The sequence below is a fragment of the Nostoc sp. DSM 114160 genome (genome assembly GCF_053470305.1).
Genome location: NZ_JBPFGO010000001.1, coordinates 461,372 through 519,042, shown reverse-complemented (window position 1 = coordinate 519,042; position 57,671 = coordinate 461,372). Strand labels below are relative to the sequence as shown.

Here is a 57,671-nt window from a genome sequence, read left to right as displayed (position 1 = left end):
AGTAATTTGTATTTTTCAAGACATTTTTTTTAAGTTTTGCTAAGTTAGCCTAGCTTTTAAGTTAATTACAACAAAAAAGCGCCCCCCATTTCTGGAGGGCGCTTTTTATTTAGCTAAATCTTCAGAATTAACCGTTGATCGCAGGAGCAGTCAGAGCAACAGGAGTAACTTCACCAGCAGCTAAATCTAGGGGGAAGTTGTGAGCGTTACGCTCGTGCATTACTTCCATACCCAAGTTAGCGCGGTTGATTACATCTGCCCAAGTGCTGATGACGCGACCTTGGGAATCAATTACTGATTGGTTGAAGTTGAAACCGTTCAGGTTGAATGCCATCGTGCTGATACCCAAAGCGGTGAACCAGATACCGACGACAGGCCAAGCTGCTAAGAAGAAGTGCAGTGAACGGCTGTTGTTGAAGGAAGCGTATTGGAAGATTAACCGACCGAAGTAGCCGTGGGCTGCAACGATGTTGTAGGTTTCTTCTTCTTGACCGAATTTGTAACCGTAGTTTTGAGACTCGGTTTCGGTGGTTTCGCGAACCAAGGAAGAAGTTACTAGAGAACCGTGCATTGCTGAGAACAATGAACCGCCGAATACACCAGCCACACCTAACATGTGGAAGGGGTGCATCAAGATGTTGTGTTCTGCTTGGAACACAATCATGAAGTTGAAGGTTCCAGAGATACCCAAAGGCATACCATCAGAGAAAGAACCTTGACCAATTGGGTAGATCAAGAATACTGCGGTAGCGGAAGCCAGAGGTGCGCTGTAAGCTACGCAGATCCAAGGACGCATACCTAAGCGGTAAGAAAGTTCCCACTGACGACCAAGGTAGGCAGCGCAACCGAGCAAGAAGTGTAAAATTACTAACTGGTAAGGACCGCCGTTATACAACCACTCATCTAAGGAAGCAGCTTCCCAGATTGGGTAGAAGTGCAAGCCGATTGCGTTTGAAGAAGGAACAACTGCACCAGAGATGATGTTGTTTCCGTAAATCAAAGAACCTGCAACTGGTTCGCGGATGCCGTCGATGTCCACGGGAGGAGCAGCGATGAAAGCAATTACGAAGCAGGTTGTAGCAGCTAGTAGGGTTGGGATCATGAGGACACCAAACCAACCGATGTAAATACGGTTGTCGGTGCTGGTGATCCACTCGCAAAAGCGATCCCATACGTTAGCGCCGGAGCGCCGTTGTAAGGTTGTGGTCATGGTTTTATAAGTGCTATGGGTTGTTAAATATGCAACAAGCGATTTTATTTTCGCCTGTTGAAATACAGTCTACATGAATTTACTTTGACGCGAACTGTGACTTAATATTCTGTAACATAATTCTTTAACAAGCTCATCGAACTGTAAAGTTTTCCTTCTATAAATAATCAAGATAAAAGTAATGGATTCAGGCTTTTTCAGCCATTTCAACAATAAACTAGCGATCGTTTTTAATGAAGCGATCGCCTCGTTATTTAACTTTACCTTTCTTTACAATTAGCTGGTGGGAAAGATTTTAATTCTTGCTAATTTGTAACGAAATATTAAGTTTTACATTGTCTGATGGTTCAGTTAAAAATCAAAGTAGATGTAGGGCAAACTGCCTTCAGGAGCTAATAACCAAACAGCGTAAAAACATAGGGGAACGAAGACAAGCTTAAGGGGCCAGTTAAACTCCAACTTCAGCATTCGATTGAATGCATAGACTACAGCCATAAGGGCAGCTAAAGCTAGAAGTACCCAAGCGAGTTGGGATTGGCTCATATTTAAGGCTTCGACATAAACCTTTTCAGCAAACTGGGCGTCAGCCGGATAACCCCAAAGATGCCGAATTACCAAAGAAGAGTCTTGGAGATTAGGTAGACGGAACCAAATCCAAGAGGTAAAAACCATGAATTGAGTTAAGAACCAAGCAACAAATATACCTAGAGGATTTTGCCAGAATTGTTCTAGATTTTCAGAGCGATCGCTTATAGAATCTGTAAGTCGATGAACCACTAAAGCTAATCCGTGGAATATACCCCAAACGACATAACCCAAAGCAGCACCGTGCCAGATACCAGCAATTAGCATCACAATAAATAAATTCCAGCAGGTACGGACTAAACCGCGACGGGAACCACCCAACGGAAAGTAGACATAGTTACGTAACCAATCTCCCAGAGTCATGTGCCAGCGCCGCCAAAATTCAGAAATATTGGTGCTGAAATAAGGAAAGTCGAAATTTTCAGGTAGAACTAAACCGAAAAGCATCGCACTACCACGGGCAATGTCTACGTAACCGTTGAAATCTAGATATAACTGCAAGCCATAAGCGAATGTAGCTAACCAAAGATCCGTACTACCGGCCCGTTGCAAATTACCGAAACATAAATCGACGAAAATTCCCAAGTGGTCTGCAAAAATACCTTTTTTGACTGCGCCTCTAGCAATCAACCACAGCGCTTGGGCTACTCTATTAGTATTGGGTAATTCTAGTGTATTAAATTGATTTGCTAAGTTGTGGTAGCGCGTAATCGGCCCTGAAATCAGTTTGGCGAAGAATAATTTGTACGTAGCAAATTTGAGAAAATTATCAGTAGCAGGGGCACCGCGATAGACATCTATTAAATAAGCAATACATTCAAAAGTGAAAAATGAAATTCCCAAGGGTGCAATTAATTTAAAAGAGCTATCTGGCGAGTTTGTTTGGACATGAAAAACAAACTTGAATAAAGGGGTAAAATACTTAAAAGCTAATAGCAGTAAAACATTTAGAATTATACCCACCCACAAAATCTTTAAACGGCGACGATTCCAATCAACTTGAGCAAATTGCCACTCTTCATTAGAAATTTGCCAGTCAAGAGAATGTTTCCCTGGTGATGTGTTGTTACCAATTCCCAGCCCTATACGGAAATTGATAAACGTCAATGCTAATAGTAATGGTATGTATTGGATGTGCAAAGATGAATAAAAAACCAGACTGGCAATTAGCAGCGTCCACAATCGCAATTTATGTTGTGCTAAAGACCAGTAAATTCCTAACACACTCAATAAGAACAGCCCATAGAAAATTGATATAAAGTTCATTTTTTAGTCATTTGTCATTTGTCATTTGTAAAAATAGTTCTTCTTCCCCTACTGTTCTACTCCTCTGCTCCTCGGTCACTGAGCGTTGGTCATTGAGCGTAGCCGAAATGAGTCGAAGTGCTGCTCCTCTGCTCCCCTGCCCCCTGCCCTCTGCTCTCTCATCCCCACTCCCACTCCCTACTTCACTGGCCAAGGAATCATCGGATCGTTAGCTAGCTTTTTCGATACTTCGTATGCACCAAACCGATTGAGGTGGCTAGGATCGGAAAAGAAATCATTTACTTTTGGCCACTGTTGACTCAAATCACGATAAATAAAGTTAGGATTAGTAGCCAAACGCAACATATATTGCTGAAATTGTTGCTCATATTGTTTACGCACTGGATCTAAATAATCTGCTGTCAGAGGCATATTGACAAATACTAAAGAGATTTTCTGAGACTGGGTAAACTGAAGCACTTCTTGAAAAGCAGTATCTTGCTGTCCTTCTACTTGGAAAGATTTATAGTCGTTGTCATAATTTCCGGGAACTCTAGAATGTTTTTGATAGTATCTCGCGGGATTAAAGCGAATCGACAAGGGTAGAAAGCCATCAAAGTCAACGGCTTGCTGGGAAATACTTTCATCTGAAGTACCGTCTGTCAACTGTTTTTGTGATACAACTGTTTGATTTTTACCAAATAAGAGCAGTTGTTTTTGCAGTAAACTTTTAATTTGGTCGCGGTTTTGATAGCTAGTAGAAACAGAGGCGAGAGCCTGATTTAATGACTGATTGACGGCTTCATAAGTACTAATTTCCTGTTTTTCTTCGTTTGTCTTTTGTTCTTCCGAATTGACTGTATTCTCTGGTAAATTATTGCTATTTGCAGTAGTTGCTGTTTTTTGGAATGCTTGCTTATAACCAACGGATGCCGCAAGCGATTTAAAGGTAATATCCTCGCGTCCACCGTTGAAAGCACGCGCCCCATCTGCCCAGATAATTATTTTGGGTAGTTCTGATGGTTCTAGTACGTGACGAATCACAAAGTCTACAACTTGTGCCGTAGCACCGTTGATCCCAAAGTTAAACACGTCAAGATTTGGATAGCCTTGAGTCGCTAAAGCTTTAGAAAGTGCTGCGGGATCTACTCCTCTGAGGGCGCGGGAGGAGCCAATAATCAATACATCTGGGGGACTACCAGTTCTAGCTAAACGCTGTTTATACAGTGCTAGTTGCTCGTCTAACTGCCTAACATTAAAACTTGGCATCTGCGATCGCGCTGCTAAAAGAATAGCTGTTGCGGTGGCTTTTCCCTTCAGTGGTGCGGCTGCCAAATTATTTTTTGGGGTATCATCGCTTTGAGTAAATTCCGAAGCATTAAATACAGAACTCTGATTTGGAGGAGATTTTGTCTTGGAAGTGCTGCTAAAAAATGTCGTTTTCTCACTCTGATTTTTTCCAGATGTCAAAGCTGCCTTTTGCTCAGAAGATGAAGATGGGAGGGTGGCACTAGCTACTTTTGACGAACTGGGCGTATTAAGTGCAATAATTCGACCCAATATCCAATCAGTTTGGAGGGTGAGCAATAATCCCAGTGTTCCCCAAACCAGAGCAATTTTAATTCCTTGAACATCATGGTTACGTTCCGCTGACTCGTTGCTTTCGGTAAATAGCTGGCTTTTCAACAAGAATTTTCTCGCAGTTGAACTCGCCGTTGCTATCCAATCTCGCGCTACTTCGGTTACAAAATTTTGAACTTCTTCTGTCGTTAAGTCTGGGCGCAAAATTGGTTCACTAGTCTCAGATGTTACTAAATCGTCAATGTATATAGAAGTAGCAGCAAATTCTGGGGTTGCTTCTGGTACTAAACGTTGGCGATGTTCAAGATCGACGCCATAATGCCAAAAAGGTTCTTTATTCCCAGCACGCCGACCGTAGATACGTACTCCCATGATACCGGAAATTTTTAACTGGCGGATAAACTGCGTAATTTTACTTGTTACTTGTTGTCGCTGTGGACAAACAGGTGCATCACACATAATGTGCAATAAACCATTTTTGTTCAGTAGAAGTACGCGAATTCCCCCTGTCAATAGTCGCCAATCCAAATCAGGATTGAGTAAGCGCTCTAGTAAAAATACGATCGCTGATTCATCGCCAGTATTTGCCAAATCAAGTGGTGATATGGCAAAAGCGGGATGGTTTGCTGCGGGTAAACTCAGCCAATCAACCCAAGTGGGTTCCTTGTCGCCTGCTTTTTGTCCGTATACGGTGGCGGCGAGAATGCCTTGAGGAGCGATCGCTTCTAGCTGCGGTAAAATCGCCTCTAAGCACGCTACCTTGTCTGGGATCGGGGCAGTTCCTAAAGGATCGAAAGCTGGGATACAAAAAATATGTAGCGTTGATTCTTTCAAAGAAACTTGGACGCCAACTTTTAATCCTGATAGAACTTCAGCTAATAATCGAGCGATCGCTTGGACATCTCCCCAACGCGCCCACTCCTTCAGCATCACCTCTGGTGGCGTCAAATCCACCCGCAGCAGCCAATCAGGGGCAGTTTCGCCGCTCACTTGAGAAACAATTACGGCATCTTGGTAGCCGGAAAGCTTGAGATAACGCAACTTTTGTGCTATGGGTTCAGCAAGCAACGATGCATCAGGGCTATAGCTTGACTGGCAAAATACCCACAGGCGATTTTCTTCTGGCTGAGAATTCTTGGGTTTATATAGCTTAATTTTTACCTGTACTGATACACCTAGCGTACTCAGAGTTTCACTCAGATATCGAGCGATCGCCTCTGGATTGCCTTGGCGTGCCAAACTTTCGTTAGAGACAATTAGCGCCCCACCCGATTGTTTTGATTTTTCCGAGTCTGCTAGCAGCGCTTGTTGCACCTGATCGAGATGCTTATCTATTTGATTGAGGTGAACCCGATGGCACCATGAGGGGCGGTGTTCCCCTTTTCTGCGGCCATAGACAAATACTTGATATATTGAGGTTTGTTCGCTGTTTGTGAGGATATCTAAGTTTGTTTGCTGTAGTGCTTGCAGCAAATCAGACAAAGTACGCCAACGCTGCGGACATTCTGTACCTTCACAAAGAATATGAAGGTCATTTCCCCGCAACCGGACTTTCACTCCGAAAGTGTTGATCCCTGTTGCTTGGCTTACCCATTGCACTAAGGATTGCTGGCGATCTGGTACTACTGTTTTCATGCTCAGTTAACTTTACAGGAAGCGATGGTTGGGGGATAGTGCCTGCACTTGTAAACTAGAACCATAGGTCTATCACACTCTGACGTTTTTTTTTAACAATTTTGTTACCTTCGTAGCTCACAAAATCGGACAAGATAGTCTTGTATAGGTTGCAAGTCTGACTAATGTTGAGTTTTGCGTTTATTTTACTAATAGGGAGTCAGAAATCAGAAGTTAGGAGTTAGTTAGGAGTTAAAAGTTAGGAGCCAGGAGTCAGAATAATTCTATATGACTGGCTGATGACTTGTCCTTTAAAGCGGGACTTGTGTTCCACTACGCTAATGCGCTTGATGGGCGAAACAAATAATAAGCTTATCTCATTAAACTCCCTCCCTTTATCGTTGGAGTCATCCTAACTCCTAACTCCTGTACAGACGCGATGAATCGCGTCTCTCCTAAAAGACGCGATAAATCGCGTCTCTACTCATAATTCCCATAACCAAAAATTAGCAATGCCTCCTACCAATCAACAGTCTTCACCTAAACCCACATCCAATCTGGATTTGTTTCCCATTCCTCAATCGCTCCTTTTACAAATAAGTACAGCGTCTATATTACTGCTACTGATTACTGGAAAAACCACAGTCAGAGCACTAAAAGCCATAGGAGAAGCTAGTGAAGAATTATTTCGAGGCGATCGCCTACCCAATCTAGATTTCCCCGATGAACGCGAAATCAATCAAGATGAGAAGATATACACCAAATAATTATTTGCTCAGGAACAACCCAGTGAGCATTAAGTGCAAAACCTAGAACCGTAAACAATAATTAGCTTTACAAGAATAGAGAATATGGGTTCCCTTTTATACTCTTCGTCTCAAACTGCTGATATATACCCGGTGTCGGAATTATTTTTGCGTCATCGTCTCCAGGTAGTGGAAGAATTGTGGGAGTCAGTTCTCCGGCAAGAATGCGGTCAAAATATGGTAGACTTGTTACGTGAGTTGCGCGATCTATGTTCGCCAGAGGGGCAAGCAACAAATGACCAAGCATCCTCAGCCGTCAAATTAATTGAACAATTAAATATCAATGAAGCAATTCGCGCGGCTCGTGCTTTCGCTCTGTATTTTCAGCTGATTAACATCATAGAGCAGGAATACGAACAACGGCAGCAATTGAGCCGTTATGAAGCAGAAACAGAGGCTATGGAGCCGGAAACACCGTCTAATGTTAACTATTCCTCCAATCAAAGAGAAGATGATGCGCCCGTTAGCAAGGGAATAGCAGCAGCCTTCCTCAAAAAGAATTATCTCGAAAAGGCGCAAGTCAAACCAAAAGGTACTTTTGCTGCCTTGTTTCCCTATTTATTCAAACTGAATGTACCACCCCAGCAAATTCAACGTCTAATTGCACATCTGGATGTGCGGTTAGTTTTTACAGCGCATCCGACGGAAATTGTTCGCCATACCATCCGAGATAAGCAGCGACAGGTGGTACAACTTTTGCAAAAACTGGATACCTTGGAAAATCACTCTGGGAGTACACCAGGAGCATATCCTTGGGAAGCAGTAGATGTCCGCGAACAATTGCTCGAAGAGATTCGCCTGTGGTGGCGTACAGATGAACTTCACCAGTTCAAACCCACAGTGCTAGATGAAGTAGATTATGCCCTGCACTACTTCCAAGAAGTTTTATTTGATGGCATTCCCCAACTGTATAAACGTTTCAAACACGCTCTATCCAATACCTTTCCTTGGCTTGAACCACCGAGTAAAAACTTTTGCTCTTTTGGCTCATGGGTAGGTTCAGACAGAGATGGAAACCCATCAGTCACACCTGAAATCACCTGGAAAACAGCTTGCTATCAGCGCAAAATGGTGATCGGGAGATATATTCAGTCAGTGAAAAATCTGATTGAATTGTTGAGTGTGTCGATGCACTGGAGTGATGTTTTACCAGACTTATTGGAATCTCTAGAATTGGATCAGTCGCAATTGAGTGAAGTCTACGATGCACTGGCACTGCGTTATCGACAAGAACCTTATCGGCTGAAACTGGCTTACGTACTGAAACGGCTGGAAAATACTCGCGATCGCAATCTCGCTTTGTACAATCGGGAAACGCCAACAAATCAAGACAGCCCCCTGTATCGTTCGGGTGCCGATTTTTTAGCAGAACTGCGAATGATTCAGCGCAACTTGACAGAAACAGGTTTAAGTTGTCGAGAATTAGAAAATCTGATTTGTCAGGTAGAAATTTTTGGCTTTAACTTGACACAGTTAGATATCCGCCAAGAATCATCTCGCCATGCCGATGCGCTCAATGAGATTCTGGAATACCTGCAAATATTACCTCAACCTTACAACGAACTATCCGAGGAGCAAAGAGTTACTTGGCTTACAGGCGAACTGCAAACCCGCAGACCATTAATTCCGGCAGAATTGCCATTTTCCGAAAAAACCAACGATGTAATTGAAACCTTTCGCGTCGTGCGATCGCTCCAACAAGAATTTGGTCTGAACATCTGCCAAACTTACATTATCAGTATGTGCCGCGACGTGAGCGACGTGCTGGAAGTATTGCTTTTAGCCAAAGAAGCCAGACTTTTTGACCCCGCCATTGCCGTCGGAACTATTCAAGTTATTCCCCTATTTGAGACAGTAGAAGATTTACAACGCTCCAGAAGCGTCATGCGAAAACTGTTTGAACTGCCGTTATATCGCGCTTTATTAGCCGGCGGCTACGAACAGACAAAAACAGAAGGTGCAGATGAAAATTCACCCTCCCCTGCCCCCCCTGCCTCCCCTGCTCCCACTTCGGCTACGCTCAGTGACCACCTGCTCCCTTGCTCCCCTGCCTCATCCATCACCCCCAACTTGCAAGAAGTAATGCTGGGGTATTCTGACAGCAACAAAGACTCTGGTTTTTTAAGCAGTAATTGGGAAATTCATAAAGCTCAAAAATCACTGCAACAAATAGCAGAAAACTACGATCTAAATTTGCGAATTTTCCACGGACGCGGCGGTTCTGTGGGACGGGGTGGGGGCCCTGCTTATGAAGCGATTTTGGCTCAACCAGGTCATAGTATCAATGGGCGAATCAAGATTACTGAACAAGGAGAAGTTTTAGCTTCCAAATATTCCTTGTTGGACTTGGCTTTGTACCATATGGAAACCATCACCACAGCTGTGATTCAAGCCAGCCTGTTACGGACAGGGTTTGATGATATTGAACCCTGGAATGAGATTATGGAAGAATTAGCAGTGCGATCGCGTCAACATTATCGAGCTTTAATCTACGAACAGCCTGATTTTGTTGATTTCTTCCACGAAGTAACCCCCATTGAAGAAATTAGTCAACTGCAAATTAGTTCCCGTCCCGCCCGTCGTCCATCTGGTAAAAAAGATTTAAGCAGTCTGCGAGCTATTCCTTGGGTATTTAGCTGGACGCAAACCCGCTTTTTACTTCCTTCCTGGTATGGCGTTGGCACAGCCTTACAAGAATTCCTGAACGCAGAACCAGAAGAACACTTGAAATTACTGCGCTACTTTTACGTTAAGTGGCCCTTTTTCAAGATGGTGATTTCTAAAGCCGAGATGACTTTGGCAAAAGTAGATATACAAATGGCACACCACTACGTCCAAGAACTCTCAAAACCAGAAGATCGACTTCGTTTTGCCAAGGTTTTTGACCAAATTGCTAGCGAGTTCTATCTGACAAGGGATTTGGTGTTAAAAATCACCGATCATAATCGACTGTTAGATGGCGATCCGATATTGCAACGATCTGTGCAGTTACGGAATGGGACAATTGTCCCCTTGGGATTTATCCAAGTTTCACTACTCAAGCGTCTACGGCAGTCCCAAAATACTACTGCTACTTCTGGAGTAATTCATTCTCGTTACAGCAAAGGCGAGTTACTGCGAGGAGCATTGTTAACTATTAATGGTATTGCTGCTGGAATGAGAAATACAGGTTGATTGGGAATAGGGCATTGGGCATGGGGAATAATGACCAATGACTAATAGACTTCTTGACATTGTGGGAAAAGGGTAAGGGGTAAAGGGTAAAGGTATAGAATTTTCCCAAACCCAGTAACCTTTAACCTTTGCCCAACATCTTGGCATTTGTTACTTTTGCAAGATGTCTAATGACTAATGACAAATGATAAAAAATAAAATTTTAATTTGCACTTTCTTGGCGCTGTCATCAGGTTTTTTTGGCGCTTACACTAGTGGGCAAATTACCATGATGCTCCATAGTCAAAAGTGTCAAAACCAACCTTGGGGTTTAAAGGAGATGTGCAACGCTTGGATAACACCAGGAGCAATATGGCAAGGTAGCACAACAGGGCTATGGACAGGCACTATCTTAGGAGCGTTTGTTGGTGGTGTGGTGACGCGACAAGCTCGTGATTAGTAGGGGCGCAAAGCTTTGCGCCCTTACAACAGATGTGGTTCAAATACATGAAAACTTCTGTAAACGTGAGTTCGGGCAACTTTGGTGTCAGTAAGGCTGGTAAAATCTACCCATAGCGAAGAAGAGTAAATCACTATGCCTACTGAAACTAACCCAGGGAATCAAACTACTACAGGAGCTGATGCGATTGATGAAGCGATCGCACAGGGAATTGATTTTGATGGTTCTCCCATTCCCCCTGCCAAGCTAGAACTTTATAGTAAAGTTATGGCGCTAGAAAGCAATAGACAGCGCAGTGGTGTATCTAATACCATGCGATCGCGCATTGTACGAATTGGCGCAAAACACATTCCCCAAGCAGAACTCGACCAATTACTTGTAGATGCTGGTTTTGCACCCCTAAAAGAAAAAGAAATTGCCTTTTTTTATAGTGGTAAGTAATTGTCGATATTGTACAACAGTTTTCATTTATTTGAACCAAATATGTTGTAGGGGTGCAGCAATGCTGTACCCTTAATTCTTTACCTCAAACATAGCAAATTGCCATCGATATTTTGGCTTCTTCAGTCATTTCCCGATCGGCTTGAAAAGTGTATCTTCAGCAAGATATTACCAACTTTCTCTTGTGTTTGAATTGGCAGATGGCTATATGTATTTAAGTAATAGCTGAAAGACTTGGAAAACTCATGTCAGAAACTACGTCAAATTCACAAATGCAATACCGAGTTATCGGTAGTACAGGAGAGAAAGTTTCCGCCATCGGATTGGGTGGTTGGCACATCGCCTTGAAGCATGTTGATGAGGAACTAGGTATCCGAATTGTTAGAACCGCGATCGATCGCGGCATAAACTTTATGGATAACAGTTGGGATTACAATGGTGGACTTAGCGAGATTCGTATGGGAAAAGCGCTAGGCGATGGCTATCGAGACAAAGTGTTCCTGATGACGAAAATCGATGGTCGCTCTAAAAAAGCAGCCGCAAAACAGCTAGACGAATCACTCCAACGCCTGCAAGTTGATTGCATCGATCTCGTTCAGCACCACGAAATCCTACGGCACGAAGACCCCGCATCGAGTTTTTCAGGAAGAAGGGGCGAATGCTGCCTTGATTGAGGCACGGAAAGCTGGCAAACTCCGATATATAGGTTTTACTGGGCATAAAGACCCCTATGTTCATCTGCATATGCTGGAAGTTGCAGCCACTAATGGGTTTAAATTTGATACAGTGCAGATGCCTCTCAATGTGATGGATGCCCACTACCGAAGCTTTGAAAAGCTGGTTGTGCCAGAGCTAGTTAAACAAAACATCGGCGTTCTGGGAATGAAAAGCTTGGCAAACGGTATTCTTTTACAGTCAAATACTGTAACGCCAATTGAATGTTTACACTATGCTTTGAATCTGCCCACATCGGTTGTAATTACCGGAATTGACAGCATGGAGATTCTAGAGCAAGCTTTTGAAGCAGTGCGGACGTTCCAGCCAATGAATAACGAGCAAGTGCGATCGCTCTTAGCAAAAACGGCAGAAGCGGCATCACGCGGCGAGTTTGAGCCTTTCAAAACCTCATCAATCTTCGATAGCACTGCCCAAAATCTAGATTGGCTGGGAGAAGAACCACAGTACCTCCAGCAATTGATGTCAGCAGCAAGAAAATAAACTCAATACCAATATATCTGAATTCTAGAAACTCGATTAATGAATTTCAAATTACAAAAACTATGGAGCGATCGCCACACAAACCATAACGAAAATTGCCAAAGGGCGTGAATATCTTGATCTGATTCTGGTTTTATGGTTTAAATAAATCCAGAATCATATCAAAATTAGCACGATTAATATTGCTAATGCGGTATTTAAGCGTATTCTAAGACCTCGCGCTCCGTGTGGAAACCATGAGGTTGAAGCTGACTCAGGAAGACTCAGGCTAACTTTATGTATTACTACAGTAGCAAAAATGTATTATAGTTTTATAAATGATACATTTTAACCATCTATAAAATACTACGCCACAGTAATCTCATTCTCTTAGGATTACTATTGTCATCAATGCTGCAACTTTCTCCCAAATAAGTCACACTAGTAATATTTAATACATATTTTATCAGTTATCAGCCATTCTATGCCTATCCATCAGCACAATTAATCACGGGATCGCTTGCTGTATTCTTCATGATTTGTTACAAAAGTACAAAGAACTTCTAGAGACCCAAAACCACATGTTCGGCGGACTTACTGGTTTACAAGATCCTAAAGGCACAGATTGGGGAGAGCGGATGCTCAACACAGTCGCCAGCCAAACGATTCGCCACCTGTTTAGCACGAGCGAGTCAGTAGAAGTCTTTGTGCGCTGCTATCCTTCCAGCAAGCTCTTACAAGGCAGCATTGATAGCTTCAAAATGAGCGGTCGTGGCTTGGTGATTCGGAGAGATTTCGCGGTTGAGGAGATGTCGTTTGAAACTGATGCGGTGGCCATTGACTTCGGTTCGGTTTTAAAGGGCAAACTTAGCCTTAAGCAACCTACTCAAGCGATCGCTCAAGTAATCTTATCAGAAGCAGGCATAAACCAAGCCTTTAATGCGGAACTGGTGAAAAAGCGCCTGCTTAACCTCACCGTACCATCACTGACAGAATTATCTGGCGGTGAACCAGTCTCCTTTACAGATGTCCAGATACAGCTATTGTCAGAAAATCGCTTACAGCTTCTAGCAAAAGCAGATTTAAATAATGGCGAACTTGTACCCCTGAGCATGATTTTAACTGTAGGTATTGAAAGACGGCGGCGAGTTTCTTTCAAAGATCCGAAAATTCAACTTGACCAAGTACCAGAAGCACAACGGGAAATCTCGCAAACCTTGAGCGTAGCGTTGGTAGAAATTTTAGATAATATGGTCGATTTGGATCGTTTTGACCTTGATGGAGTGAAAATGCGCCTCAACCGATTAGAAACTGAAGGTCAAAAAATTATTTTCAGTGGATATGCTGAAATTGAACGTATTCCAAATAGTCCTTAATCCCAAATTATAGGCAAAAAATTAAAGTAGAGTAATTTAAACAAATTAAATACCGCCTAGATGATTCTAGGCGGTAATTTAAATCTTTAGGTTTTGAAGAAAGTTAGGAGTTGTTAATTATAAATTGTAATTAATTTTTATTTATCACTCCTAACTCCTGTACAGACGCGATTAATCGCGTCTCTACTTTCTATCTTCCCACGCCTACATATTGGAATCCAGCGCGGATCATTGCTTCGGGGTCGAGGAAGTTACGACCATCAATGATAACGGGGTGGGCCATCAGTTTCGCCATCTTCACATAGTCCAGAGTGCTGAATTGCTGCCATTCGGTGACAAGTACTAAGGCATCACAGCCGTCAGCGAGTCTTTCGGCATCGGTTTCTACTAGCACACCAGAAAGTCCATGACGTAGACCTGTTTGGGAAACAATGGGGTCATAGGCTTTAACTTTAGCTCCCAGTCGGTTTAGCTGTTCAATTAGGTTGAGTGCTGGAGCGTCGCGCAAGTCGTCGGTATCGGGCTTAAAGGTCAGTCCGAGTAGTCCGACTGTTTTGCCTTTGAGAATTTTTAGAACTTGTTGGAGTTTTTCCAAAGCAATCAACCGCTGACGTTCGTTGACACTGACAGCAGATTTCAGTAGCTGGGCTTCATAACCATAGTCATCAGCAGTGTGAATCAGAGCGGAGACATCTTTGGGAAAACAAGAGCCACCCCAACCAATACCAGCTTGTAAAAACTTGTTACCAATACGGGAATCTAGACCGATACCTTTAGCTACTTGAGTAACATCAGCACCGACGCGATCGCAAATATTAGCAACTTCGTTAATAAAACTAATCTTAGTAGCTAAGAAGGCATTAGCGGCATATTTAATCATCTCTGCCGAACTCAGGGTCTGTTGCCAAAATTGGCACAGGGGGTAAAGATTGATCGTCAGCGTACTTGCGTTCCACAATTGGAGCATACAGCTGTTCCATTAAGGCTACTGCTCTTTGGCTATTGCCTCCTAATACAATGCGATCGGGGTTGAAGGTGTCGTGAACTGCCGAACCTTCGCGCAAAAACTCTGGATTGCTGACTACATCAAACTCGGCTACAAATTCAGGTAATTTCTCATCACTCGGCACTCCACCTGCGGGTATCAGTGTTTTCTGCCGCTCTGCAACACCATCTAGAACAAGCATCCGCACCCAGTCACCTGAACCAATGGGTACTGTAGATTTATTCACTATGACTTTATAACCACCGTTGAGATTTTCCCCAATCCCACGAGCTACAGCTTCGACGTAACGAGTATCACTTTCACCAGTGGGTAAAGGTGGCGTTCCTACAGCAATAAACAAAATTTCTCCGTGGGAAACTCCAGCAGCAAGATCGCTAGTAAAATGAATCTTCTCTGTTTGAATGGCAGACTGCATAATTTCTGAGAGTCCTGGCTCAAAAATTGGAGATTGCCCAGACTTCATTAACTTAACTTTTTCTTCGTTGTTGTCTACGCAAATTACATCATGCCCAATATGAGCCAAGCAAGCGCCTGTAACTAAACCAACGTAACCAGTACCAATAACGCAAACACGCATTTATTTAACTCCTCACTTTTTTGGGCTTAATTTTCAAAAAAAATTCTCAATTTTACACTTAGACACTTGGGAAAACTCAGCAACTAAATATACTAGCTACCGATGGGGTTAGCCTGGATGAAAATTTAGAGCGACGCTAGACGTAACTCAGGTGGTTGAATTATTGACATCGCTTTGAATGCGATCGCGAAAATCTTCTATTGTTAGTTTTAAACCTTCTTGTAGAGGAATGGTAGGTTCCCAATTTAACCAAGTTTTTGCCTTTGTGATATCAGGCTGGCGACGTCGGGGATCGTCCGAAGGTAGTGCCTCGAATTTAATCTGCGCGTCTGGATTAATCATATTTTGCACAGTTTGTGCCAATTGTAAAATCGTGTATTCACCAGGATTACCCAGGTTGACTGGGCCAATGTAGTCGCTATTCATTAGGCGGATGAATCCTTCTACCAAATCAGAAACGTAGCAGAAACTACGAGTTTGCGAACCATCACCGTACACGGTTAAAGGATTACCCTGCAAGGCTTGAACTATAAAGTTGCTCACCACCCGACCATCATTTTCTAACATTCTCGGCCCGTAGGTGTTGAAGATCCGCACAACTCGAATATCAACTTTATTTTGCCTGTAGTAATCAAATGCTAGAGTCTCAGCAATTCTTTTACCTTCGTCATAACATGAACGTATTCCAATGGGATTAACGCTACCTCTGTACTCTTCAGTTTGGGGATGAATTTCTGGATCTCCGTATACTTCACTAGTAGAAGCTAAGAAAAACCTTGCTTTCACACGTTTAGCTAGCCCCAACATATTTAGTGTTCCCATCACGTTAGTTTTAACAGTTTTAACTGGGTTGTACTGGTAATGTACTGGTGAAGCAGGACAAGCTAAATGATAAATTTGATCGACTTCTAACCGAATTGGTTCGGTAATATCGTGACGGATCAATTCAAAGTACGGATGGTCTAACCATTTCAAAATGTTGCGTTTATGACCAGTGTAAAAATTATCCAGGCATATTATTTCATGCCCAGCAGCCATTAGTCGGTCGATGAGATGGGAACCAATAAACCCAGCACCGCCCGTCACCAAAATTCTCATAGTTTCCCAGTTACTTACAAATATTTTCAGTAGCTATTGCGCTTACTTTTAGATTACCCACCTTGGGTACAAAAATACAAAACAAAAAAAAATAACAAGGCTCTATCAAAAATTGTTGTTGAACTTACCTATTTTTTCACAGTTGTAGTTTTGTTATATTTTTACCTGTTTTCTTAAGAATTCAATTAGCAAAATAACAAAAATTGTTTAAAAATTGTTTGTTATTCAACCGATCTTTATCAAATCTTCAAAAATATAAAGTATTTTTACGGTTCTTAAATTTTTATTTGGAGACCAAAAATTAGTCGAGATCGGGTTGACACTCGCGCTGCAAATATATGCAAATAATATAGATATAAATTCTTACAGCTGATTCATTTATTACTAATATTTTTAGAAATTTGATGCCTCCGGCGGTCACTGAAGCTCACTCGAAGTGCGGACTACGCTAACGCAGCCCAAGTCTACTTACCTGAACTGTATTCTGCCTTACATCATACAGCAGATGTAATGCTGCTAACCGTGGTAGGCAAAATTAAATTTGTGCTTTGAGTGCGTTGCGGTTCTCCAAGCATAATAATTGAGCATGTGAGTTGTCTGGCTAACTGGGTTGTGACATCGCTAATGGCTAACCCTCCAGGACTGGTACGATTACGTATAAAAGGTAAAACTACTAAATCATATAATCTTGCTGCCTGTAAAATCGCTTGGGCAACATTTTCGTGAGCGATGATTTGAATTTCTGGGGCATTGGCTAAAGCCAATTTAGATACCAATAAGGAGAGATGCGATCGCCTCCAAGCAATTTTACTAGAACTAGTGCGGCGATCGCACACATTCAGCACAGTAATGTGGCTCTGATTTGCCTCTGCTAGCATCTGGGCAAATTGTACAGGTTGTAATGTTGGTGCTGTTAAGTTTTCTATTGGTACTAAGATCCGCTGAATTTTTTTCGGTGATTCTACTAGACGTGTCACTGCTACTGGACAATGAGATGCCCAAAGCACACCATCAATCACATTCCCAAATAAACGCGCTCGTAACCCAGTCCGTTTACCCCAACCCATAACAATTAAATTAGCCTTTTGTTCGCGAGCTGCTCTGCTAATTCCTTGAGCAAAGGCATCATCAATTCGCAGCACTGGTTCTGCGGCTACGCCCAAAGCTCGACTTTGTGTCGTGGCTTTATTCAATAACCATTCACTCCGTTGTAGAGATGCTTCTAACTGGGGCGCATCCATGTGAGCAGCAGCAGTAGCGATCGCCAGGGGTATAATTTTGCCATGAGACTGACGTGCTAATAACGCTGCCATTTCAATCAAATACTGCTGGGTCTGAGGATTATATATAGGTACGACTATAGTAAAAGCATTGTCTGTTTCTAATGCCTTCTCCTCAGCTAGGGGTGGTGCTGGATCTTCATCTGGTGGGGAATTCAAACCAACAGCTATTCGACTGGTTATCAACGGCCCCAAGGTTGATGTGACGAGCATTAAAACAATCACACTATGTAATACTTCTACTGGCAACAACCCAGACTGATATCCTACTAAAGTTGCTGCTAACGTTGTACCAACCTGGGGTAGTGACAGCGACCACATCGTTAGCATTTCTTGCCATTTATAGCGGTAAACCAGTTTTGTCAACAAAGCTGCGATCAATTTACTGATAATCAAACCAACTACGATTAACAGCGTTAACTTGAGCGTGTTCAGATTGTTCGCAAAGGTAGGTAGATCGATCAGTAAGCCAAGGGTCTACAAAGAAAATGGGAATGAACAGCACACTGCCAATAAATACCACCTTTTCTTTGACTGGGCCTTCACCCACAGCTTCATTCACTGCCAAACCTGCTAAAAAAGCACCAACAATTTTTTCTACCCCAATCAATTGAGCGCCCACAGCTGCCAGAAACACAGAAAGCAACACAAATAAAAACTTGTTTCCTTCATCGTCTCCAGACCGTTTGAAAAATTCTTTGCCTGCCCAATCAAAGCCTGTGACAACGGCCACAGAGTAAATCATTAACCAACCAGACAAAGTGAGTAGTTTCGCAAAGCTAAATGCTTGAGTATGAGAGACAGCTACACAAATGGCTAATATTAGTACTACACCAATGTTTGTAAAAATCGTAGCTCCAATGGTGACAGTAACAGCTTCATTGCTTACCACTCCCAAACGGCTGATTATGGGGTATGCCAAAAGGGTATAGGAAGCGAATAAAGAGCCAACTAAGATTGAAGTATTCCAGCCATAGCCTAGAATCAGCCCTACTAAGGTTCCCATGAGTAGGGGTACACTGAAAGTAAAGCTAGCAAACCCAAAAGCACGACTTTTTTTCCGGCGAAACTGTTCTAAATCAATTTCTAGCCCAGCGACAAACAGCAAATAAATTAACCCAATGTCTGATAGTAGGTTAATCATGGGAGAGTCAGACTGAAAAAGATTCCAACCTGAAGGCCCAAGTACTAGCCCTGAAAAAACCAAACCCACTAATCCTGGTAATCTTAATCGCTCAAACATGATGGGTATAACTAAGATGACCACCAGCAAAATAGCAAAGGGAACAATTGGTTCTTTGCCAAGAACTTGGGAAGTTGGTTCCAGAACAAGAACTTGTGATACTAGTTCCATATATAGGAATTGAAGGGGCTATGGTAAAACAGCGATTACCTTGGGGGCGATCGCCCGATCAATAAGAATAAATAGGGAAGCCACCTGACAAAAAATCAAAAATCTTCTTAATTTACACTAACTAGGCAATTATTTAAGAATTAACTACCTACGGGTGGATTTGACTCAAAATGAACCGTAAGCGATCGTAGTCGTCTTTAAGTAGCACACTTAAGCTACGTCCAGCTTTAATTAGCCATTGTCGGTCAGCTTTGCGTAACTGGTATACATCTCGAATGGCAGCTGCGGTTAAAGACTCGATTGGCGCACCATTTATACACAGCAGTGTCCGTAAAAAATCTAATTCTTCAGTAAATTTAATGATAGCTTCTGGTTCACATCGATAAACAGCTTGATGAATTTGCGGGGGACGGGGTGGAAGATACTGATATACTCTTTGGTTATAACTTTGATTTTGCGAAGATAGTTCAAATCCCACGATCGCAGCCCGGAATTCTGTGCGGAGCATGGCAAATATTTGGGGTTGTTCTTCCCGTAAGTCTTGCAAGGACAACCCTAATGCTCTCGCTCTGTGTACGGAATCTATGGGCATGGTTGTGGCATAATACACTACAGCATAAATTTGATTGCCAGATTCTTCATCTATAGAACAGACCCAACTACCAAAGGGTGGCATCGAGGGAAAGCTTAAATCTTCTGGCTCTAAACACTGAGCTAAAAATTCAGTACTAGTAGTTTCAATCACCTCCGCAATGTGGTTCGGATGGCGATCGCCAGTGGCAAACTGTGGTAGGGGAAGGCGCATAGTAATTTAGTCATTAGTCATTCGTCATTAGTCATTAGTTTTTGCCAAATAACAAAGAACAAATGACTAATGACTAATCTTATTTGGCTTTTTTACGTCCGGCGGTGGTTTCTACGAGTTCCAATTCGCTCAGACGAAAGGTAACTAATTTATCCCAGTTACCACCTTCAAATAATATGGCTACTTTGCCATCACTCACCCGTTGCACGAGTCCTTCGTAGCGATAATAAGTATCTGCGGGATTCTTGACGCGAACAGTTGCTCCAGGCAGAATCATTTTTTTAGCCTCATTTGTTTCCTTTTAATAGCTTAATACTTGTTAATAGTCATTTGTCATTAGTCATTGGTCATTAGCAAAGGACATAGACGCGCCAGCGGTGAAGTAGCGCGGTCTTGGGGGTTTCCCCCATGAGCGACTGCTGAACCCGAAGGGCTTCCTGCAGGGTAGGACAAATGATCAATGACCAACAAGAAATGACGAATTAATAATACTTCTGTCTTTGTCGAAAATTTGCTACCGATTCTACTATTCCCAAGGAAATGAAGTTGGTGAGCATCGCAGAACGCCCATAACTCATCCAAGGTAGGGGAATTCCTGCCACAGGTGCTAAACCAACAGTCATGCCAATGTTGACAATCAGCTGAAACACAATCATGGACAAAACGCCAATAGCCAACAAAGAACCAAAGTTATCTTTGGCGGTTTGGGCAATATGCAGTAGACGGAAGCAAATTAAGCAGAAGACAAACAGTACTAACAAACAACCGACAAAACCAAATTCTTCCCCGACTGCGGAGAAAATAAAGTCTGTATGCTGTTCTGGTACAAAATTCAATTGCGTCATGGGCCCCTTGAACAGACCCCATCCCCAGATTTCACCAGCACCAATAGCAATGCGAGATTGGATTAAGTGATATCCAGCACCGAGTGGATCGTGATCGGGATTCATGAATACAGTTAATCGGTCTTTTTGATACTCTTTCAAAACATGGTTCCAGGCGAAGACTCCTAATTCGCCACCCAGTATATTGAGAGTCCACGCACCGATAGCACCTAAACCAAATTGACGCCAGGGAAGAGTTTGCCAGCCCACAATAGCCATTGCAACTGACCAAATTAATCCTAATGGGCCAAAAGATAGTTCTTTGAATAAAACTATTGGCTCTGTTAAAGGCCAAGAGATACTAAACAAAATGGCGGCAACCACCGGGGAAATCATCAGAATTAACCAGCCGGGGTTAGCATTTGCCCAGTAAAGCATTCCTAAGACGATCGCACCAAATACCAGTGATGTTGCTAAATCTGGCTGTAAAAATACTAGTCCCCAAGGTATAGCGGTGATTGCCAGAACGCGGAAAACACCTTCGAGGCTAGAAGCAGTCCGCCTGTGTAGCAAGGCTGCTAATGTGATAATCATGCCGACTTTGGCAAATTCTGAGGGTTGCACGTTAAAGCCGGCGACACTAATCCACCGTTGTGCCCCTTTGGCGCTAGTACCAGCAATCATCACGGCAATTAAACTGAAGTTCGTCAGTGTGTATGTTACCCAGTGCCACTGCATCAAGAGTTCGTAACGAATGCGAGATAAAAATAGGGCTATAAGCACGCCGATACCCGCCACCATCCAGTGCCACCACCAGTCAGTTACTGGCTGCTTCAGTTCCGTACTGAGAATCATCAGGCCACCAAAAATACTAACAGCAATCGGCAAACAAAAAAGTAGCCAATCTACATGCTGCCAGGGCTTAACCCAAGACTTCCAGCGAATTTTGGGGAGCGATCGTTTTAACAACATTGTGCCAGTTTAGACTTTAGCTTTAATTGTTGGGAATTGGTCAATAATCAATATTTATTCTTCCCCAATTTCTCTAATTCCTAACACCCAATTTCTAGTATTCCCAAGCTATAGCCCAGGAAGTAGATAGAAATATAAAATTTATAATTATGTCAAGGCAGCAACTGATACTTTACCAGCAATGGTAAGAGCGATCGCTGTTAATGCTTTTGCGGAAGCTGAATCTGGGTCGCCAACAACTATCGGTACACCGCTATCACCACCAACTCGCGTAGAAATCTCTAGCGGCACGCACCCCAACAGTGGTACTCCCAATTCAGCAGCTGTTTTGGAGCCACCACCGGAACCAAAGATGTCATATTGCTTATCTGGTCGATCGGGGGGGATAAAATAGCTCATATTTTCCACGATCCCCAATACTGGAACATTCATTTGCTGGAACATCCGCAATCCCTTGCGAGAATCTAACAAAGCTACGTTTTGCGGTGTAGTGACAATTACTGCTCCTGCCATCGGCACTGCTTGGGTTAAAGTTAACTGAGCATCTCCCGTACCTGGTGGCATATCTACAATCAAATAATCCAGTTCTCCCCATTGCACTTGATAGAGAAACTGGCGAATTACACCATTGAGCATAGGCCCCCGCCAAATTACTGGTTGATCTCGGTCAATCAAAAAGCCCATTGAAACTAATTTGACGCCGTGATTAAAAGCAGGTTCCAGGATTTCACCTGTTTCAGTAGAACGCACAGTAATTTGAGCATCAGACAAACCCAGCATGGTTGGGTCATTGGGCCCGTAAATATCAGCATCTAGCAAACCGACTTTCGCCCCAGTTTGGGCTAGAGCCACTGCTACATTCACTGCAACTGTACTTTTACCAACGCCACCTTTACCGCTGGAAACAGCAATGATATTTTTGACTCCAGAAATACCAGTGCGATCGGGTAAACTTTTTTGTTGTGGTGTTTCTGCCGTCACTTCTATGCTGACATCTGTCACGCCTGGAAGTTTTTTGACAGCTTTCTGACAGTCTTCGACAATAAATTCACGTAAAGGACAGGCAGGGGTGGTTAACACTAAAGTGAAACTAACCTTACCACCGTCAATTTTTACGTTGCGAATCATATTCAGTTCTACCAGACTTTTACGAAGTTCTGGGTCTTCCACTGGTCGCAAAATTTCTAAGACAGAGCGGGAATCGAGGACATCGTACATAAAAATTCAAAATTCAAAATGAATAAATACATTTGTGGGGAACATCTTAGCTATTAACTGGATGCCTTTTTAAGTAAGATCAGCTTAGTGTTATCACTGTTACTGTCGTGATAAAACTTAGCAAATTGCATTATTACCTAATAGAATCTTAACTTTCTTTGGGCATTGGGCATGAAGAAGAGACAAGGTAGACAAGGAAGAGGGGGAGACTTAGGAGAGATTTGTTCAATAATTCCCCTTTGTCCCTCTTAATCCCCTGCTCCTCTGCTCCCCTGCTCCCTTGCTCCCTTGCTTCTTCCCCAATCCCACTACCTAAAAATCAAAACAACTGTCATTAAGGGATTTTTTATTACCAGATACCGCAGGTAATGCCGTCTTTTCTACTGCCTCGACTAAAGATCGTGCAACTCTGTCTGCATAAGGACGGGATAAAGACCAAATCAGGGGTGATAACCAACCCCGTAACGTTACCGAATAAGATAAACAAGTACCACAAACTGTGGACTCTACTTGGTAAGTTACTCGTTCCTCTATTCCAGGAATCGCCATCACTCGGATACTCAGCATCTCTCTGTGATTGACGCGTTCCACAAAAATTCTGATGGGAATCGGCGAAAAGCGTGTTACAGCTTGAAAAATTAATCCTGGTTTGGGTACTAATCCGTGGGGAACATTAGTACTCTTCAGTTGTGGATGCCAAGAAACATCTGTTAAATCAACCACTTTTTGCCACAGTTCATCTACAGAAGCAGAACTAATCTCTCGATATGTCCACACCAGAGAAGCGCAAAACCGACGACGTTTGCGGTGGATGAATTTGGATAACCAACCTTGCATTTTCCTAATCCTCCTCCCTAGATACTTTCTGGTAACTCTGGTATGGTGTGCAACTACGAGCAATTGCTAAATTAAAACTTTCTCAAAAATGCCCTAAACATAGCAAGCCTCGATTCGATACAGACCCAAATAGCCGACATCAGCAATATGGCAAAAAAGTTCTGATTAGACCAGTCAAATCCTTGATACCTCAAGCTTAAGACTAAAATTTAGTCTTTATACCAGAATATTCCAATTAAGAATTTCAAAAAAAACTAATTCAATATACAAGCCTATACGCATTTGAGGGAAAATAACTCTAGTGATGCCCATCAATCGGATAAATGCTTAACCCAAGAAGAAAAAAGCGGGTTGGGCAAATAGAGCTAGATTGTTGGCGCGTGTTTCCCCCAAATTTTCAAATGAGAATTTGTGGCTTTCTGGAAATTGTAATTTAGGTTCGGGAATCTATGTTGACCAACTCGCAAACACCAACTGTAGAAGCAGAATCATCAAAGTCTTTGCCAGCAACTGACGCTCAGACTAGGGTCAGTCAGTTTATGAAACAACTGCAAGACGAAATTACCGAATCATTGGCAAAACTAGATGGTGTGGCTAAGTTTCATGAAGATAGTTGGGAACGCCCAGAAGGAGGAGGAGGGCGATCGCGCGTACTGCGAGAAGGTGCAATATTTGAACAAGCAGGTGTAAATTTTTCTGAAGTTTGGGGTTCCCATTTGCCAGCCTCAATTTTAGCTCAACGCCCGGAAGCAGCAGGGCATGGCTTTTATGCTACAGGCACTTCAATGGTATTACATCCTCACAATCCTTATGTGCCCACAGTTCATCTCAATTATCGCTACTTTGAAGCGGGGCCTGTGTGGTGGTTTGGTGGCGGTCTTGACTTAACACCTTATTATCCCTTTGCTGAAGATGCAGCACATTTACACAAAACATTAAAGCAAGCTTGCGACCAACACCACCCAGAGTATTACCCGGTGTTTAAGCGGTGGTGTGATGAATATTTCTACCTGAAGCATCGTGATGAGACACGGGGTGTCGGTGGTCTATTTTTTGATTACCAAGATGGCCAAGGTGCTTTATATCGAGGCCCAAATCCCAATGGGGAAGCTGCGATTTATAGCAACCAGGTGGGAACACCAGCAACCCGCAATTGGGAAGATTTGTTTGGCTTTGTACAAGACTGTGGCAGAGCATTTTTACCAGCCTACGTACCGATTGTAGAACGGCGACATAGGATAGAGTATGGCGATCGCCAACGGAATTTTCAACTCTACCGCCGGGGACGTTATGTAGAATTTAACTTAGTTTATGACCGAGGCACTATTTTTGGTCTACAAACCAATGGACGCACCGAATCAATCCTCATGTCCCTACCTCCCCTAGTGCGCTGGGAATACGGCTATCAACCCGAACCCAATTCCCCTGAAGCCGAGTTGTATGAAACCTTCCTTAAACCTCAAGATTGGATCAACTGGACACCCAAATAGTTCTGAGTGCTGAGTGTAAGAGTGAGGAGTTATGATAATTATCCCGTTCTCCCCCGACTCCCTCATCTCACTAATCTCTTCCACTCTCTACTATTTTGGTGAGTTATAACTACTAAAGTTAAGCACTTAGCCAAAACAGGTGACAAATTTAGCTATAGCTTGTTAATCTCAAGTGACAGCATTAGAAAATTCTGTCACTAGTTAATCTTAAAAGGAATGCCACGGGGAGGGCTTCAGTGATTCATATAGACCAAAAAACTTATACAACCCAAGACGGAAACACTGTTATCGTCTTGACACCATCAGGCCGTCTGGATATCACCACGGCTTGGCAATTTCGCCTGAAGTTACAAGAGTGTATTTCCAAACTCAGTCGCCATGTAGTTGTAAATTTGGCTCAGGTAAATTTTATTGATAGTTCTGGTCTTACATCTTTGGTAGCTGGAATGCGTGATGCTGATAAAGTCAAAGGCAGTTTCCGCATCTGCAATGTACATCCAGAAGCCAAACTCGTGTTTGAAGTGACGATGATGGATACTGTTTTTGAAATCTTTGAAACAGAAGAGGAAGCTTTAGAAGGTGTACCTCGTAGCATTGCTAGCTGAAAAAGAGTTAGGAGTAGAGACGCGATTAATCGCGTCTGTACAGGAGTTCATTCATAACTCAAGAACTCATAACTTTATCTTATTGAATACTGATTTCGCTTGGTGTAGCGATAAGGCCCCATAATCGCTCCCCAGGTTGCTTTTCCAGTTGCGGGATCGATTCCTTTGTCGTAGCTGTGAAATTCTGTCGCTGTAGCTGCAAAACCTAAAGAAACATGGATGCTATTGCCAAGATAAGTAAAGCTACAACGAGTCTCTGGTAGTGGGGTAGCGGTAAACTTATAGCGATCGCCAGCTAGTTTCTCCTGAGTAACTGTTAGGATACAACCTGGTAGTAAATCTAATTGTTCGGATGTCAGTGTGTTTAGTAGAGCTGGGTTATTACCTGCGCCTATTAATGCACCTGGATCTTGAGGCATATAATATTGAACTTCCACGGTTGCGTCAGAGTTGCTGCTTTGACGCAACCGGATAATTCGCTGGCGATAAGGTTTATCTAAGGTAAGAACGTTAGCCTGTTCGGCAAATAAGGTGATGCTATCTTCTGCGAACAGATTAACTGGTCTTTGCCACAGGCACAGGTGGACATACCAAACTGGTTCTGCTAAGGCTTGTTCTTGATTATCAAATTCACCAGCTAGGTACTCACCTAAAACAATTAACTGTGGCGAGAAGTTCATAAGTACAATAAATAAATCATTAAGGATAATAATTTTTGGCTAGTTTTTGAGGAGAAAAGGCCCGATCTCCTGTAGCTATCAGTTTATAAAATACTTCTAATGTGTATATATTGTAAATGAAACCATCACCCGCTAAAAGCTCAACTTGGCAAAGTAGCCTTTAAGCGAGAAAATAAAGATACGTCGCCCTTAACATTTCTTTTTTATTTGTGAATAACGTCCGTACAGTCTCTGATACAAAGCGAACTTTCTACAATCTTCACACCCGTCCGATCAATACTATTTATCGTCGGGTAGTAGAAGAATTGATGGTGGAAATGCATCTGCTGTCAGTAAATATCGATTTTAGCTACAATCCAATTTATGCCTTGGGTGTCGTCACTACTTTTGATCGCTTCATGGAAGGCTATCAACCAGAACGGGATCGAGAATCAATTTTTAACGCCTTATGTCAGGCTATAGAACAAGATCCGCAACAATATCGACAAGATGCCCAGAGATTGCAAGCTGTAGCTAAAGGTTTGCCAGTTAAAGATTTAATTAGATGGCTGGGTCAAACTACTTACTTAGATAGAGATGCTGACTTGCAAGCAACCCTACAAGCGATCGCCAATAATCCTAACTTTAAATACAACCGTTTGTTCGCAATTGGTGTATTTTCGCTATTAGAACAGTCAGATCCCGAATTAGTCAAAGACGAAAAGCAACTCACTGAGGCGCTAAAAGCGATCGCTGCTGGCTTGCACCTCTCTGATGACAAACTCAACAAGGATTTGGAGTTATACCGTTCTAACCTAGATAAAATGGCGCAAGCGCTAGTAGTGATGGCAGATATCCTCTCAGCCGATCGCAAAAAACGCGAGCAACGCAAACAACAATCAACTACCCCAGTTGCTCCCCCAAGTTCCAACGAATAGTCAGAATTTGGCAGTGATAAGTTAGGAGTTATGAGTGAGGAATTGTTAATAACTCCTAACTCCTAACTCCTAAATATTAGCTTTATACGCCCAATATTTTGTAGATTAAGCTGTTAATTATAGTCAGCGTAAATGCCCCAATAACAGCACTCCAAATCCCGTAACGTAAGCGAAAGCCCTCTACTAACCAAGCAGCAATACTAAAACAAACCACGGCAATCATAAATGTGAAAATGCCAGATAATAAGTCTAAAGTGAGTAGATTTGGTACTGCAAAAATGAGGCTTAAAATTGGTCTAACTATTGCTGTCACGATACCAAGCACTGCGGCAGAAAGAAACGCTTTACCAGGAGTATCAATTTCAACTCCCAAAGGCAACTTACTAATTATCAACAAGCTGATAGCTGTTACGACCCAAACAATTAAAAGCGTTACGATATTCATGCCACAACCCCTGATACTAATTAGTAATTTGTAATTCGTAATTCAGACACACTGAAATACGCTTAATAGAAGCGTTTTTCAATCTGTTAACTTATTTAGACATCCTTCCCCAATTTGGTATGAAATGTAGATGGTAATTGGTGATAAATTGCTCAGTCTATAGGTGGAAAATTCTTTAAATCTCAACCAATTATTTGTAAATTAGCAGTTTTTTTTTATCTAGCCGAGATTTATTCTAGATATCTTTAGGTTTGGGAAAAGACTTGCAGAGGAAGTGATGAATGGGGGAGCAGGGAAGCAGCACTTCTCTGGGAGACGCTCCGCGAACGACTCATTTCGGCTACGCTCAATGACCAACGCTCAGTGACCGAGGAGCAGGAGAGCAGGAGATAAGGGGGAAAAAGGGGAATTATTGAACAAATCTCTCCCAAGTCTCCCCCTCTTTCTTGTCTACCTTGTCTACCTTGTCTCTTCTTCATACCCAACCTTACCGCTTATCCCCAGAGGGAACCCCACCATCCCCAATTCCCCTTTCCCTATTTCATCTTTTAAGAGGAGGTTGGGTTTGTTTGGGTGCTACAGGCGCTTGAGGCGCAGGTGAGTTAGGAACCACGGGAGAAATACCAGGATTGATGCCTTGCCCAGCTGGAGGCTGAGTGATGCTAGGAAAGGGTACAGAATTAGGTGCTAAGGGGAATTTTGGGGTAATATTTCCTTCGGGATTGATTCCTGGTACTGCACCAGTTCCAGGATTGATTGGGAAAGAGGGGACAGTAGGCTGGTTAGGTGAGTTTATGGATGGTTGAGATGGGCCAGGAATAATTCCCAAAGAAACGCGATCGCCCCCTACTTGTCGTAGCAAATCTAATGTTTCAATCACATCGTTGTAAGTTGCTGTACGCGAAGCATTCAGCACGACAACGGCATTAGGGTTTGCTTGGAGATACTGTTTTAAACTCTGTCTCAAATCTTCCTGTTTTACAGGCTGTTTTTCTATGTAAGTATTGCCTACAGCATCGATGGTCACAATCACACTTCCACTCTGTGACGTTATTCCAGAGACTGTACTAGGGCTGGCTTTAGGCAAATCAACATTTATTGCCTGTTGCCGTGTAAATTGTAAAGCCGCTAATAAAAAAAATGTCAGGATACAAAAAACGACATCAATTAAAGGGATGATTTGAATTTGGACTTCTTCAATTGGAGTATGTAGATTAACTTTCATGTCTTACTCACAAACCTGGTTTGGGGATTGAATTATTGACTATTAATTAGGTGTATTCGGGGGTTCAGGAGGTTCAGAAACTCTAGTCTTTCCTGGCTTGCGGGGTGGAGTGAAATTTTCTGCCACAATTGCTGATGTCCTATTGCTAAAGTCAGGAGGAGACTGGCGATAGAGCAATTCCATCTCATTCCCTGCCTTCCGAAAAACTTTGACTTGGTTGACTACAAAACTTTGAAATAGACGGTAAAATACCAAACTAATGATGGCAACTATTAGCCCACTTGCCGTACTAATTAAGGATTCACCAATACCAGTAGTCACCCCAGCGGTAGATTCAGTTCCCAAATCGCCAATCCGAATTGAGCGCAGAGAGTGGATTAAACCCAAAACTGTACCCAACAATCCTAGCAACGGCGCTAGAGCAATCACGGCTTCTAAAAGTTTTTCGCCCCGCCGCATCCCAGCTAATTCGTCTTCTGCCGTAGCCTCCAGTGCTAGTCGAAAAGTTTCCGCATCACTTTTGGCAAAACGTAGAGGGGCGTAGAGAAAACGCCCAACAGGCTGATGGCTTGCTTCTCTTGCTATGTCCGCAGCTACTTCCCAATTATCCTGGGCAGCATCCAAGACGCGATCGACTATTTGCTTTTCCTGAGTCAAAATTCGCAACCAGAACCATATACGCTCGAAAATCACACTCAAAGCTAGAATCGACAGAATGAGTAAAGGCCACATCGCTGGCCCACCCTTGTAAAACAAATCTAAAATATCCACCGTTTAAATTTCCTCGCTCCACGACTAAAGCAAATGTGTTAAGGCATTTTAATTCTAGAGATTAATGCAAAATGAGGGACTTCCAAAATATAAATTTCTCGAAAACCTAAAAAAACAGTGCAAGGATGATGTATTTGACTGAGACTGCTGTACTAACTTGCTGCTGGGTAGGCAATCGAATAATAGACCGGTAATTGTTGGCATACTTTTGCTAGACTTCCTTGTAATACCAATTTGAAAAAAGAATGCAATACATAGATAAGACCTTACCCAACCCTCTACAAGGCTTTGGGGAGAGTGTGCGTCAGTAAGCGTGGGCATCTGGTCGCAAACATTTTTTAAATTGATATAACCTAAATCACAGAGGATATTTTCACGTAAAGGAGAAAAATTTTGGCAGCAGTCCGAGTCCGCCAGCATGTTAATCCACTTGGTAAAAAGTATCAAACACCAGCAAGTCACCAAGACTGGGAAAAAATTTATGCCAAGCCAAATCAACAATTACATTTAGATATTGGCTGCGCTAAGGGACTGTTTTTGTTGAATATGGCCAAGATAGAACCTAACTGGAATTTTCTCGGCTTGGAAATTCGAGAACCGCTGGTGGTGGAGGCAAATAAGTTACGTTCTGAGTTAGGTTTAACAAACCTACACTATTTATTTTGCAATGTGAATAACTCACTGCGATCGCTTTTATCTTCCTTCCCTCCAGGAAGTTTACAATGCGTTACAATTCAATTCCCCGATCCTTGGTTTAAAACCCGCCATGCTAAACGTCGTGTAGTCCAACCAGAACTAGTGGCAGACTTAGCTAAGTATCTTGCGATTGGGGGGTTGGTATTTTTACAATCAGATATGGAATTTGTGGCTGTGGAAATGCGCGATCGCTTTGCTGCTAATTCAGCTTTTCAGAAAGTTGGTACAGAAGAATGGTTGGCTGAAAATCCGCTACCAGTCTCCACAGAAAGGGAAATAGGCACGCAAAAAAAAGGTGAACCTATTTATCGGGCTTTGTTTGAAAGAGTGAAAACTACAGAATAGAGATGTTTATAATATCAACTCTATTCCCCAATTTTGAATTTTAAGTTTTATTGAGCGGACTGATAAATACAGCAAATTTGAGGTTCATGAGGTACAGTAGCAGCAATTAGTAAACCAATTTTTTAGATGCTTTGGATCAACTAGTTTCAGCGCAATTTTAATTAAACCATCAACGACAGATGCACTCTTGGGAGAAAATTGTTTCAGAAAAGCTTTTAATTGTGACCACCAATGTTCAATTGGATTGAATTCAGGAGAATAAGGAGATAGATAAAGAACACTTGCTCCCACTCCTTCAATCAAAAGCTTAATCTCTTCGACTTTATGAGCAGGTAGATTATCCATTACAACGACTGCACCAACCCATAATTGCGGAAGTAAAAAATGTTCTACAAAAACTTTATATGCATCTCCATCCATTGAGCCGTTTAAAGTCATCACGGCTAAAACCTTCTTTAAGCTAATTCCTCCGATTACACTTATTTTTGCTCCCCGGTAATATGGTTTAAAATTATACGTTCTAGTACCGCGCTCGCTTCTTTGATGAGTTCTAGTTAAGCCAAGTAAAACACCCATTTCATCTATAAATACAAGGTCTTCTGGGTCTACTTGCTTTACCTTCTCCCAATACTCTATTCTCAGTTTTTGGACTCTTTCTGTTTTTCCTTGGCTGCACTTTCACTTTTTTTTCGCGTTAATTTTTGTTTTTGTAATGCACAACACATCACACTTGCACACACCCAAACGTTGTATTTTTCTCCAAAATATTCGCAATATTCCAATAAAGTTGCGTCTGGGTAAATTTGAACCATTTCGGCTAATTCGCTCACGAAATCATCTAACCTACCCTTCATGGCTCCACCTTGCTTTTTAGGTTCTAGATGTCCTTGCACTCTATGAAGTTGGATTAGCTTTTGCACATAGCTTTTTGCTACACCAAATTGCACAGCAACCTTTCTTATTGAAGTACCACCCTTTTCGTAAGTATTTACTATTTTTTCTCGTAAATCGATTGAGTATGCTTTCATTTTAAGTCTTGATACACCAATATTATGTGTACCTCATTTACCTCGAAAGTGCTGTAATTGTCAATATTAATTAAGTCTTGCTTATTATCTTTTCATTAAACATTGCCCAAGATTGAAAAATTGTTTGGGACATAAATGTTTTATTAAAGGTCAAAATTTTAATTAAATATTCTCTGATAATTGGTAAAAAACTCTGCTGCTGAAGTGATTACAAGAGATATAAACTTTATTAATAAATAGTTATTCACAAAAACTTCAAATTATTATTTAGTGACATAAAAGGTTTATTTATGTCTGCTTATAATGTTCAAAACATAGTTAAATCTATTATTACCATGCTTAAAATATATACAATACAGGCTATGGTAATTACATTACTTAATTATTAAGCCTGTATCTAGTTATATCTTCAGAGGAAAAGCACAATGGAAAGGAATAAAAAGAATTCAGATTTTAAATTAGATATTAATAATCTGATTGATAATGCTGTTAACAATGCACTAGCAAGACGGAACCCCAATCAGGATTTAGAAGATGCTTTGCTAACTCTGTCTGATGAAGAAATGGCAAACGTTGCAGGTGGTTTTGTAACGGTTGCAAAATTCGATCCAATTATTGCAGGTGGTATTATAGGTGGTACTGGTGCGATCAAACCAATTAATGATACTCCAGTGATAAAACCAATTATTTGTGGACTAATTGCAGAGCAGAACTTGAGTTGAAAATACAAGTCTTTGAAGTTACCAGTCAGTATTAAACTCTTGGACATTTAATTTGCTTATTTAGGTTGATGGAGAGCAGTCCAATTCAAAACTATCTGTCAATCTCCATCAGCTTAAAAATACAATTCATTATAGGTTCAATTTATGGAAGACATCGCTACTGAAAAGACTACACTTTGCCCTAGTGCAAGACCAGAATGGCAAGACAGTGTTGTTTTCGGCGTCGTTGGTGGTACAGTCACAGAACCCCGCGTAGCTTATCTTAAGCACCCCCAACCTGTCACAGATGAACTGATAGCAAAGGCTAGTCCAGTAACACCCACTGAAATTTTTCGGACGGCTGCACCCTGTGCAACTAAGGGTTGTCAACATTTTGATGGTAAAGATTGTCGTCTGGCAATGCGAGTTGTAGAAAACTTGCCAAAGGTAGTAGAGGAACTACCACCTTGTTCCATACGCCGAGATTGCCGATGGTGGCAGCAGGAAGGTAAAGCAGCTTGTATGCGTTGTCCACAAGTTATAACAGATAACTACAATCCCTCTGAATTACTACTTAAAGTGGCGACACCGACTGTTGGCTAAAGAAGCTACAAAGTTTATTTAAGTAATTTCAGGAGAAGATTATATCAATGAACATTCATCACAAACATCTTACAAGTCAAATTGAAATTACGAACTTAATTGAAGAAGCTGTTGTGAATGCATCTGCAAGACGAAAACAAGTTTTAGAACAAAATTCGCTGTCAGAATTGTCTGAAGAAGAAGAGAAAAATATTACGGGTGGGGCACTAACAGATGTGATAATTCTCATCGGTGGCTATTTACTAGGTTAATACTGCGGCACGTAATTTTTAATTTATATACCGCAGACATTTGATTAATTTGTAATAGATGCTTTATTGATGTTGTGCGGTAGTAGTTTAAAAAATCCTTGCAAAAATAGGTTATGGTAGTAACTTAACTACCACAATTTTATCTACATCAAAAGTAGTTGATAAATTTAAAAATTATGACATTTTTCTTAAACTCTCATAATGCTGTCGATTATTTAATTGAACAGGGATTATACAATCAGTCAGAACAACCACCGATTAAAATAGAATTACTTACAGCCAAAAACTTTAATTTATTAGTTACTTTGTCAGGCGATCGCAAGCTGCTTGTTAAACAAGAACGACACAATCAAGAAGGGAAAGCATCTGGTGAATTTTTAAGTGAGTGGCTAATTCAAGAGTTTTTACAACAATTTCCAAACCTTGACAACTATCGCTCATTTTTACCAGAGGTACTGCATTTTGATGTCGAGAATTCCATTATTGTGTTTAGATATCTGGATGATTATCGAGATTTAATGGACTTCTACACCAAAGAAAATAGCTTTCCTACAGAAATTGCTACGGCAATTGGTAATATTTTAGGGATTATCCATCGTGATACTTTCAACCGCCAAGAATATCAAAAATTCTTTTCTAAAAATTCAGATAATTTCATGGTTGACCAAGTATCATATTTAGTTCGGAGATTAGAGCGGCTTGAACCGGAAATTTTTGGTCTAGTTCCTGGCGATGGGTTAAAGTTTTTTGCTCTATATCAACGTTATGATAGCTTGGGGCAGGCGATCGCAGAATTAGGTAATAGTGTAACGCCTTCTTGTCTCACCCATAATGATTTGAAACTAAATAATATTCTCCTTTACAAAGATTGGCAGAATTCCAGTAATAATATTGTTCGGCTAATTGATTGGGAACGCTCGACTTGGGGAGATCCAGCCTTTGATTTGGGAACACTTATTGGCAGCTATGTACAAATCTGGCTGGGTAGCTTAGTTATCAGTAATTCTTTGAGTATTGAAGATTCTCTACGCTTGGCAATAACACCTTTAGAACAACTTCAGCCTTCAATGAGTACATTAACCCAAGCTTATTTAAACACTTTTCCAGAAATTTTAGAACACCGTCCTGATTTCTTGCAGAGAGTGGTGCAATTTACCGGTTTCGCTTTGATTCAAAAGATTCAGGCAATGATTCAATATCAAAAATATTTTGGCAATATGGGGATTGCTATGCTTCAGGTTGCTAAGACGTTATTAAGCCGTCCTGTACAATCGATGCCAACAATTTTTGGTGATGCTGCTGTTGAATTCACTCACCTGAGTAGTTCTGTTGTTTAAATCATTTTGTTATTACTAAATAAGTAGTTATGCAGTTATTAAATTCTCCTCAAACTCAGCTAGAGACTGGTTTAACTAGACAATTACTGGATGTTCTGCAAGATATTGTTCAAAAAATTGAGATAAAATCTGATTTCTCTATCCACCATCCAGATTACAAACCTTTAGAATTACCATCTGAGGCAGTAGAACGTTTTCAGAAGATGCCAACCCAGATGCAACAGAAATATCTGAGTCTGCAATTGCGGAGTTTTCTTTATGGTATCTATTACAACGGTTCTATGCAAAGTACGTTGGCACTAGATAGAGAGGGAAATGGTTTGCCCCTAGATTTGGAGAATAATACTGTATTAGGGGTAGATGTGGGATTTTATAAACGATTGCATGAAAGTAATTTTGGAAAGGGCTACTTTGACCCTGATTGGTCTGTTTTGAGAGAAGAAAGTGATGGCAGTTTAGCCGTCACTAAAGGCGGTTTGAGGCTACATATTGAACGCAATAAGCATCTTCAACCTACTGAAGTGGCAGCTGTGCTAGGTGATTCTGTCGCGATCAAGATGCCTAAGAATCTGGTGCAAAATGGCTTTTACGTAGCAGTTAGCAATGTCGCATCTGAAAGTCAGAAAAATCTGGTACGAGTATACTTTAATTTCAGCCCAAAAGGTGCGGTAGGAGTGATGAGTAGCCTGACGCGGCGGCTGAATGCCATTCCCATTTTCTTCCACTTTAAGGTGCTGTATAACCCAGATGACTACAAGCGTTACGATTCAGGGGTACTATATTTTGAAAAAGCCAACTATGAAGCTGTCCGACAAGTCCTCGAGGCTGTCTATGCAGAAAATCAATCACATTTTCAGCCGGAGGTGCCGCTATTCACTATGCAGCTAGCAGCAGGGTTAGGGTTGGCAGAAGAACCAGACCAAAAGTTTGGTGTTCAGGAAAGCTTTGGGATGAATCGCTGTCAGATTGTGGCGAATGGGTTACTGTCAGCTTGGCAACAAGGGGGTGACTCACCAGAGGTAAGAATGCAGGCTATCTTTGGACAATTTTCTCGTTTGGAGATTGACTTGCAGCGCCCTTATGTCAATGCCAATTCAGAAGATATTTATTAGTAGTTCCGTAGTTTTAGGCTCAAGAGAAATTCCTTATTCTTCGAGGCGGTAATGCTCGTCTTCTGCTTCTTGCTTCAGGAGTTATTACTGACTTTCACAATAGCGAATAGCTTCCTTGATGGCAGCATGGGGTTTACTGCTACTGCCAGAATGAAATAACTCTAAATTTTTATCGTTCAGTCTAAGAGAATTCTTGGACTGATTTTTTATTGGTTTTTATAATTTTGAGAAATAAAGTAAGCATTAAAAAAAGAAAATTACCATAAATGTTTTATATATAATCAAAAAATAGATGCTTTTTCCAAATAAATTGAATATTACTTTTTCATGTAAAGTTTTTGCGGTAATATTAATAATAAATCAAGATACAAGTGTATTATTTATGTCACTATTATAGTTATTTAAACATTGAAATAGTCAAGAATTTAATAGATTATAGTAATGGGATAAGTAAGTTAAAAATCTAATCCCAACTAAAACAACTTTTGTTAGGAGTACATTTCCAAATGGCTAATATTACTATTTCTCAATTGAATACCATTGGTTCAGAACTGTTTCAAGACTCAGAAAGCTTTCTCGATTTACTAAAGGATGAAGAACTTGATCTGACCATAGGAGGGGGTACATCTTCTACTTTTTGGACTTTCGCAACTTTAGTTCCAGGAACCCAATCAAGCACAGCAACTACAATAACCACGCTATATTAATAGAGTTAGTTAGATTCGACTGAATTATAGTTAATCTAATAAGTTACTACCTCTGCTTCAACTCAGAGGTAGTTTTTCTATTACTAGCTATAAAATAACTAGTGAATTGCAAACCAAGCAAATTAGCTATTTTATTACAAGGTTTTTACAACTTCAATTTGTTCAATTTGTTGCGTCTTCCATTCATAAAAAAAGTTCAAAAGAATTTGATAGCACAGTTTATCATTCAATTTCGGTTGAATTAGTTCCTCAACTAAAATTAGGTGAAATCCCTTAGAAGTTACAATTGGCTTGAGAAGCTGCGGTGGTTTAGCAGCAAAAACAGCCGCAGAAATCTCCGGCTTCAAATCTTTACGATATACTATCCCTTGATATCCCCCTTTTCGACGTAATTCCGTATCCTGGATGTATTTGTGAGCAATATCGTAGAAACTCATCTCACCTTCTTGAATTGCATAAAAGAGTTCTATTGCCAAGTCTTCATCATCTAATATAACCTCATACATAATCACACCCGCATAGTCTAGCTGATGCTCAAAGAAATAGGGTTCAACTTTATCACCGAACAAGTGTTGACCTAACTTATTAGTCAGCAAGGTGGTGTAAAGCATTTTTTCAAAATCATCTAAAGACAGACTATATTTTTTCAGCCATGCCCAGGTGTCATCAGCGTTATTAAGTTGTTTAGCTAACCGTAATTGGTCTGCTGCTTTCTGAAGTTCCTCAGTCTCCACTTTAACACCTACTTCTGCAGCAGCATCTTCAATAATTTTACGGATGATAATCTCCTCAATTAAATCAGGAATATTAAAAGATAGCTTAACTTGCTCAAGAATGTCTTCCCTGGTAATATTAATAGTTTGATGCATGATATTTCTCCTAAATAGATAGACTAGATAAAACGTTAAATGCTGACCTTTGCTCAACCCATTCACTCTAATAAAAATTACTTGTAAAGTTCAGTTTATAAATGTATAAATACCACAAATTTCCTACATTTTCACTCCACCATGTTGCAACTGCTTAAACGGGTCAATCAGAAAATCAATAATACGACGCTGCCGCACAATTACTTCAGCTGTCGCCGTATCTCCAGGACGCAAGGCAATACATTTATTAGCCGAGAGAATGCAATTTTGCTTTAGGAAAATTTCCAAGTCATAAGCTGCCACCTTTCCATTAGGTGTTTCCACCTCTATGGTGGTAGGAGAAATCTCTAACAATTCTCCTTCAACTATTCCATAATCCTGAAATGGATAAGCATCAAACTTTAGCTTTACTGGCAATCCTCTTCGCAAAGAACCACTCTCAGTTGTCGCCATTTGTGCCCGAATTATTAAAGGTGAACCTTGGGGTGCAATCTCCGCAATCATTGCTCCAGGCTGCACTACAGACCCAGCCCGTTGTATCGGTAACTGAAACAGTCTACCATTCACAGTAGCTCTTAACTCCCGTTGTCCTAACTGAAACTTTAAGGCTACAATCTGACTCTTAGTTTGAGCAATTTCTGCCTGAAGAGTAGTAATGTCTGTCTCCAAATTCTTCTGTTGTTCGTCGATTTTTAACAGAGCCAGTTTGTTGGAACGAGTTAAGGTCTGATAACTTCTTTCCTGTTCTTTTAGTCGCAACTGTGCCTGCTCAATATCTGCATTTGCTTGCCGAATAGTCCGCTCATAACTACTCTGTTGTTCCACCAAACGTAGTTTAGCCTGCTGAATATCTGACTTATTTTGTTCGTATAACTGTTGCTTGTCTTTAGCTATATCTTGCTTTTGCACAACATTAATTTCTGGAACAACTCCTGACTGCCAAAGACTGCGATAGCGTTCAACTTCTCGCTCGGTACTCGCTAAACTACTGTTTACTAATTTATTAGCAGTTTGACTATGCTCAAGAGTTTGCCGTGCCTGATTGACTTGAGCTAATTTTTCGTCTTTTTGTAAGTCATAAGAATTCCTCAAAGCATTCATATTCTGTCGTGCTTGGTCAATTTGAGCCTGCTTTTCTAACTGTTGAGATTGATTTTGTTGCTGTTGAGTTGTCAAAGATACAACTAACTGACTTTTAGATGAGTTTAACTGAGAAAGTCGATTTAATTGTCCTTCTAACCTATCCTGTGCCTGCCGCAATTCTGCTTTAACTAATTCCGATTCCAACACCAATAAAGTCTGCCCAGTTTTAACTAAATCACCTTCCTTTACCCGAATTTCGGCAACAGTACCTGCCACAGCAGCATCCAACCTAACCGTCTTTCCCTTTGGCTCAAGTCGCCCTCTTGCCGTACCCGTCTCATCTACCTTAGATAGCATCGCCCAAGGTAAAATAATCGACACAAACACCACCAAAAAATACAGCAATCCTCTTGTCCAAACTTGGGGCAAGCTATCAAGTAAATCCTTGGTTGCGTAAGCCCAATCATCAGTCGATCTAGCTGATGTTTGCTCCGTTAAAACTTCCTCGCGCTGTTCTACCTGATAAACTTGGGTTTGAACCTTTCCATTTAATGTGTTTGGCATAATTTTTCCTGATATCAATTTTGGATTTTGGGAGACAAGAAAAGCTTCCTCTTTGTCCTCTTGTTTCACCCCGCTACATCCATCTGCTGATGATTGAGATAAAAATAATGTCCCCGCTTCGCCATCAACTCTTGGTGAGTCCCACTCTCAATCAATACCCCGCGATCTAGCACCAAAATTAAATCTGCATGACGCACAGTTGAAAGACGATGGGCGATTATTAAGGTGGTTCTGTCCTTAAGTATTGTGTTCAAATTTGTTTGAATAATCCTTTCTGATTCTGCATCTAGATGGGAAGTCGCTTCATCCAAAATCAACAGCTTGGGATTACCTAATAATGCCTTAGCGATCGCAATTCTTTGTCGCTGTCCTCCAGATAACATCCCGCCTCCTTCACCAATCTGGGTTTCATAACCCATAGGCAACTTTTTAATAAACTCATCAGCCCCCGCCAATCGCGCCGCTTCAATAATCTCTGCTAAAGTTGCCCCAGGATGTGCCAAGCTAATATTTTCCCGAATCGTTCCGCCAAACAAAAAGGTATCTTGGTCAACTACCCCAACTTGCTCGCGTAGAGAACGCAACGAAAGGCTGGCAATATCCTGTCCATCAATCAACACTTTGCCATCTGTGGGGGAATATAACCCTAAAACCAGCTTAGAAATCGTAGTTTTACCCGAACCACTCCGTCCCACTAGAGCAACCATTTGCCCGCTATGTACTTCAAAACTGAGATTTTCTAAAACATTGATATCGCTTTCAGGGTGATAGCGAAATGTCACATTGTCAAAGCGAATGTTACCTTGAATGGGTGGTAAAGATTGCCGCATCTGATGCTGCAAATCCTCTTCTGGTTCTGCATCTAATACATCATTAATGCGTTCCACCGCAATCACCACTTCTTGCAATTGATTCCACAAAACTGTTAATCGTTGGAAGGGTCTAATGATATTTCCCAACAACATATTAAATGCCACCAATTGCCCAATGGTTAGCTGGTTGTGAATCACTTGGTACGCACCAAACCACAGCAAGACGGTAGTTACCACTGCTTCAATTGTGTTGCTAAATATTTGCAGGCGATTGCTGATAATTTGCCCAGAGAAGTTAGTTTTTACTTCTTTACTTAATAACTCTTCCCAATGCCAACGCACTGTCTGTTCTACTGCTGTAGATTTAACTGTTCGCACACCAGAAAGGGCTTCAATTAGATAGCTGCTTTCATTAGCAACAGCATTAAATATTTCCCTAGAAATCCTTTGTAAAAAAGGTGTGGCAATCAATGCCAGCATCAAAAAAGGTGGTACAATCACCAACACCAGCAATGCCATTTTCCAGCTGTACCAAAACATCAATCCTAAATAGATAAAGACAGTGACTAAATCTAAGAGGATGGACAACGCCTCACCGGAGAGGAAGCGTTGAATTTTACGGTTTTCTTGTACGCGAGAGATAATGTCTCCCACATAACGCGACTCAAAGTAACTCAAAGGTAGCCGCAGGGTATGGCGAATAAATCCGACAATTAGTGCTAAATCAAGCTTATTAGCTGTGTGGTCTAACAGATATTGTCGCAACCCTGTCATCGCCACACGGAATAAACTAAAAATTAGTAACCCTAACCCCACCGCCGTTAAGGTTAGTTCAGAACGCTGTACCACTACGCGGTCTAAAATTAACTGGGTAAATAAGGGAGTAACAAGTCCAAATATCTGGATAAATAAGGAAGCGACAAACACTTCCAGCATCACTAAAGAGTGAGGCTTCATTAATTCAAAAAATTGCCAAAAGGGAGTAGAAGTTTCTTTAGTATCTTTAAGCATTGCTGTCGGTTGCAGCAGCAATGTGTAACCAGTCCAGTTGGCTTTAAATTCGGTGTGGCTGAGGGTGCGTTGACCAATAGCGGGGTCGGCGACAATGACGTGTTTGGGGGTAATTTCGTAGACAACGATGTAATGCTTGCCTTCCCAGTGGGCGATCGCAGGCAATTTTTGCTTCGCTAATTGGTCAAGACTCGCTTTCACAGGCCGCGTGCTAAACCCAATACTTTCCGCCGCCACTGATAACCCTCGCAGTGACGAGCCATTGCGGTCAACATTGGCGATATCCCGCAGGCGATTTACACTAAAGTTTTTCCCCCAATAGCGAGACACCATTACTAAACAAGCTGCACCGCAATCCGATCCACTCTGTTGGGCAAAAAACGGATAACGCCGAATCACACGCTGTAATAAATGCCCTACTCGCTGCGTGGAGTTGGGAAAATAGGCTTTGCTTATTTTTTTATCGCCTGGCTTTACTGCTGGCGTTGACAAAATACTCGTTTCATGCAGTCGTTTTGAGTCAGATGGTAGTACTGGGGAATTCACCTGTGGAGGATTACGGGATAGAGCCTTAGCCCACAAATGCTCCCGAATTTGGGGATATTTAGCCATCAATGGCCATAAAACTTCACCCGGAACAAAGCACAGTTGCAAGTTGATTGAAGCCCTAGCAGCGTAAGGTTTAAAGTCTCCCTCCTTAAACAAGGTAAATTCCCCAAATGAGTCACCTGTTTCTAAAGTGGCGATTAACTCATCGGCGCTATCTAGCAACCTGACTTTACCAGCGATCGCAATATAGATTCCTGGTTGAACATCAGTTCCTTGCCAGAATTTGCCGACTTTCGGGTTGATAAATTTAACTTGTTGAAGATAGTGTTGAAATTCCTCTGTCGAAAGAGAATGCCCCAGAATTTTGTTGAACTGTTGTAGAGTTACTAACTGAGCGGATATATCTTGCGCCATGAATGTCTACATCTTTTGCTAATTTGGCAAAGTTAATAGGTAAAAATTCGGGATTATCAGGAATAACTGCCGATTTCAGGTCATTAATCAAAATTTTGGAACCTTGAGTCTGTTCAGTGCTGTTTTGTTCAGAATTGCTGGGTTTTGGTATTGTGGATAATCCCATCTGTTTGAGCAGGCGCTTGATATGGCGATCGCTTACCTCAATCCCAAATTCTTTCGCTAGATGTTTCCCCAGCCAGTTAGCTGTCCCATCGCCGAAAAGAATATCCATGATCGCGGGGACTACCTTTAATCAGTTCTTTCAAACGTTCTAAATACTCGTCATTTATTGCCTTCGGGCGACCAATAGGGCAATCTTGCCATTGGTGCGCCATCCCTGTTCGGGCTATGTGCATCCAATGCCTTGCTGTTGCTGGACAACATCCCAAAATTTGACAAATTTCAGTTTGGGTTTTTCCCTCATCTGCCAACAACATGATTTCAATACGTTGTTGGTAAGATTCGGGTAAAGTTTTTTCCAAACTTGCTAACAGTAATTTCCGTTGAAATGATGTTAAATACTTACTGTTAGTTACATTTATGTATCTTGTTTCAATTTTACTTTGGCAGTCCGACATACACGTATAATTAACTAGATTTGTGGACACACAAATGTTTTCTGAACGATGGAGAATTTTGCAATATCCTACTTATAGAGATATTGCAAAAGCTAATTTTTTTGTAACTGTAATACTTATTACGATTTGTTTTTTATTTTATGCAAGAAATAATTGAGTTAAGTAATATGTTTGACAACGGTTTTTAAATATTCCTTTTGTAAGTTTATATTAGGCTACAAATCCAATTTGTAAATTCCGAAAAGAGTCGTTAAATTTTAGTAAATTTTTTGTAAATATAAATTTCTTCTGAGCAGAGAAAAAAGTGATAACGGAGTCGCCATTACCACGGATGAAAATTCGTTTGAAAGATCGCACACGTAAGGGCACAATATATTTATTGTGCCCCAATAATGAACTGTATTCCCCATAGATGAAAATTGCTGTAACCGCTTAAACTTCTAGTAAAGGAAGGGTGACGGTAAAGGTTGTACCTACTCCAACTTGGCTATTAACTACAATTTCGCCTCCATGTGCATCGACACATTTTTTGGCGATCGCTAGTCCCAAGCCAGTACCAGGAATGTTTCCCACATTGTCCGCCCGTCGGAAAGGCTGAAACAATCGTTTTTGGTTCTCTTGAGGAATGCCAATTCCCCAATCTTGAACTCGGAAAATTACTGCTTTTTCTTGACCAATTAGTTCAAAGCGCACCATACCGCCCGGTAGTGAATACTTAATAGCATTGCTAAGTAAATTGCCCAAAATGTGCCGCAGTAAGCTTTCATCCCATAAAGCTTCATCTAATTGCCCAAAACTGGCGAACACTAAAGTCAGATGCTTATCATTTGCAATCAATCGAACTTCATCGACCATTTGGCGACAAAAAGCTTCTAAATCTAAGCAGATGACTTCAAAACCGAGTCTACCAGAATCAGCTTTGCCGATGAATGTAACTTCATCCAATAGCTGCGCCATGTTTTTAATTGCCGAGCGAATCATTTGCAAATGATTTTGTTTTTTCTCTTTAGTTAATCTTTCATCCTGATTTTGTAGCAGTCCAGCAGCCAAGAGAATAGTATTTAGCGGATTGCGGATGTCATGGGAGAGCATTGAGACAAATTCAGATTTGAACTGGTTGAGTTCATTCGCTTTTACGAGTTCCGCAGTTCGTTCTTCAACCCTAGTTTGTAACGTTTCATTGACAGTGCGTAATGATTCTAAAACCTGCTTGCGCTCGATCGCATAACGCAAAGAGCGAACCAACACATCAACATTTACCTGTCGCTTGACTAGATAATCTTGCGCCCCTTGCCGCACTGCTTCAATTGCTAGTTCTTCGTCATTAGTATTTGTTAAAACAACAATCGGTATACTTGGCGCTTGACTAATTAGAAGAGGTAAAGATGACAATCCTTGGCTATCAGGTAAAGTTAAATCTAATAAAATAACATCATAATTACATTGACTTAGTTCCTGAAGTGCTTCGCCCAATCGGGTCACATGAACCAGAGTAAACTCTTGGGACTGGGCTTGCATCAGAAACTCTTGTAGCAACCTAGCAGAAGCTAGGTTATCCTCAATTAACAAGATTTTTACTGAGTAGCTCACAACCATAATCTTCAGGTTTCACCCCCTATTGCTGCTCTATCTTGTCATTTGTCATTTGTCATTTGTCATTAGTTATTAGTTATTCTCCCCCTGCTCCCTGCCCCCTGCCCCCTACCCCCTGCCTACTCCGATGGTAGCGTCACGGTAGAGAGCCAAAAATCTTCAATACTCTTGACGATTTGAAATAATTGGTTGAGGTTGCGAGATTTAGTGATATAGCAATTCACATGTAAATCGTAGCTGTGAAAAATGTCATCCTCATTTTTTGAGGTTGTTAAAACAACAACTGGAATACGCTTTAGTAATGGGTCGGCTTTTATTTCCGCCAGCACTTCTCGACCGTCTTTTTTAGGTAAGTTCAAATCCAGCAGAATGAGGTCAGGGCGTAGTGCATCAGCATATTCACCTTCTTGGCGTAAATAAGCCATAGCATCTATACCATCCCTGACCGTTACCACTTGGTAGGGCACTGAACTATTTTTCAACGCTTCTTGGATTAAGCGAATGTCAGCTTTATTGTCCTCGACCAAAAAGATGGTTTTGTGTTTTTCTCCCGTTTCTACGCTCAAGTTCGCGTCCTCCAACTGGAATCGTAAAGTAGAAGGTTGCGCCTTCACCCAGTTCTGACTCTACCCAGATCCGCCCCCGGTGACATTCGACAATCTTCTTACAGATGGCTAAACCCATACCTGTACCAGTATATTCATCCCGCGTGTGTAAGCGCTGAAAAATTACAAAAATGCGATCGCTAAATTTTGGATCGATACCAATTCCATTATCCCGAACTGAGAATAGCCATGCATCTTCTATTCTTTCTGCTCCCACATGGATTTGTGGCGGCTGGGTCACTATGAAACTTGATGGCGTTACCAATGAGGTTTTGAAATAGCTGCATCAGTTGGGTGCTGTCAGCCATGACTACGGGTAAGGGATCGTGAGTGATAGTAGCCCCAGTTTCATTAATGCGTTGACGCAAATTGCCCAATCCCCGATTTAAGGCTGTCTCTACCTCGTTCATTTGAAATGCGATCGCTTGCATATCCACTTTTGAGTATGCTAGTACGTCATCAATCAACGTCTGCATCAGGCTAACTCCCTGCACAGCGTAGCTGATAAACTCCTGAGCATCTTCGTCAAGTTCTTCGCTATAGCGCATCTCTAACAGCTGGACGTAATTCACCACTTGATTGAGTGGTTCTTGCAAGTCATGGGAGGCGACGTAGGCAAACTTTTTCAGTTCGGCGTTAGAACGTTCTAAATCCTGGGCTAACTGGGCTAGTTCATCGGCTTGACGCAGCACAATATTAACAATTGCTTTCCGCAATTCTAATGCTGCTTTAACTTCTACATCTTTCCAAGGTAAAGATGTTAAGCGAACTGTCTCTTTCCACAATTCAAATGATTTGCGCGGACACAGACGAACACTTCCTTCTGACTGGTTAACTTCAAACGCCTTATTAGGATCGCCACCCCAATTTACAGTTTGAATTACTTCCGGTCGGAACCACAAAACATAATTGCGCTTGGCGATGGGAATCGCTAATAAACCACTGGCGACATTTTTAAAACTTTCGGCATCTGGATAAATCTGTGGCAAAGAATCTGTATAGAAAACTTCTTCTTCAACATTATTTTTTAGCCATTGGACTAAAAAATTCAGGTCTTCTTCTCTAGGGGTTTCACCAACTACCGTGCAATTTCCGCCAAAACACACGGCTGCACCTTGAGCGCTGGCCAAATCTAAAAGATGTTGAGGGTTTTTAACTAAACCATCAATGAAGTTTTCTTCTTGAGACATGTATTCAATCAAGATTGATTGAAGGTGTGTCAGATTTATCCGGTGATAGTAGTCTTCTGTCTCTTCTCTAGCCGAGATTTCTGCAAATATGACTCGTCCCAAAAATTCGCAGGCTTTACGCAATTCGTAGGAAACATATTTCGGGGATTGATGGTGACAAGCAATTAGTCCCCAGAGTTTTTGGTCTTTAATTAAAGAGATAGTCAGCGAAGCACCTACACCCATATTATGCAAGTACTCTGTATGACAAGAAGCAGCACTTCTGAGAATAGAGTTGGTTAAATTAATCGGGCGATCGCTAATTGGATTATTGACAGGAAAAAGCTTGACTGGCTGAGAATAAGCATCGGGGATGATTCTGATCGAATTAGCAGCAAATAACTTTCTCGCTGGTTTGGGAATATCTGACTCTGGATAATGCAGCCCTAAATATGGTTCTAAGCTTTCTAGCTTTTCTTCAGCGACAACGGAACCATGCCCATCATCATCGAATTTATATAACATTACCCTGTCAAATTCCGTTATTTTCCGAACTTCTTGAACGATAACTTGACAAAAGTCTCGGAGATTTGCTGTTTTTTCTAGTTGGTTGATAGATGCTCTAGCTAGATGATAAAAGCTTAAAAATGGGATATTTTCTTGAGTAAGAGCAGGTTCTAACTCCAAGATTAAAAATCCTTCTGTATTGCGGTGAAATACTGCATCAAATACTACGTATTCATCACCTTTTTTTCGCACCCAAACTTTCGTGGGATTAATAAAATCAAGATTTTCTCCGGATAGCCCTGTTTTAATTCTCTCTATTTGAAAGGGATCGAGTAAATCTTCTAGTTTTTTATGTAACATATTTTCGGGAGCAATTCCGAAAATCTTTAGCGTATTAGTGCTAACTTGTAATATTTTTAGCTCAGGCTCCTCCAAGACTAACAGGACACCATGAGGCTGAATTTGGCTAGAAATATGAATCGGTGCCTCTTTCAAGCTAATTAAATTAATACCTGGCAATTGTAAGTTCATTTCCATGACGATCCTCCTGTGTTGTCCGGGAGCATCAAAACTAGAGTATCTATAATAATGCAGAATGATGAATGTAAAAATTTTATAATTTTCCATTCATCATTTTTACTTAGTATCTAATTTCCCATGCCCTGGTGTTGCGTTTTGCAGCCTTAGTTTTATCTGCTTGTGCTTTGAAAAGTCTAACAGTGACTAAAGTTACATAGCGATAAGAAATGTGAAAACCATGTGATTGAACAATTCTATATATGTGTAGCTATGTTAAGTTGAGAAATAAGTTAGGAGTTAGGAGTTATTATTTCAATACCCCATGCCCCATGCCCTTCAATCAAATCCAAGAGTTGAACCACATTCGCAGCTTGTAACCGTTAGGAGAAAGGGGTAAACCCAAATAAATGGGCATCCAGAAAATAAAAGCAGCCAGAATGATAAAAGTAATGGTGACACCTAGCGCCCGGAGTTGTTGATAATAACTGCAAAGACACCGATCGACAAACCAGGCGATCGCTAAAAATACAAACACCACTGCACACATATAATGGTAGATAAAAACACACCTTGTCACTTTCACCCAAGGTAATAAGTTTGCAGCATAATTTATAACTAAATACAAAGCAATCCAAGTATCAACACTCAGGGTTGCAGGCATAGAAAAACGCTTTTCTTTCACCCAAGGAATTACCGCTTGTGATACCAGCATTCCTACTAAAAACAACATGGCAGCAACACCAAACCACCACAAAAATGGATTGCCCATTGCATGGACATCATAAATAACTTGTCCAGCGCCGGCAGGTAAAGGCGGGCCCATCACAGGTAACGGTTCGGTGATACTTTCAGCTGTTTGATAATAATATGCCATTGGTCGAGTCATCAAAGGCCATTTATACCAAGCAGCACAGTAAGGATGTACGTTAGGACTATTACCACCTAGATGTAAATGAAACTTCAAAATTTGCTGATGTACTGCAATAAATCCATACGTTTTATCTAGTTGAAGGTGAGGAATCCAGATGATGCTATAGATAAAAGCTGGGATAATTCCTAGATAAAACAGCATTTGAAAAATATTTAGCTGAGTTAAATTTTGTAGTGGTGTCGGAGATGAGGGGTATGAGGGGAATGAGGGAGAATAAGTACTAACTCCTGCCTCCTGCCTCCTGACTTCTGCCGACGCTCGCGGACTCGCTAACGCTGCGCTATCGTGACTTCTGCCTCCTGCCTCCTGCTCTAATGAGGGGGATTTAAAAAAGAGTTTGGAGTTAGGAAAAGAATGTATCAAATGAATTACCCAAGCTACTATCCAGATGAGATAAGCACCTGATAAGAACCATAAACCATTCCACTTAGTACCGACTGAGGCACCAAAACCAATGCCAGCAAAAACTAACCAAAAAGAACGTCGGCGATTTTGGTTATCTAATGCCAATAATAAAAACCAGTGCCCTAATAAACCAAAGATGACGATATAAATATTACTTAAAGCATACCGAGACTCAACTAAAAAAATACCATCACAAGCTGTGAATAATCCTGCAAGTATTGCAAAGGTACGACGATAACTTAACTGATAAGCGATCGCAGCTACAACTACAGGGATAAATGAGCCTGTAAGGGCATTTAACCACCGATAAGTCCAAGGCGATCGCAATGAACCTGTCAGCCCATTCACCGTATCGTGCCAAAAAGGAATGTGACTGCCAATCCAAATGCCGATGCCAATCATATATTGACTTAGCGGCGGATGAGCATTAAAAAATGGCGTATGCGTGAGATAATTATTACCAAATTTGGCAAAGTAAACTTCATCAAATACCAGAGTGTTGAATCGCTCCAGCCCCCAAAACCTTAAGGCAAGTGAAAGAAGAAATACACTCACCATCCCAATTCGGAACCACTTTTTTGTCATTTGTCACTTGTACTGAGCGTTCGCGTAGCGTCTCGAAGAGAAGCCGAAGTATTTGTCATTTGTCATTGGGCATTGGGCACTTGTACTGAGCGTAGTCGAAGTATTGGGCACTTGTACTGAGCGTAGTCGAAGTATTGGGCATGGGGAATAGGGAATGAGTCTTTGATACTCGCTGATGAGTCTTTAATACTCGTGAATGAGTCTTTGATACTCGCCGATGAGTCTTTGATACTCGCCGATGAGTCTTTGATACTCGCTGACGAGTCTTTGATACTCGCCGATGAGTCTTTGATACTCGCCGACGAGTCTTTGATACTCGCTGATGAGTCTTTGATACTCGTTGACGAGTCTTTGATACTCGCTGACGAGTCTTTAATACTCGTGAATGAGTCTTTGAACTCCACTTCTTTGCCCCCCTACCCTCTGCTCAAGAACTGCTCCCCTGTTCTCTCTCCACTCTTCAGGTGCATCTAGTTGAAACAGGAGTAGTTCAATGCCGTAATACTTGTTTGTCCGCCCTATTGGTTTCATACCCAATCGTTCTGTTACACGGATTGAAGCATGATTTTCTGGCTTCACTACGGCATAAATCACTGGCAAGTTCAAAACACTAAATCCGTAGTTGAGCATAGCTCGTCCTGCTTCTGTTGCATACCCTTTACCCCAAGAAGCTCGCCTCAAGTGCCAGCCTACCTCATAATCTTGAGTAGGTAAACCATCTTTGTCGGGCAATTGTTTGAGAAGGATAGTTCCCACAATTGTTGTATTTTCCTTTTCAACAATTGCCCAAGATCCAGTACCATTGTTGCGTTGGTGCATTCGCTCGATACCTTCAATCAAACGCTGACGCTGTGACTCAACACTTGCGGGACGAGAAGCTTTACCAAGAAAGCGCGTAACTTCAGGGTCATTATAAATTGCAAACGCTTGTTCGGCATCGCTTTCGGGTATCCAACTGCGAACGATCGAGCGTTCGGTTTCCAAAAGATTTGTCATCTTGCTTTTGGCTAAACTAAATTGCCATTCTGCAAAATACTAAGATATTTATGGTTGAGCAGTCAAAAGTTTTGTAGAGAATTACACAAACAAAATATGGCGATCGCTATGCTATGGGCAATTATCCAGAAGTTTAATTACCGTTGGCTATGCGATGCCTGCGGCGGTAAACTACGCAAATTCTGAATCTTTCCACAGTTCTTCAGACCGAAATCCCAATACAATCCGATCCTTCGGCACACCAGCTTTAACTAGTTCTGTTGCTACCCCTTCTTCAGTGCCATCACGTTGAATCCAAATTTTGCCATCAATAATATCTATGTGAATCATACAGCCGTGAACGCGACGAGTCACAGTAGGAGACAAGTCATAGGCTGGTTCTCTTCCCAAAATCATCAAGAGGTAGCGGTCTTGTTCGCCGTCGAAAACTGTTTCAAATTGAATATCGCCAGTGCTGAAGGGGATTTTTGTATGTTCAATCAGAATATTCCGAATCAACTGCCTGTATTGCTCCAAGGTATCCATTTAAAAATAACCTCTTGCTCTAGCTGAAATAGAACAATATTAACTTTGTAATCTTCTACCAAAAGTTTAGCAATTGGTTCATCAAAGATATCGGCATATACTTCGTCCCGAACGGCGAGATAGAGGACGCGATCGGGATTGGTTCTACTCATCACAGATCGGTATGCAAGATACTGTCCCAGCGCGTGTTCAAGATCAGTCATATCCGATACGCTGCGAAACGTTTTAATCTCAACGGCTATCTGCTGTCCTTCCTTTTCAGCAGCAATCAATTTCTCTGCACCCAGGTCAACATACATATCCCTTTTTCCCCACTTCAGATGAAATGGATCGTCGGTAATCGTCCAGCCATCTTTGATTAGGGCATTTTTGACGTTCTAGTGGTAACGGCCTCTAACTGGCATAAATTACGAATTACTACCCTCGACTTTTGCCACTTCCAGCATTGTCTTTAAAACCGAATCTGGATTTAGACTAATCGAGTCAATTCCCTGTTCAACCAAAAACTGGGCAAATTCTGGATAGTCGCTGGGTGCTTGTCCACAAATGCCGATTTTGCGATCGCATTTTTTCGCTGTTTCTATGACCATTTTTACCATTCGCTTGACAGCTGGACTGCGTTCATCAAACAATCGCGCTACTAACGCCGAATCTCTATCTATCCCTAGTGTCAATTGAGTTAAATCATTAGAACCAATTGAGAACCCATCAAATACCTCAGCAAATTCCTCAGCCAGAATCACATTACTGGGCAACTCACACATCACATAAACCTGCAAGCCGTTAACACCTTGCTTTAAACCATTTTTTGCCATTTCTGCTAAAACCAAACGCCCCTCGTCAGGAGTGCGGCAAAAGGGAATCATGGGGATGACATTTGTCAAACCCATTTCTTCCCGTACCCGTTTGATCGCATGACATTCTAAGGCAAAAGCTTCTCTGTAACCTTCATCGTAGTAACGCGCCGCCCCTCGCCAACCTAACATTGGGTTTTCTTCATGAGGTTCAAACTGTCGTCCACCTAATAAATTGGCATATTCATTACTTTTGAAATCTGAGGTTCGGACTATCACTGATTTGGGATAAAATGCTGCGGCAATTCTACCAATGCCTTGAGCTAATTTATCTACAAAATATTGGGGTTTATCGTTATAAAGTGCGGTAATATCAGCAATTTTAGCTTTGGCAAATTCATCTTTTAACGAGTCATAGTGAATCAAGGCCATTGGATGAATTTGAATTTGGTTCGCAATGATAAATTCTGTGCGCGCTAAACCTACGCCATCGTTGGGAATTGCCGATAAACTCAATGCTTCTTGGGGATTACCCACATTCATTAAAATTTTAGTGCGGGTGCGGGGTAAGTTTTCTAAAGGAACTTCTTTAACTTCAAAAGGTAATAAGCCTGGATAAACTTTTCCTTCTTCCCCTTCAGCGCAAGAAATTGTTACCTCTTCACCAGGTTTCAAGATGTCCGTAGCATTGCCGCATCCCACGATCGCAGGTACACCCAATTCTCGCGCAATTATTGCTGCATGACACGTGCGGCCTCCAGAATTGGTGACAATTGCACTAGCGCGTTTCATAATTGGTTCCCAATCGGGATCGGTTCTCTCTGTCACCAAGACTTCCCCAACTTGGAACTGTTCTAGTTTCTGAACATCCAAAATTAGGCGTGCTTTTCCCTGACTAATTGCTTCCCCAATCGCACGTCCCGTAACCAGAGGGATTGGGGATTGAGAATCAGAGAGTGAGGAGTGGGAATTTTCCCCATTCCCGATTCCCCATTCCCGATTCCCCAATAACAAACGATAACTCCGCAACACATTTCCCGTCTTCTGTGACTGGACGGTTTCGGGACGCGCTTGCACAATAAAAAGTTGGTTCGTAATCCCATCTTTTGCCCACTCGATATCCATTGGAGTAAAAATGCCGTGGACTTGGGAATAATGGTCTTCAATTAAACACGCCCAACTTGCTAGTTGTAAAATCTCTTCATCACTCAGAGCGAATTTACCTCTTTCGCTGGGTGAAACCGAAACATTTTTCGTAAATTTGGAGCCGTCATCATAAATCATTTTCAGTTCTTTACTGCCCAATCTTTTATCGATAATTGGACGGAAACCAGCTTTTAAAGTTGGTTTAAAAACATAATATTCATCGGGATTGACAGATCCTTGGACAACATTTTCACCTAAACCGTAGGCGGCTGTAATTAGTGCCGCATCCTTAAAACCTGTTTCTGTATCAATGGAGAACATCACCCCAGAGGTTGCCAAGTCAGAGCGCACCATTTTTTGCACACCCACAGCCAGAGCAATGCTAAAGTGGTCAAATCCCTTGGCGTGGCGATAAGAAATAGCGCGATCGGTAAATAGAGAAGCAAAGCATTTATGACAAGCTGCTAAAACTCCTTCAACACCGACAACGTTGAGGTAAGTTTCCTGCTGTCCAGCAAAACTAGCATCGGGAAGGTCTTCAGCAGTAGCGCTGGAACGGACTGCTACATCTGTGTCTGCATGGTATCGTTCGCAGAGACTATGGTATGCTGTGGCGATCGCCTCGCGCAATTCTACAGGAAATGGTGTGTGGATTAAGAGCGATCGCGCTTTTTTGCCGCGTTCTCGTAAATTTTTGACATCTTCAACATCCAAGTCAGCAAAAAGTTTGCGTAGCTTTGCTTCTAACCCCGCTGATTGAATGAAATGACGATAAGCGTAAGCAGTAGTGGCGAATCCTGTGGGAACGTTAATGCCTTTGGGTGTTAACTGTTGAATCATTTCCCCTAGTGAGGCATTTTTACCACCAACTACTGGGATATCAGCAATTCCAATTTCATCAAACCACAAGATGAGCGATCGCTCTTGGGCAGATATAGACAAAGTGCTTTTAGATACTGTAGTCATAAATATTACCTTTTCAGTTTATACTCAATTTGTAAATGCATAACTGCTACTATATTTATTTTTCCCATATTCAACTTGAGATTTTTAGTTCTGTCGAGAAGTTTGATATTTGGCGATGAAATCCAAAACTATAAGTAATAAAAATTCACAATTATTCAGTTTAATAACTCGATTAAAATACCGGATGTAATACATGATGGTGCAGCTAGAACGACTCCTGAAAATGGCAGAAGATGAACTAACTGAATACAGTACTGATGCCCGTAAAATAGAAAAACTACGCCGTAAAATAGGTTTAACAGTATCCGCAACAGAACAGCAGCAAGTGAAAGAGGCATTACTCGCTAAGATGAAATCTAATATAATTACCCAAGTCGTGGAAGAACAAAGACAAGCAGTAGCCTTACCATTTTGGGGAATTGCTGGATTGGGTTTGCTATTAGGAATTTCTTTAAATCAACCCATAGGCTTGTTAGCGTCCATAGTTGGAACTGTCTTAGCTTATAGAATTCAGAAATGGGGTTGGAAATTACAGGCAAATCGTTTATTATTACAAACCTTAGAAAATATTGAAACGCGTATTTCCCAACCCACTAAGTAACAAGAAAGATGTATTTTACAGACAAATTATCTACACTTTTTGTATTATATAATACTTAACGAGTAGTTAATCACTTAATTTACATCTCGTAAGCACTTAACAATTCCTTTGGGATCACCATAGCAAAAAAATTAGATATTGGATTTAAGATTAGGTATTTATTAAGAAAGACAGCAAGCAGAAGGCAGTCTTATAGGAAAATTCCATACTTTTGTCCCTTTCCCCCACTTTCAATACGGTTCGGTTAAAGGTTAAAGGTTAAAGGTTAAAGGTTAAAGGTGAAAGGTTTTTAATACATACATCCTTTACCCTTTCCCCCTTACCCTTTCCCCAGACCACAAGGAAAGTGAAAAATGCTTATCCGAACCGTATTGCCCCCACTTCTGCAAGAAGTCTATTGAATATAGCTACGGGTTGTCTCAACTTGGAAGTCTACGTTAGAGAGTTCACTTGCAATAGCTGTCGCTTCGTATAATCTTATGTGGTGTTCCCCCACCATGCGGAAGCTGGCAATTTGGCAAGTCAAAGTTATTGGCTCTCGACCTCTTGAGTAAATCGTCTAGTTGTAGTATCTTGTGCAAGTAGAATAGCAAATTTGCCCAAAATTTTTTTGAATACTTTCCCTAAAAAGAGAAAAAGCTAGTTCTTCAACAGATATTTCTTTTAAAGCAGCAGTCAATACGCTTGGCTTTGTGAAAAATTGTAGGTTGGATGAAGCAAAGCGCAACCCAACAAACCTATGAAAATGTTGGGTTACTCTTCTCTTCTCTACGAGAGGCTGCGCCAACGAGACGCTACGCGAACGGAATCTTGCTACGTTCCTCAAACGCCACTTGCTTCTCCCAAAAGAACAAGTCGGGAAACTGCAAGGGCGTAATATTGGTTTTCTTTTTTCTCATCAACTAACGAGATCGGCGATCGCTTCTGAAGCAGGGACTACAGCTTCAGGTTGATAGCGGATGCCAGCTTGCTTGAAGCGATGTAAAGCTTCACCCAAGCGATCGCAGTCTGCAATCAAACTGATCCTGACATAACCCTCACCTGCAACCCCAAAGGCATTACCAGGAGTAACCACAACGCCTGTTTGTTGCAACACGTTTAGAGCAAAATCTGTGGAACCAACACCAACGGGACACTTCACCCAAAGATACATCGTCGCCTTGGTTTTGGGGATATCCCAACCCAACTCTCCTAATCCTTGAATCAGGAAATCGCGGCGGGTACGGTAGCGTTGTTGTACCTCGTGTAAATACACATCTGGCAGTTGCAAAGCTGTTTCGGCTGCTGTTTGTAATGCTGCAAAAATGCCATAATCCAAGTTAGTTTTCAGCGTCCGCAAACCTTGAATTACATGGCGGTTGCCCACGACAAAGCCGACGCGCCAACCAGCCATATTGTAGGTTTTAGATAAGGTGTGAAATTCCACACCAATATCTTTCGCACCGGGAATTTCTAATAAGCTAGTGGGTTGATAACCATCAAAAGCTAACTCGGCATAACACAAATCATGCACCAGCAAAATTTCATATTTGCGGGCGAAGGCGACAATTTCTTCAAAAAATTCGCGGGGGGCGGTGGCGGCGGTGGGATTGCTGGGATAGTTGAAATAGAGTATCTTTGCTTGTCTTGCAACTTCGTCAGGAATGGCAGCTAAATCAATTAACCAGTCATTTTCGGGTTTAAGAATCAAACTGTGGATTTTGCCACCAGCGATCGCCGGGCCGCGAAAATGTGCCGGATAAGCTGGGGAAGGAACCAGAACTAAATCGCCAGGGTTAATGTAGGCGATCGCTAAATGGGTTAATCCTTCTTTAGAACCCAGCAGTGGCAAAGCTTCACTATCAGGATCGAGAATCACATCATAACGGCGACGATACCAGTTGGTAATAGCACGGCGGAAACTAGCCGTCCCCTCAAAGGGCGGATAACCGTGATTGGCAGTATCTTTTAAAGCTGCGATCGCCGCTTCGACTACTGGTGCTGGCGTTGCACCATCGGGGTTTCCCATACCCAAGTCAATTAAATCTAACCCTTGTTCCCGTGCTTTAGCTTTCAGTTCATCTAAACGGGCAAATACATAAGGTGGTAGTTTTTGTATGCGTTCTGCTGGGACAATCCAATTTAAACTCATAAAACCTCGTCACTCATTCCCTTGGGCGAAACTCGATTTGTAGTATCTCTACTATCTATAGGTGCAGTGGTAGAAACCATTGCCGCCATCAACTGTTCTGGCGCGACTTTAAACGGTAGTCGATGGATGTCAGAATTAGGAACTAGAGCCATTTCGGCGGCTGTTTGCAATTCACCTAATGTAATATTGCCCAATCCTAAATCACTTAATTTCTGGGGTAGTCCAATTTCTGTGTAGAACTTTAACAACTGTTGCCGTGCTGATGCTGCTAGTTGATTGCCTTGTAGCATTTCTTCTAAACGTAGTTGCACCAAAATCCCAAAAGCAACTTTTTCGCCATGAATACTGCCATGTCCAGAAATATGAGTTAAACCGTTATGCACGGCATGGGCGGCAACTGTGCGACACTGCGCTCCTCCAAGTCCGCCAACTACCCCAGCTAGTAACACAGTAGCATCTACCACTTCTCGCCAAACCTCATTACCTGGTTCTTCCAGGGCGGCGGCTGACTTTTGCAACAAGATATCTCGCAAAACTCGTGCTTGTTGCACCGCAGCAATAATTAAAGTGTCTTGCAAGTGTCCACTGCTAACCGAGGCTTCGTACCATTTAGCGATCGCATCACCAATCCCAGCTATTAAGGTACGTTGCGGTGCAGTTTTAATCAAGTCATAATCGAGTATCAATAAATCGGGACAACGAGATAGCCCCACGTCATAGAGAAAAGCCCCATCTTCCGAATAAACATTCGATAAGGCACTCCAAGCTGCACAAGTAGCCCCGGAAGTCGGAATTGTCACCACTGGTAAATGTAACTGCTGTGCAACTAATTTCGCTGTATCTAGGGCTTTGCCGCCACCAACACCGATAATTACATCAGCTTTATGTTCTTTTGCCTTTTTCTGTAAAGATTTTAGGCTAGCTTCGCAGCAATCTGCACCATAAGAAGCTTGGACAGTATGTAACTGCTGCGCTTCTAAAACTGGTTGTAAATTTTGTTGGCTGATAGCCAGAGTAGACTTACCTGCCACAATTAAGGGACGAATTCCCAAACAGGCAATCTCTGCTGCGGCTGTTTGCAACACCCCAGAACCACGGATTACTTTGGCGGGGGAAACTGTGAGCGTAAAGAATGAACTAGAGGTTTGAGTAGACAAAGAAGGTTGAGTAGAAAAATTATTGGGCATATAATCTCGTTTACCAAAACCTTGATATTTCTTAATAAAATAGACTAGCGATCGAGGATACTTGTTGCCAAACTGGTTTTTGGATGGCTCCAACCTGACACGCGGCCGATTTGGATTTGAGCCAAGCAATTAAATAGACAAGTCTTGTTGCCGCTGATTGAGTAGTTTGACGACATTGCTTGAATCTATAAATACCCATTGGTCTGAAATTCCGAACTATCAAAGTTTTGAATAACCGTATAATTAATTAACATTAACATTGTCAGATTCTCAAGAAAAGCAATCGAGAATTGATAATGTGTAGGCGGTCGTATTATTTGATGCAATTTTTAGCTACAGATATATATGTAAAGGTATGCAAATATATTTCCCTACAACACCTTGATTTGCTGCAAAGAATTTTGAAAATGGCAACAGGGGCAATTAGGACAACAACTGACAAATTACAACTGTCAGTACCCATTACCCCATGCTGATTAACTTTTTCCCACAGTATAACCACTAAAGTGTGAATATCTTAATCTAAAAATAACCATT

The 57,671-nt window shown here is 41.6% G+C and carries 46 protein-coding genes and 5 pseudogenes; 18 read left to right on the top strand and 33 right to left on the bottom strand.

Going from position 1 to position 57,671, the window contains the following annotated elements:
* Positions 1-127 precede the first annotated feature (127 nt).
* The 3 genes from psbA to NSTCB13_RS02435 form a co-directional block, all read right to left on the bottom strand.
* On the bottom strand, positions 128-1,210 hold the full coding sequence (psbA, locus tag NSTCB13_RS02445; RefSeq protein WP_445629811.1) for a photosystem II q(b) protein: 1,083 nt from the start codon (positions 1,208-1,210) through the stop codon (positions 128-130).
* Between the two features lie 351 nt (positions 1,211-1,561).
* Positions 1,562-3,061: an MBOAT family O-acyltransferase gene (locus NSTCB13_RS02440; RefSeq protein ID WP_445629812.1), complete on the bottom strand. Its 1,500-nt coding sequence runs from the start codon at positions 3,059-3,061 to the stop codon at positions 1,562-1,564.
* A 177-nt stretch (positions 3,062-3,238) separates the two neighbouring features.
* Positions 3,239-6,256 carry a DUF1574 family protein gene (locus NSTCB13_RS02435; RefSeq protein ID WP_448271255.1) on the bottom strand — a complete coding sequence of 1,006 codons (3,018 nt, stop codon included), beginning with the start codon at positions 6,254-6,256 and terminating at the stop codon, positions 3,239-3,241.
* Positions 6,257-6,747: 491 nt separating this feature from the next.
* Between NSTCB13_RS02435 and NSTCB13_RS02430 the strand changes: the two genes are divergently transcribed.
* From NSTCB13_RS02430 to NSTCB13_RS02405, 6 genes and pseudogenes are all read left to right on the top strand, one after another.
* Positions 6,748-7,002 (top strand): hypothetical protein, encoded by a 255-nt coding sequence (locus NSTCB13_RS02430; RefSeq protein ID WP_445629813.1) that lies wholly within the window; start codon positions 6,748-6,750, stop codon positions 7,000-7,002.
* An 84-nt stretch (positions 7,003-7,086) separates the two neighbouring features.
* Positions 7,087-10,215 carry a phosphoenolpyruvate carboxylase gene (locus NSTCB13_RS02425; RefSeq protein ID WP_445629814.1) on the top strand — a complete coding sequence of 1,043 codons (3,129 nt, stop codon included), beginning with the start codon at positions 7,087-7,089 and terminating at the stop codon, positions 10,213-10,215.
* A gap of 184 nt (positions 10,216-10,399) precedes the next feature.
* The gene (locus tag NSTCB13_RS02420; RefSeq protein ID WP_445629815.1) at positions 10,400-10,654 is read left to right on the top strand and encodes a hypothetical protein; all 255 of its coding nucleotides are present in this window, start codon (positions 10,400-10,402) and stop codon (positions 10,652-10,654) included.
* Between the two features lie 135 nt (positions 10,655-10,789).
* On the top strand, positions 10,790-11,095 hold the full coding sequence (locus NSTCB13_RS02415; RefSeq protein ID WP_448268555.1) for a small RNA NsiR4-regulated ssr1528 family protein: 306 nt from the start codon (positions 10,790-10,792) through the stop codon (positions 11,093-11,095).
* A gap of 245 nt (positions 11,096-11,340) precedes the next feature.
* Positions 11,341-12,313, top strand: a pseudogene (locus NSTCB13_RS02410) (aldo/keto reductase).
* Positions 12,314-12,873: 560 nt separating this feature from the next.
* On the top strand, positions 12,874-13,668 hold the full coding sequence (locus NSTCB13_RS02405) for an LmeA family phospholipid-binding protein (protein ID WP_448271254.1): 795 nt from the start codon (positions 12,874-12,876) through the stop codon (positions 13,666-13,668).
* 190 nt (positions 13,669-13,858) lie between these two features.
* On the opposite strand, the pseudogene NSTCB13_RS02400 reads toward NSTCB13_RS02405, so the two are convergent.
* The 8 genes and pseudogenes from NSTCB13_RS02400 to NSTCB13_RS02365 form a co-directional block, all read right to left on the bottom strand.
* Positions 13,859-15,251: pseudogene (locus NSTCB13_RS02400) on the bottom strand (UDP-glucose dehydrogenase family protein).
* 147 nt (positions 15,252-15,398) lie between these two features.
* A complete protein-coding gene (locus tag NSTCB13_RS02395) occupies positions 15,399-16,349 on the bottom strand; it encodes a UDP-glucuronic acid decarboxylase family protein (protein WP_322689629.1) in 951 nt (316 codons plus the stop codon).
* A gap of 494 nt (positions 16,350-16,843) precedes the next feature.
* Positions 16,844-18,983, bottom strand: a pseudogene (locus NSTCB13_RS02390) (cation:proton antiporter domain-containing protein).
* A 148-nt stretch (positions 18,984-19,131) separates the two neighbouring features.
* Positions 19,132-19,788, bottom strand: a complete 657-nt coding sequence (locus NSTCB13_RS02385; protein WP_445629821.1) for an HAS-barrel domain-containing protein — start codon at positions 19,786-19,788, stop codon at positions 19,132-19,134.
* A gap of 79 nt (positions 19,789-19,867) precedes the next feature.
* Positions 19,868-20,065, bottom strand: a complete 198-nt coding sequence (locus tag NSTCB13_RS02380) for an NAD(P)H dehydrogenase subunit NdhS (RefSeq protein WP_322694608.1) — start codon at positions 20,063-20,065, stop codon at positions 19,868-19,870.
* 205 nt (positions 20,066-20,270) lie between these two features.
* Positions 20,271-21,584 carry a rod shape-determining protein RodA gene (gene rodA / locus NSTCB13_RS02375; protein ID WP_445629822.1) on the bottom strand — a complete coding sequence of 438 codons (1,314 nt, stop codon included), beginning with the start codon at positions 21,582-21,584 and terminating at the stop codon, positions 20,271-20,273.
* A 147-nt stretch (positions 21,585-21,731) separates the two neighbouring features.
* A complete protein-coding gene (locus tag NSTCB13_RS02370) occupies positions 21,732-22,802 on the bottom strand; it encodes an Mrp/NBP35 family ATP-binding protein (protein ID WP_322673259.1) in 1,071 nt (356 codons plus the stop codon).
* A gap of 312 nt (positions 22,803-23,114) precedes the next feature.
* Positions 23,115-23,639 (bottom strand): SRPBCC family protein, encoded by a 525-nt coding sequence (locus tag NSTCB13_RS02365; RefSeq protein ID WP_448271253.1) that lies wholly within the window; start codon positions 23,637-23,639, stop codon positions 23,115-23,117.
* A 449-nt stretch (positions 23,640-24,088) separates the two neighbouring features.
* On the opposite strand from NSTCB13_RS02365, the gene hemF reads away from it, so the two are divergent.
* Both hemF and NSTCB13_RS02355 read left to right on the top strand, forming a co-directional pair.
* Positions 24,089-25,129: an oxygen-dependent coproporphyrinogen oxidase gene (gene hemF, locus NSTCB13_RS02360; protein WP_448271252.1), complete on the top strand. Its 1,041-nt coding sequence runs from the start codon at positions 24,089-24,091 to the stop codon at positions 25,127-25,129.
* 236 nt (positions 25,130-25,365) lie between these two features.
* Positions 25,366-25,734: an STAS domain-containing protein gene (locus NSTCB13_RS02355; protein ID WP_094351701.1), complete on the top strand. Its 369-nt coding sequence runs from the start codon at positions 25,366-25,368 to the stop codon at positions 25,732-25,734.
* Positions 25,735-25,808: 74 nt separating this feature from the next.
* Here the strand turns inward: NSTCB13_RS02355 and NSTCB13_RS02350 are convergent, their stop codons facing one another.
* Positions 25,809-26,414 carry a CpcT/CpeT family chromophore lyase gene (locus NSTCB13_RS02350; protein WP_448271251.1) on the bottom strand — a complete coding sequence of 202 codons (606 nt, stop codon included), beginning with the start codon at positions 26,412-26,414 and terminating at the stop codon, positions 25,809-25,811.
* 209 nt (positions 26,415-26,623) lie between these two features.
* Here NSTCB13_RS02350 and psb29 point away from each other — a divergent pair, with 209 nt between their 5' ends.
* A complete protein-coding gene (gene psb29 / locus NSTCB13_RS02345) occupies positions 26,624-27,331 on the top strand; it encodes a photosystem II biogenesis protein Psp29 (protein WP_448271250.1) in 708 nt (235 codons plus the stop codon).
* A gap of 82 nt (positions 27,332-27,413) precedes the next feature.
* Here the strand turns inward: psb29 and NSTCB13_RS02340 are convergent, their stop codons facing one another.
* The 3 genes from NSTCB13_RS02340 to NSTCB13_RS02330 all read right to left on the bottom strand — a co-directional run bounded on the left by NSTCB13_RS02340 (position 27,414) and on the right by NSTCB13_RS02330 (position 29,772).
* A complete protein-coding gene (locus tag NSTCB13_RS02340; RefSeq protein ID WP_289798955.1) occupies positions 27,414-27,776 on the bottom strand; it encodes a phage holin family protein in 363 nt (120 codons plus the stop codon).
* A 541-nt stretch (positions 27,777-28,317) separates the two neighbouring features.
* Positions 28,318-29,001, bottom strand: a complete 684-nt coding sequence (locus NSTCB13_RS02335; protein ID WP_448268551.1) for a biopolymer transporter ExbD — start codon at positions 28,999-29,001, stop codon at positions 28,318-28,320.
* A 42-nt stretch (positions 29,002-29,043) separates the two neighbouring features.
* Entirely contained in the window at positions 29,044-29,772 is a 729-nt protein-coding gene (locus tag NSTCB13_RS02330) for a MotA/TolQ/ExbB proton channel family protein (protein WP_445629826.1), read from the bottom strand.
* Positions 29,773-30,165: 393 nt separating this feature from the next.
* Here NSTCB13_RS02330 and trmB point away from each other — a divergent pair, with 393 nt between their 5' ends.
* A complete protein-coding gene (gene trmB / locus NSTCB13_RS02325) occupies positions 30,166-30,813 on the top strand; it encodes a tRNA (guanosine(46)-N7)-methyltransferase TrmB (RefSeq protein WP_448268550.1) in 648 nt (215 codons plus the stop codon).
* An 84-nt stretch (positions 30,814-30,897) separates the two neighbouring features.
* On the opposite strand, the gene NSTCB13_RS02320 is transcribed toward trmB, so the two are convergent.
* Together NSTCB13_RS02320 and NSTCB13_RS02315 are read right to left on the bottom strand one after the other, a co-directional pair.
* Positions 30,898-31,449, bottom strand: coding sequence for a transposase (locus NSTCB13_RS02320; protein ID WP_445632092.1), 552 nt, complete (start codon positions 31,447-31,449; stop codon positions 30,898-30,900).
* Between the two features lie 2 nt (positions 31,450-31,451).
* Complete coding sequence (locus tag NSTCB13_RS02315; protein ID WP_445628212.1) at positions 31,452-31,841, bottom strand: helix-turn-helix domain-containing protein; 390 nt, start codon at positions 31,839-31,841, stop codon at positions 31,452-31,454.
* Between the two features lie 425 nt (positions 31,842-32,266).
* Here NSTCB13_RS02315 and NSTCB13_RS02310 point away from each other — a divergent pair, with 425 nt between their 5' ends.
* The 6 genes from NSTCB13_RS02310 to NSTCB13_RS02285 all read left to right on the top strand — a co-directional run bounded on the left by NSTCB13_RS02310 (position 32,267) and on the right by NSTCB13_RS02285 (position 36,552).
* A complete protein-coding gene (locus NSTCB13_RS02310) occupies positions 32,267-32,563 on the top strand; it encodes a hypothetical protein (RefSeq protein ID WP_448271249.1) in 297 nt (98 codons plus the stop codon).
* Between the two features lie 144 nt (positions 32,564-32,707).
* Complete coding sequence (locus tag NSTCB13_RS02305) at positions 32,708-33,145, top strand: nitrogen fixation protein (RefSeq protein WP_448271248.1); 438 nt, start codon at positions 32,708-32,710, stop codon at positions 33,143-33,145.
* Between the two features lie 47 nt (positions 33,146-33,192).
* Positions 33,193-33,396, top strand: a complete 204-nt coding sequence (locus NSTCB13_RS02300; RefSeq protein WP_448271247.1) for a hypothetical protein — start codon at positions 33,193-33,195, stop codon at positions 33,394-33,396.
* 176 nt (positions 33,397-33,572) lie between these two features.
* Positions 33,573-34,733 carry a phosphotransferase family protein gene (locus NSTCB13_RS02295; protein ID WP_448271246.1) on the top strand — a complete coding sequence of 387 codons (1,161 nt, stop codon included), beginning with the start codon at positions 33,573-33,575 and terminating at the stop codon, positions 34,731-34,733.
* Positions 34,734-34,762: 29 nt separating this feature from the next.
* A complete protein-coding gene (locus NSTCB13_RS02290; protein ID WP_448271245.1) occupies positions 34,763-35,845 on the top strand; it encodes a T3SS effector HopA1 family protein in 1,083 nt (360 codons plus the stop codon).
* A gap of 506 nt (positions 35,846-36,351) precedes the next feature.
* Positions 36,352-36,552 carry a hypothetical protein gene (locus NSTCB13_RS02285; RefSeq protein ID WP_448271244.1) on the top strand — a complete coding sequence of 67 codons (201 nt, stop codon included), beginning with the start codon at positions 36,352-36,354 and terminating at the stop codon, positions 36,550-36,552.
* Positions 36,553-36,686: 134 nt separating this feature from the next.
* On the opposite strand, the gene NSTCB13_RS02280 is transcribed toward NSTCB13_RS02285, so the two are convergent.
* The 10 genes and pseudogenes from NSTCB13_RS02280 to NSTCB13_RS02235 form a co-directional block, all read right to left on the bottom strand.
* Complete coding sequence (locus NSTCB13_RS02280) at positions 36,687-37,421, bottom strand: peptidylprolyl isomerase (protein WP_448271243.1); 735 nt, start codon at positions 37,419-37,421, stop codon at positions 36,687-36,689.
* 123 nt (positions 37,422-37,544) lie between these two features.
* A complete protein-coding gene (locus NSTCB13_RS02275) occupies positions 37,545-39,068 on the bottom strand; it encodes an HlyD family efflux transporter periplasmic adaptor subunit (protein ID WP_448271242.1) in 1,524 nt (507 codons plus the stop codon).
* A 65-nt stretch (positions 39,069-39,133) separates the two neighbouring features.
* Positions 39,134-41,854: a peptidase domain-containing ABC transporter gene (locus NSTCB13_RS02270; protein ID WP_448268540.1), complete on the bottom strand. Its 2,721-nt coding sequence runs from the start codon at positions 41,852-41,854 to the stop codon at positions 39,134-39,136.
* Positions 41,748-42,128, bottom strand: coding sequence for a winged helix-turn-helix domain-containing protein (locus NSTCB13_RS02265; RefSeq protein ID WP_448271241.1), 381 nt, complete (start codon positions 42,126-42,128; stop codon positions 41,748-41,750). The genes NSTCB13_RS02270 and NSTCB13_RS02265 overlap by 107 nt, the downstream gene beginning before the upstream one ends.
* Positions 42,097-42,474: a helix-turn-helix domain-containing protein gene (locus NSTCB13_RS02260; protein ID WP_448271240.1), complete on the bottom strand. Its 378-nt coding sequence runs from the start codon at positions 42,472-42,474 to the stop codon at positions 42,097-42,099. The genes NSTCB13_RS02265 and NSTCB13_RS02260 overlap by 32 nt, the downstream gene beginning before the upstream one ends.
* A gap of 432 nt (positions 42,475-42,906) precedes the next feature.
* Complete coding sequence (locus NSTCB13_RS02255; RefSeq protein ID WP_445629832.1) at positions 42,907-44,070, bottom strand: ATP-binding protein; 1,164 nt, start codon at positions 44,068-44,070, stop codon at positions 42,907-42,909.
* Between the two features lie 116 nt (positions 44,071-44,186).
* Positions 44,187-44,633, bottom strand: a complete 447-nt coding sequence (locus NSTCB13_RS02250; RefSeq protein ID WP_114080291.1) for a response regulator — start codon at positions 44,631-44,633, stop codon at positions 44,187-44,189.
* Positions 44,578-46,885 (bottom strand): annotated as a pseudogene (locus NSTCB13_RS02245) (ATP-binding protein). Before NSTCB13_RS02245 ends, NSTCB13_RS02250 begins: the two are co-directional and overlap by 56 nt.
* Positions 46,886-47,207: 322 nt before the next feature.
* On the bottom strand, positions 47,208-48,788 hold the full coding sequence (locus tag NSTCB13_RS02240; protein WP_445629834.1) for a dolichyl-phosphate-mannose--protein mannosyltransferase: 1,581 nt from the start codon (positions 48,786-48,788) through the stop codon (positions 47,208-47,210).
* A gap of 372 nt (positions 48,789-49,160) precedes the next feature.
* A complete protein-coding gene (locus tag NSTCB13_RS02235) occupies positions 49,161-49,784 on the bottom strand; it encodes a GNAT family N-acetyltransferase (RefSeq protein ID WP_445629835.1) in 624 nt (207 codons plus the stop codon).
* A 54-nt stretch (positions 49,785-49,838) separates the two neighbouring features.
* Here NSTCB13_RS02235 and NSTCB13_RS02230 point away from each other — a divergent pair, with 54 nt between their 5' ends.
* The gene (locus tag NSTCB13_RS02230) at positions 49,839-49,970 is read left to right on the top strand and encodes a hypothetical protein (RefSeq protein ID WP_448271239.1); all 132 of its coding nucleotides are present in this window, start codon (positions 49,839-49,841) and stop codon (positions 49,968-49,970) included.
* On the opposite strand, the gene NSTCB13_RS02225 is transcribed toward NSTCB13_RS02230, so the two are convergent.
* The 3 genes and pseudogenes from NSTCB13_RS02225 to ppsA all read right to left on the bottom strand — a co-directional run bounded on the left by NSTCB13_RS02225 (position 49,956) and on the right by ppsA (position 53,215).
* Positions 49,956-50,309, bottom strand: a complete 354-nt coding sequence (locus NSTCB13_RS02225; protein WP_448271238.1) for an element excision factor XisI family protein — start codon at positions 50,307-50,309, stop codon at positions 49,956-49,958. The genes NSTCB13_RS02230 and NSTCB13_RS02225 overlap by 15 nt on opposite strands.
* Positions 50,279-50,671: pseudogene (locus NSTCB13_RS02220) on the bottom strand (element excision factor XisH family protein); the annotation flags it as partial. The gene NSTCB13_RS02225 and the pseudogene NSTCB13_RS02220, both read right to left, overlap by 31 nt.
* A 45-nt stretch (positions 50,672-50,716) precedes the next feature.
* Positions 50,717-53,215, bottom strand: coding sequence for a phosphoenolpyruvate synthase (ppsA, locus tag NSTCB13_RS02215; RefSeq protein ID WP_448271237.1), 2,499 nt, complete (start codon positions 53,213-53,215; stop codon positions 50,717-50,719).
* Positions 53,216-53,411: 196 nt separating this feature from the next.
* Here ppsA and NSTCB13_RS02210 point away from each other — a divergent pair, with 196 nt between their 5' ends.
* Entirely contained in the window at positions 53,412-53,816 is a 405-nt protein-coding gene (locus tag NSTCB13_RS02210; RefSeq protein ID WP_445632017.1) for a hypothetical protein, read from the top strand.
* 898 nt (positions 53,817-54,714) lie between these two features.
* On the opposite strand, the gene NSTCB13_RS02205 is transcribed toward NSTCB13_RS02210, so the two are convergent.
* The 3 genes from NSTCB13_RS02205 to NSTCB13_RS02195 are packed head-to-tail and all read right to left on the bottom strand — an operon-like array spanning position 54,715 to position 57,333.
* On the bottom strand, positions 54,715-55,947 hold the full coding sequence (locus tag NSTCB13_RS02205; RefSeq protein ID WP_448271236.1) for an aspartate aminotransferase: 1,233 nt from the start codon (positions 55,945-55,947) through the stop codon (positions 54,715-54,717).
* On the bottom strand, positions 55,944-57,134 hold the full coding sequence (locus tag NSTCB13_RS02200; protein WP_448271235.1) for an iron-containing alcohol dehydrogenase: 1,191 nt from the start codon (positions 57,132-57,134) through the stop codon (positions 55,944-55,946). The genes NSTCB13_RS02205 and NSTCB13_RS02200 overlap by 4 nt, the downstream gene beginning before the upstream one ends.
* Before the next feature lie 31 nt (positions 57,135-57,165).
* Positions 57,166-57,333 (bottom strand): hypothetical protein, encoded by a 168-nt coding sequence (locus NSTCB13_RS02195; RefSeq protein WP_448271234.1) that lies wholly within the window; start codon positions 57,331-57,333, stop codon positions 57,166-57,168.
* Between the last annotated feature and the right edge of the window lie 338 nt (positions 57,334-57,671).

What these genes read in the sequence shown, in the direction of transcription:
- psbA (WP_445629811.1), bottom strand. Translation starts at nt 1,210, where the DNA reads ATGACCACAACCTTACAACGGCGCTCCGGCGCTAACGTATGGGATCGC.
- NSTCB13_RS02440 (WP_445629812.1), bottom strand. Translation starts at nt 3,061, where the DNA reads ATGAACTTTATATCAATTTTCTATGGGCTGTTCTTATTGAGTGTGTTA.
- NSTCB13_RS02435 (WP_448271255.1), bottom strand. Translation starts at nt 6,256, where the DNA reads ATGAAAACAGTAGTACCAGATCGCCAGCAATCCTTAGTGCAATGGGTA.
- NSTCB13_RS02430 (WP_445629813.1), top strand. Translation starts at nt 6,748, where the DNA reads ATGCCTCCTACCAATCAACAGTCTTCACCTAAACCCACATCCAATCTG.
- NSTCB13_RS02425 (WP_445629814.1), top strand. Translation starts at nt 7,087, where the DNA reads ATGGGTTCCCTTTTATACTCTTCGTCTCAAACTGCTGATATATACCCG.
- NSTCB13_RS02420 (WP_445629815.1), top strand. Translation starts at nt 10,400, where the DNA reads ATGATAAAAAATAAAATTTTAATTTGCACTTTCTTGGCGCTGTCATCA.
- NSTCB13_RS02415 (WP_448268555.1), top strand. Translation starts at nt 10,790, where the DNA reads ATGCCTACTGAAACTAACCCAGGGAATCAAACTACTACAGGAGCTGAT.
- NSTCB13_RS02405 (WP_448271254.1), top strand. Translation starts at nt 12,874, where the DNA reads ATGTTCGGCGGACTTACTGGTTTACAAGATCCTAAAGGCACAGATTGG.
- NSTCB13_RS02395 (WP_322689629.1), bottom strand. Translation starts at nt 16,349, where the DNA reads ATGAGAATTTTGGTGACGGGCGGTGCTGGGTTTATTGGTTCCCATCTC.
- NSTCB13_RS02385 (WP_445629821.1), bottom strand. Translation starts at nt 19,788, where the DNA reads ATGCGCCTTCCCCTACCACAGTTTGCCACTGGCGATCGCCATCCGAAC.
- NSTCB13_RS02380 (WP_322694608.1), bottom strand. Translation starts at nt 20,065, where the DNA reads ATGATTCTGCCTGGAGCAACTGTTCGCGTCAAGAATCCCGCAGATACT.
- rodA (WP_445629822.1), bottom strand. Translation starts at nt 21,584, where the DNA reads ATGTTGTTAAAACGATCGCTCCCCAAAATTCGCTGGAAGTCTTGGGTT.
- NSTCB13_RS02370 (WP_322673259.1), bottom strand. Translation starts at nt 22,802, where the DNA reads ATGTACGATGTCCTCGATTCCCGCTCTGTCTTAGAAATTTTGCGACCA.
- NSTCB13_RS02365 (WP_448271253.1), bottom strand. Translation starts at nt 23,639, where the DNA reads ATGCAAGGTTGGTTATCCAAATTCATCCACCGCAAACGTCGTCGGTTT.
- hemF (WP_448271252.1), top strand. Translation starts at nt 24,089, where the DNA reads ATGTTGACCAACTCGCAAACACCAACTGTAGAAGCAGAATCATCAAAG.
- NSTCB13_RS02350 (WP_448271251.1), bottom strand. Translation starts at nt 26,414, where the DNA reads ATGAACTTCTCGCCACAGTTAATTGTTTTAGGTGAGTACCTAGCTGGT.
- NSTCB13_RS02340 (WP_289798955.1), bottom strand. Translation starts at nt 27,776, where the DNA reads ATGAATATCGTAACGCTTTTAATTGTTTGGGTCGTAACAGCTATCAGC.
- NSTCB13_RS02335 (WP_448268551.1), bottom strand. Translation starts at nt 29,001, where the DNA reads ATGAAAGTTAATCTACATACTCCAATTGAAGAAGTCCAAATTCAAATC.
- NSTCB13_RS02315 (WP_445628212.1), bottom strand. Translation starts at nt 31,841, where the DNA reads ATGAAAGCATACTCAATCGATTTACGAGAAAAAATAGTAAATACTTAC.
- NSTCB13_RS02310 (WP_448271249.1), top strand. Translation starts at nt 32,267, where the DNA reads ATGGAAAGGAATAAAAAGAATTCAGATTTTAAATTAGATATTAATAAT.
- NSTCB13_RS02305 (WP_448271248.1), top strand. Translation starts at nt 32,708, where the DNA reads ATGGAAGACATCGCTACTGAAAAGACTACACTTTGCCCTAGTGCAAGA.
- NSTCB13_RS02300 (WP_448271247.1), top strand. Translation starts at nt 33,193, where the DNA reads ATGAACATTCATCACAAACATCTTACAAGTCAAATTGAAATTACGAAC.
- NSTCB13_RS02295 (WP_448271246.1), top strand. Translation starts at nt 33,573, where the DNA reads ATGACATTTTTCTTAAACTCTCATAATGCTGTCGATTATTTAATTGAA.
- NSTCB13_RS02290 (WP_448271245.1), top strand. Translation starts at nt 34,763, where the DNA reads ATGCAGTTATTAAATTCTCCTCAAACTCAGCTAGAGACTGGTTTAACT.
- NSTCB13_RS02285 (WP_448271244.1), top strand. Translation starts at nt 36,352, where the DNA reads ATGGCTAATATTACTATTTCTCAATTGAATACCATTGGTTCAGAACTG.
- NSTCB13_RS02280 (WP_448271243.1), bottom strand. Translation starts at nt 37,421, where the DNA reads ATGCATCAAACTATTAATATTACCAGGGAAGACATTCTTGAGCAAGTT.
- NSTCB13_RS02275 (WP_448271242.1), bottom strand. Translation starts at nt 39,068, where the DNA reads ATGCCAAACACATTAAATGGAAAGGTTCAAACCCAAGTTTATCAGGTA.
- NSTCB13_RS02270 (WP_448268540.1), bottom strand. Translation starts at nt 41,854, where the DNA reads ATGGCGCAAGATATATCCGCTCAGTTAGTAACTCTACAACAGTTCAAC.
- NSTCB13_RS02265 (WP_448271241.1), bottom strand. Translation starts at nt 42,128, where the DNA reads ATGGATATTCTTTTCGGCGATGGGACAGCTAACTGGCTGGGGAAACAT.
- NSTCB13_RS02260 (WP_448271240.1), bottom strand. Translation starts at nt 42,474, where the DNA reads ATGTCGGACTGCCAAAGTAAAATTGAAACAAGATACATAAATGTAACT.
- NSTCB13_RS02255 (WP_445629832.1), bottom strand. Translation starts at nt 44,070, where the DNA reads ATGGTTGTGAGCTACTCAGTAAAAATCTTGTTAATTGAGGATAACCTA.
- NSTCB13_RS02240 (WP_445629834.1), bottom strand. Translation starts at nt 48,788, where the DNA reads ATGACAAAAAAGTGGTTCCGAATTGGGATGGTGAGTGTATTTCTTCTT.
- NSTCB13_RS02235 (WP_445629835.1), bottom strand. Translation starts at nt 49,784, where the DNA reads ATGACAAATCTTTTGGAAACCGAACGCTCGATCGTTCGCAGTTGGATA.
- NSTCB13_RS02225 (WP_448271238.1), bottom strand. Translation starts at nt 50,309, where the DNA reads ATGGATACCTTGGAGCAATACAGGCAGTTGATTCGGAATATTCTGATT.
- ppsA (WP_448271237.1), bottom strand. Translation starts at nt 53,215, where the DNA reads ATGACTACAGTATCTAAAAGCACTTTGTCTATATCTGCCCAAGAGCGA.
- NSTCB13_RS02210 (WP_445632017.1), top strand. Translation starts at nt 53,412, where the DNA reads ATGGTGCAGCTAGAACGACTCCTGAAAATGGCAGAAGATGAACTAACT.
- NSTCB13_RS02205 (WP_448271236.1), bottom strand. Translation starts at nt 55,947, where the DNA reads ATGAGTTTAAATTGGATTGTCCCAGCAGAACGCATACAAAAACTACCA.
- NSTCB13_RS02200 (WP_448271235.1), bottom strand. Translation starts at nt 57,134, where the DNA reads ATGCCCAATAATTTTTCTACTCAACCTTCTTTGTCTACTCAAACCTCT.
- NSTCB13_RS02195 (WP_448271234.1), bottom strand. Translation starts at nt 57,333, where the DNA reads ATGGGTATTTATAGATTCAAGCAATGTCGTCAAACTACTCAATCAGCG.